This window comes from Paenibacillus cremeus, assembly GCF_007786445.1.
Lineage (GTDB): Bacteria > Bacillota > Bacilli > Paenibacillales > NBRC-103111 > Paenibacillus_G > Paenibacillus_G cremeus.
Window position 1 is genome coordinate 166,459 of record NZ_VNJI01000002.1, and the last position, 57,671, is coordinate 224,129.

Sequence of the window (57,671 nt, forward strand, 5' to 3'; positions counted from 1 at the left end):
CGGTAGCGTTTCTCAAGCAGGCAGTGGAGCTGGATCCGCTGTCGCTCGAGGCATTTTTGCTGCTCAGTATCGCTTATGCGCGGCTTCAAGAGTTCAGCTTGGCCATCCAAGCGGTCAAAGAGCTGCTTAAGCTGGATCCACAGCATGCAATCGGCAATCGTTTGATTGAGGAATATCAGTTAAAGTGGAGACAATATATGCAGAAGGCGTTCCCAAGCGGGACACTATCGGAAAGGGTCGAAATAAAGGATGAGTCAGATCATTAAAGTGGCAGTAGCAGGGGCAAGCGGCCGGATGGGGCGCGAAGTGGTCAAATTGGTGCTTAATGACCCGGAGCTTATGCTTGTAGCGGCTACGGATCGATCAAGCAAAGATCTGGATGCGGGGCGAATGGTTGGCATGGAGCCGTGCGGAGTCATGGTAACGAACGATCTGGAGATGGCACTTATGAATACTAAGCCGGATGTGCTGGTGGACTTTACCGCGCCCCAATCGGCTGTTCTGAATACTAGGCTAGCCATTCGCCACCAGGTTCGTCCGGTGATGGGCACGACCGGCTTTACCCCGCAGGATATTGAAGAGTTGGACAAGCAATGCCAAGAGCAGGGCATCGGAGGACTGATCGCGCCTAACTTTTCGATCGGAGCGATCCTGATGATGAAGTTCGCAGCGCAGGCGGCAAAATATTTTCCACACCTGGAAATCATCGAATATCATGGGGATCAGAAGCTGGATGCGCCAAGCGGTACATCGGTCAAAACAGCGGAGCTGATCTCCGAGGTTCGTAAAGAGCTGCGCCAAGGCAACCCGAATGAGGAAGAGACGATTGAGGGCTCCCGCGGCGGGTATTATAACGGTTTTAGAATACATAGCGTACGGCTGCCGGGCATTTTCGCTCAACAGGAAGTGATTTTTGGAGCCTTTGGGCAATCGCTTAAAATTCGCCATGATTCGTATGATCGCGCAGGTTACATGCCTGGGGTCAAAGTTGCGATTCAAAAGGTCATGGAGTATACAGGGCTTGTATACGGCTTTGAGCATTTTATAGACTAGAAGGAATGAGGACAAGGAGCAGGCCCGGACGGTCCGTTCGTGTCCTTGTTTTATACATGTTGACAACTGACAACGAGATTGCGAACTGTAACAGTTGCGACAAAGGGGAGAGGCTTCCATGACGATGAATATTGCACTAATCGCACATGATCGGAAGAAAGATGAAATCGTAAATTTTGTTACTGCCTACGAAACGGTGTTCGCGCATCATAAACTGTTTGCAACAGGTACGACGGGCACACGAATTATGGAAAAGACGCAGCTGAGCGTCCACCGGTTCATGTCAGGACCGCTTGGCGGAGATCAGCAAATTGGTGCCATGGTGGCGACTAACGAGATGGATCTGATTATTTTTCTGCGGGATCCTCTGATGGCGCAGCCTCATGAGCCGGATATTATTGCGCTCCTCCGATTGTGCGACGTGCAGGGGATTCCATGCGCAACAAATATTGCGACGGCTGAGATTTTGGTGAAGGCGCTGGATCGTGGAGATTTTGCATGGCGCGAATTAGTACATAAATATAAGCCGGGTGTAGACGAATGATAACGGCTGCTGGTATGGAAACGCTGGATATCCTGATTTTCGGTGCGCATCCGGATGACGCAGAGATTGGGATGGGAGGGACCATCGCGAAGCATACGGCGGCAGGTCTCCGAGTAGGGATCTGCGATCTGACGCTTGCTGAGATGTCGTCCAATGGAACAGTAGAAAGCCGCAAGAAGGAAGCGGAAGCCGCTGCTGAGGTGCTCAAGCTGGCCATGCGGAGCAACCTGGAGATGCCGGATCGTGGACTGTATTTGACCCCAGAGCATGTGGAGCGCATTGTCTTGGAAATTCGAAAATGGAAGCCGCGGCTCGTGTTCGCCCCCTACTGGGAGGACCGCCACCCCGATCATATCGCCTGCAGCAAGCTTGTTCAGGAAGCGGTATTCAATGCCAAGCTGCGCCGCTACATGCCGGAAGTACCTGCTCATACGGTTGGCGAGAGTTATTTCTACTTTATCAATGATATCGTCGAGCCGGGTGTGATGGTCAATGTGACCGATGTGTACGAGCAGAAGACAGCTGCACTGCGGGCTTACCGGACCCAATTTGAAGCGGTGGGTAATGATGCTGTCCAGACACCGTTAACTCAGGGCTATTTGGAGCGGGTGGAAGCCAGGGACAAGCTGCTTGGCCAAAAAAGATCGCTGCCGTTTGCGGAGGGCTTTATTAGTAAGCTGCCCTATTTAACGGAGCAGTTCTAACGGATTGAATTAATTCCTAGTATTTTAATAAATGGTAAGGGGTTGACCAAGATGAGCCGGTTAAAAATCGGAATTACATGCTATCCCACCCTGGGCGGTTCCGGCGTCGTCGCCACGGAGCTCGGGAAGCTGCTTGCGGAAAAAGGACATGAGGTTCATTTTATTACGCACAGCATGCCGTTTCGCTTAGGAAAATTCGATAAAAATATTTTTTATCATGAAGTGGAAGTCAATGATTACTACGTGTTCAAATATCCGCCGTATGACTTGTCTCTGGCGAGTAAATTGGCCCAGGTGGTCAAGCTGGAAGAGCTTGATGTGCTCCATGTTCATTATGCGATTCCGCACGCGGTATGTGCACTGCTGGCGAAGCAGATGGTCGGTCCGCACCTGAAGGTAGTAACGACGCTGCACGGCACGGATATTACGGTGCTGGCCCAAGATGAGTCGCTGAGCGACCTCATTCGCTATGCGATTGATGAGAGCGATGCGGTGACGGCTGTTTCGCAGGACTTGATCCAGGAAACGCGCAAGCTCCTCGGGATTGAGAAGCCGATTGATTTGGCCTACAACTTTGTAGACAAGCGCGTGTACTATCCGCGGGAGGTAGCCTCTCTCCGTAAGGAGTTTGCTCATCCCGACGAGAAAATATTGATCCACATTTCCAACTTTAGACCGGTCAAGCGTGTGACCGATGTCGTTGAAATTTTCGATCAGGTGCGTAAGGATGTGCCGGCCAGATTGCTGTTTGTTGGCGAAGGACCGGAGCTGTCTAAGGTGCTGTGCAAGGTGAAGGAACGCGGCCTGCTCGACCGGGTGACCTTCTGCGGTAAGCAAGACGATGTGGCGCAGCTTCTCTCACTTGCTGACTTGATGCTGCTTCCGTCAGAGAAGGAAAGCTTCGGCTTGGTTGCCCTTGAGGCGATGGCTTGCGGTGTGCCTACGATTGCTTCCAACGCAGGCGGGATCCCGGAGTTGATTACGCATGGGGAGACGGGCTTTTTGGCGGAAATCGGAGAAGTGGAGCAAATGGCGAACTATGCGAAGCTGCTGCTGTCCGATGAAGGAATGTACGCGAAGATGAAGGAAGCCTGTTTGCAGCGTGCTAGATATACTTTCTGTAATGATGTAATCACAAGGCAGTATGAAGAAATTTATTATCGCGTGCTTGGGCGTGAATTGCCGGAAGAGATCAAGTCCAAGCCGCTCAATTGTTGAGGAATGAAGCAAAGGAGCGCCCACTTATGCCAGATCAACTCCAGCAAGGGGCACTGCAGGTCGTTAAGCGATTAGTCGGTCAGGGGTATCAAGCGTACTTGGTCGGGGGCTGCGTCCGGGACGGGCAGTTAGGCCGACCTGTGAAGGACTATGATATTGCCACTTCGGCCAAGCCAGAACAAGTGCAAGCCTTGTTTGAGCGTACTATCCCAACCGGACTCCAGCATGGAACCGTTACCGTTTTGATTGGACGGACGCCGTATGAGGTCACGACCTTTCGAAAAGAAGGCGATTACGAAGGCTTTAGACGCCCCAGTGAAGTCGAATACATCGATAACCTGCAGGAGGATCTGCAGCGGCGCGATTTTACGATGAATGCCATGGCCATGGATCAAGACGGTCAGCTGATCGATCCGTTCCATGGCATGGACGATGTGCGGGCAGGGATCCTGCGCTGCGTAGGACACGCTGCGGAACGGTTCAGCGAGGACGCCCTTCGGATGCTCCGCTGCTTACGGTTTGCGTCTGAGTATGGCCTACGGATCGAAGACTCGACATGGCAGGCGTTGCTGGCGGGGAAAACGCTGCTTCGCCATATTGCCATGGAGCGGGTACGCGCAGAGCTGGAACGGATGCTGGGCGGCCGCAATCCGGACTTAGCTTTGCAGCTCCTTGTCGATAGCGGCGTACTCGACCATACCAAGCAAGAGCTCCAGCTGGCCCGTATCGTGGGGGCGAAGCCAAAAACCGAGCTCGGTTCCTTGCCGGGTAGCTTGCTGCGTCTTGCATGCCTTTATATTGAAATGCAGATCGACTCTGCTGCTGTAGAGGAAGACCTACGGCTGCTTACCTTTTCCAAACAGCAGATCGAAGCGGTACGCAGCATGGTGGCGGCGCATGAGATGCTTCACTCTCTCAACGAGCAATCGTCTGGAGATGAGGAGGCCGGCACGCTGAAGCGAATCTGGATCCTTACGGCTCTTAGATACGGAGTTGAGGCCATGCATGGACTGCGGCAGGTTTATCGGCAGCTTGCGAATTCGCAAGAAGCTGATGTGCATTGGAGCCAGGAAGGGGAAGCGTGGCTCCATGCTCTTCCGGCATCCAAGCTGTCGGAGCTGCAGGTAACCGGTCAACTGCTGCTAGCTAGACTAGATACCAAGCCTGGGCCATGGCTCGGTCGTCTGCTGGGGGAGCTGCTGGAAGCGGTGGCGCTCGGCCTGCTGCCGAATGATCAGGAAGCGCTTCTGGAAGCCGCGCAACTGAATTATGCCAAGATACGGGAGACAGAGAAACGATGACCGATCGACTATTGGAGCTGTTCGAGCAAGCAGAGGGCGCTTTTATCTCAGGAGAAGATATCAGCAGCAAGCTGCAAATTAGCCGGACGGCCGTATGGAAGCAAGTGGAGCGGCTTAGAGAGCAGGGGTACCTGTTCGAAGCCGTTTCCCGCAAAGGCTATCGCTTACTTGCCAAGCCTGAAAAGCTCGATATTGCCCGATTGCTCGCAGGACTGCAAACCGAACGCTTCGGTAAAACCGTGAAATACTATGACCAGGTGGATTCAACGCAAACGATCGCCCACGCATTGGTTCAAGAAGGGGCCGCGGAAGGTACACTGGTCATTGCCGAGCAGCAGACCGCCGGACGTGGCCGAATGGGCCGCAAGTGGCACTCTCCTAAAGGCAAGGGGTTATGGATGAGCCTGATTCTGAAGCCGAATCTTCCGCTGCAGTTGACGCCTCAGCTTACCTTGTTATTCGCTGTCGCACTTTGCAGGACGATTAGGAATGTTTGCTCTGTAGAAGCGGGAATCAAATGGCCGAATGACCTGCTCATTCATGGCCGCAAAATTTCCGGTATCCTGCTGGAATCGAGCGCTGAGGATGAACGGCTTCAGCATGTCGTGGCGGGCGTTGGCATCAGCGTGAATTTGGAGAAAGAAGACTACCCTAGCGAGCTCCTGTCCATTGCGACTTCGCTGGCGATTGAAGCGGGACATCCGATCGACAGAGTGGAGCTGCTGTGTCGATTTTTGCTGGAGCTGGAGCAGCTTTACGGGCTGTATCAAGAGAAGGGCTTTGGCGCGATTAAGCTGCTGTGGGAGCTGCTGACGGTCTCTTTGAACCGCCCCATTCGCTGTCAAACCGCGCAGGGTGTCGTGGAAGGCATCTCGGAATCGATCGATGATAGCGGCGCATTAATGGTTCGCTTACCAGATGGAACGCTTCACAGACTGTACTCCGGTGATGTCGAATTTAGATGACTAATCATGTAAAGTTTGGTATAATGGTCTTTACAGAGGCGGTATCCGTAAGGAATTGCACTCTGGATTGGCAGTCATTTTCATGATTTGCAGCACCCAGCATTATGTCGGATTCTGCTCTGAGCCTTGTTGCCGTGAGAACACCTGATGGTGCTATCGCCGGCTAACCGTCCGGGACCGAGACAGAAGGATCATATGATTCTTTTTGCCATGTGAACCTTTTGGCCATCTGTACCTGGCGGAAGGTTTTTTTGCGTTTGCAACAATCCGGCAGCATTACGCAATACTAATGGCAAGACTAAACCCAAGAGAGTAGGTGAACGGATGGAAGCGCGAAGACCGGTTACAACGGCAAAGCTAAGAAGAATGAAGGAAGACCGCAATCCGATCAGCGTCATTACAGCGTATGATTACCCTTCCGCAATGCTCGCGGAGCAAGCGGGGATCGATGTGATCTTAGTCGGTGATTCATTAGGCAATGTCGTGCTCGGCTATGACTCCACCATACCCGTTACGTTGGAGGATATGATTTACCATACGAAGGCGGTGACCCGCGCGGTGAAAACCACCTTCGTAGTTACGGATATGCCTTTTATGACTTACCATGGCAGTGTGGACCAGACGCTTCGGAACGCGGCGCGCATTATGCAGGAGGGCTTGGCAAAGGCGCTAAAGCTCGAGGGCGGCGCGGAGATCGTCCCGGCGGTCCGTGCCTTAGTGCAGGCCGGAATCCCAGTGATGGGGCACATTGGTTTAACCCCTCAGTCGATTCATCAGATCGGCGGCTTTAAAGTGCAGGGCAAAAGCTCGTCGCAGGCCGAAAAGCTTGTCGAGGATGCTAAGGCCTTGGAAGAAGCGGGGGCCTTCGCGATTGTGCTGGAGCTCGTGACGGAAGAGCTGGCCGAGCAGGTGACGAAAGCGCTCAGCATTCCGACGATCGGCATTGGCGCAGGGGCCGGGTGCGACGGACAGGTGCTTGTATTCCATGATGTGCTTGGCTATGCTGGAGAATCTCACCCTAAACGCTTTGTCAAAACATATGCAAACATCGGCGATACGATTCGAGACGGCATTCGTCAATACGTGGACGAAGTAAAACAGCGGCAATTCCCGGCGCAGGAGCATGCGTTCCGTTTGGAAGACAAGGCGCCGGCACCAACCCATCTCTATGGGGCAGATCCCAGCGCTAGCGCCGCTAAGTCTAATACTTCAGGAGCCCAGCCGGAAGCCCAACGGGAGAAGCAGCCGACATAAGCGTGAGTTTATTCAACAAGAGGAGGGCCATCAGCCCTATGATGATTATTAAATCCATTTCAGAGCTGCGGCAGGCGATTAAGCAAAAAAGGGCGGAGCTTCCGAAGGCCACTGTCGGCTTTGTACCCACGATGGGCTACTTGCACCGCGGCCATGCGTCTTTACTCGAGCGGGCACGGAAGGAATGCAGCATCGTTGTGCTGAGCATTTTTGTCAATCCGCTGCAGTTCGGACCGAATGAAGATTTCGAGCGGTATCCGAGGGATGTGGAGCGCGATTTGGCGATCGCGAAGTCGGCTGGTGCGGATATCGTCTTTTTCCCGCAGGTAAGCGAGATGTATCCGAAGCCAACGAAAACGATCGTAGGCGTATCCGGTGTGACCGAGCGGTTGTGCGGCGCGTCTCGCCCGGGGCATTTTGACGGCGTGGCGACCGTTGTAACGAAGCTTTTTAACATCGTGCTGCCGGATTTTGCCTACTTCGGTATGAAGGACGCACAGCAGGTGGCGGTCATTGAACAGATGGTCTACGACCTGAACATCCCGCTGACCATTGTGCCTTGTGAGACGCTACGAGAGGATGATGGGCTTGCGATGAGCTCACGTAACGTCTATTTAAGCGATGAGGAGCGGCAACAGGCAATTGTGCTTTCTCGTGCCTTATCCGATGCAGAACAAGCGCTTGAGGCCCAGCAAGGAGCCATCACAGTTGAACAATTACGAACCGTTGTGACCGACCGGATTGCCTCGGCACCGCTCGCCGTCATCGACTATGCGGACATTTTAACTTATCCAGCCCTTGAACCCATGGATCAGATTCGGGAAGGCGAACGCTTTATCATCGCTTTGGCGGTCAAATTTGGCCGTACCCGCTTGATCGACAACCGCATTTATAATCGGTAATGAATGAACCCGCAGGAGGCGAGAGCCGTGTTTCGAACGATGCTAAAATCAAAAATTCACCGGGCCACCGTCACGGAGGCGAACCTGAACTACGTTGGCAGCATTACGATCGACCAAGACTTACTGGATGCGGTCGACATGCTTCCCAATGAAAAAGTGCAGATCGTCAACAACAACAACGGCGCACGCCTTGAAACGTATATTATTCCCGGGCCTCGCGGCTCCGGCGTGATTTGCTTGAATGGCGCCGCGGCAAGATTAGTTCAGCCTGGTGATGTCGTTATTATTATTTCATATGTCATGCTGACTGAGGAAGAAGCACGCAAGCACACACCACAAATCGCCATTATGGGAGAAAACAATAAGGTGGTTAGCGTACTGAAGGAAGAAATTCATTCCACGGTGCTGTAGGGAGAATGAAACGGGGCGAGCGGGCGCACAATGTAGATACCATGTAACGAAAGTAGACAGCTGCGCCGCCGGGCGGCGTGAGGTTGTACTAACTGAAGCTCAAGGTGGTGCAGCGTATGTTCAAGCATCTTTTTGCTTCCATGAATGATATGTTGAGCGAAGTGGCATCCGAGTTGCCCTCGGCCAAAGGAGCGAAGCGCAGGGAGCTGCAAGAGAAGCTTCGCGCACTGAAGGCAATGAGCGACACGTACATCGAAGAATGGCTGCTGTTCGAAGAACGGCTTGCGAAGCTCTCGCAGTCGGTCGGCGGCTCCCTCTTCGCGGCGGATACCAATGACCCGTTCGACCCCGAATTTTCCGGCAAGCGATCCGATCTCTTCATTCGCGGCCAGGGCTATTACAAGCTCAACATGTTTGATCAAGCGATCGAGGAGTTTGCAGAGCTGATCCGGTTATATCCCGATTTCAATTTGGCCCGTATTTTTCTGGCCATGTCCTATCTCCGCAAAGGAGAAACGTCGGAAAGCTACACCCACTTCCATTTTTTATCTCAGTTGACCGAAAATCTTCAATTAAGAGCCATCTCGTTTAATGCCATGGGATGTATTCAAGCACAGCGTCAAAATATGGATAAGGCTTGCGAGTTTTTTAATTTGGCGTATCGAACGGACCCGGCCAGTGTACAGCCATTAATCGATTTAGGTGTTTGCTGTGAGAAAAAGGGCGGTCTGCAGTTCGACTTCTCATCTTCGAGATCATAGAACCCATCGGTTTCGCTGCAGCACCAAGGCACCAAGGATAAGTTTGCTATTCCCTTTTCCCTCTAGTATTGGTATGCTTATGTGGAGAGTGGAACGAAGGGATGACTTGAGCACCAATGAAATTCGCGGTTTTGGATTTTGAAACGACAGGGAGCACGGCGGTGGATCGAGTGATCCAAGTCGGGCTCTTTATAATAAATGATCAGACCATTACAGATAGGTATACTTCACTCGTCAACCCGGGGCTGAGTATACCTTCTTCTATTACTGCGTTGACCGGAATCGATGACGAGATGGTCAAAGACGCTCCTACCATGGATGTCGTTGCGGCCGAGATGGTACCACTGCTTCAGGATGCGGTACTCGTAGCGCATAATGTGGCCTTTGATTTGTCTTTTTTGCAGCGGGCACTCGATGAGAATGGGTATTTTCCGTTTGACGGTCGTGTGTTGGATACGATGGATGCGCTCCGTGTGCTGTATCCGGGGCTATCCAGCTTGCAGCTGTCTATGGTGTGCCATGCCTTCGGCATTGAGCATGAGCGTCCCCACCAAGCGGACAGCGATGCGGAGGTTACCGCGCTCATCTGGCTTCGGTGCCTAGAACGTTTTCAGACGCTTCCGCTTCTGACGCTTCAGCGTTTAGAGATGGTATTTGAGGAGTCCTCGAGCGATTTCGGATGGTTCATCCAAGAAATGCGCTTATACAAAGAGCTTCATCAACCGTTGGACGCCGATGCGGATCGCTATTTTCGCCAATTTGCACTCAATGTGAACGATTGGGGCGACGAGGAGCCGGTGCGGGAGGATGAGGACATTCAGGCGCTCCCGGAGGAGTTTTCAGCGTTTTACGAGCAGCTGAAGCAGCTATTGCAGCAGCGGTTTGAAGCGTATGAGGAACGAGAAGCGCAGGTTCAAATGTTGCAAGACGTCGAGACCGCTTTCGAGAAGGACCAGCACCTGATGATCGAAGCGGGAACGGGAACCGGCAAGTCGTTAGGGTACTTGATCCCGGCACTGTATTATGGCATGAAGCAGGAGAAAAAAATCGTAGTCAGCACCCATACGATCAATTTGCAGGAGCAGCTGAGAGAGCGGGATGTTCCGCTTTTGCAATCGTTGTTTCCCATTGGCTTTAAAGCGTCAATTTTAAAAGGGCGCAGCCATTACTTATGCCTACGCAAATTTGAGCAAAAGATCAGTACTATGGATTTTGAAAATGGCCGCGACGATCGGGTAACCGCAGGTCAAATGCTTGTATGGCTGGGCGAGACGAAGCATGGCGATGATGAGGAGCTGCATTTTGCCAATAAGGGAAAGCAGTTCTGGCATTCGGTCGAGAGCGATTCGGATTCGTGTCTTAACCGCGCCTGCCCCTGGTTTAAAAAATGCTTCTATCACCGTGCGCGGCATGATGCGAATACAGCCGACGTAGTAATTACAAACCACTCGCTGCTGTTTACCGATATTAGGGCGGATAATCGGCTTCTGCCGGCTTACAAGCATCTGGTGATCGATGAGGCGCATCATTTTGAAGACGTAGCCGGGAAGCACTTGGGGATCGAGCTGCATTACCACGGCCTGTTGAATACACTGCACTGGCTGTATAAAGACGCTCGTTCCGGCCAGCTGTCAACCCTGCGGCATCGGCTTCTGATCTTCGAAGAAGAGCGTCCGAAGGCTTGGGGAATCGTGATCGATCAAGTGGTGGAGCGGCTGATCAACCTGAAGGAAGAGTGGGAGCAGCTGACCGAGCTCCTGTATCAGTTTGTCGTTACTCGCAGCAGTGATGCAACCCAATCGGAAGTCGGAACCCTTGTTTACCGGTTGAAAAAAGAGGAGCTGCCGGGCGGTTGGGATAAGCTGGCTGTGCTCGAAGAAAATATGCACTCCAACTTCAATGAAGCGCTCAAGCGGCTTGACAAGCTGATGAACGAAATGAAAGAGTACCAAGACGAATACAATATCCAGACGCTCGTCACGGATTTGGGCGGAGCTGTCAAGGAGTTGACTCGTCATCGGGATGCGCTTCACTTTTTTATGACGATGCCGGACGATAATTTCGTGTACTGGATGGAAGCGGGACAATACAACAAAAACCGCTCGCTGCTGCTGACTTGTGTTCCGATCGATGTAAGTGCGATGCTGAAGCAGCACTTTTTCGACGTTAAGGACAGCGTAGTCATGACTTCGGCAACGCTATCCGTAGGCAAATCGTTCGACTATACCTGTGATCAGCTAGGGTTGAAATTTGGAGAAGCGGATGGCAAATTAAAGACGGTGCAGCTGCCTTCTCCGTTTAACTACCGTCAGCAGGCGCTCGTGGCGATTCCTCGCGATTTCCCGACCCTTCGGGGCGGAGCCAGCGGGGAGAAAGAATTTATGGATAAGCTGGTGCCTTCGCTGGCGGAAATTGCGCTCGAAACGAAGGGGCGAATGCTGGTCTTGTTCACCTCGAACCGGATGCTCAAAAATACGCACGCTGCGCTGAAGGAGATGCTTGCGCCATTCGGCATTAATGTGCTCGGCCAGGGTGTAGACAGCAGCAATCGAAGCAAGCTGACGCGACTGTTCCAAAGCAGCGCTGCCAGTGTTCTGCTAGGCACGAGCAGCTTTTGGGAAGGGGTCGACATTCCGGGCGACGCGCTGACATGCCTTGCGATTGTTAGGCTGCCATTTCAGCCACCAAATCACCCGCTGGTCGAAGCGAAGACCGAGAAGCTGAAAAAGCAGAATCAAAATGCTTTTATGAAGCTGTCGGTGCCGCAAGCCGTGATTCGATTCAAGCAGGGCTTCGGGCGACTGGTGCGTACTGCATCGGACAAAGGGATTGTCATTATATACGATACCCGTGTTATTGATACAAACTATGGTAAGTATTTCTTATATTCACTGCCCGGTCCAAAAATCGAGCACATGAATGCGAGCCAGCTGGTGCCAAGAATAAAGCAGTGGATGGGTGAAAACGAAGCATGACGAAGACGATGAAAATATCTGAGGCCGTAGTCCGACGGCTGCCGATTTATCTCCGGTTCTTAAACGAGCTGAGCAAAAAAAATGTAACGACCGTATCGTCGCAGGATTTAGGTCAGAAGCTGGATCTGAATCCTGCGCAAATCCGCAAGGATTTGGCGTATTTCGGCGAGTTCGGAAAGAAAGGGATCGGCTACGACGTCGATTATTTGATCGAAAAAATTAGACAAATCCTCAAGATCGATAAAGTGATTCCCGTAGCGCTAGTAGGTGCAGGGAATTTAGGCCGAGCACTTTGCAATTATAATGCTTATTTAAAAGATAATATGAAAATTGTGGCCGTGTTTGATGCACAAGGAACCAAGATCGGTGAATCCATCAATAACCTGAAAGTAAAATCGATGGACGAGTTGTGCCCGATCATTCAGGAGCTGAAAGTGAGGATCGGTATCATTACCGTACCAGCCGCGGAAGCCCAAGCGGTTGCGAATCAGTTTGTGGAATCCGGTGTCGAGGCGATTCTGAATTTTGCACCCATTATTATTAAAGTACCGAGTGAGGTACGAGTTCATCACGCTGATTTTACAGCGGAGCTGCAAAGCTTAGCTTATTACTTAGATTAAATGGACATAAGAAAGCCCGAGGCGATTCATACCGCCTCGGGCTTTTTGCTTCACCGTTTAACTGGAGAAAACGAAAATAATTTTGTAAATCAAGAACGAGAGAGCAATACTGATCGGAATCGTAATGATCCACGTCATGACCATCTTGGTAACAGTCGACCACTTGACATCGTGGAACCTCATAACTGAGCCCGTCCCGATGATCGAGGATGAAATTACGTGCGTCGTCGATAATGGCATCCCCATCGCCGTAGAGGTTTGAATGACAATGGAAGAGTTCAAATCGGAAGCAAAACCGTTGATCGGCTCGATTTTAATCAATTTCTTACTCATCGTCTTAATGATCCGCATCCCGCCGATCGACGTTCCAAGGCCCATCGCGGTAGCGGCGCATACTTTGACCCACATCGGAACATCCAGATTCGTTTGGTAGCCCATAGCTACTAAGGCGAAAACGATGATTCCCATCGCTTTTTGGGCATCATTACCGCCATGCGAGAAGGAAAGAAGTCCGGCTGAGAAAATTTGAAGTGTTCGAAACAGACGGTTCAGTTTCGTACGGGATCGATTCCCGCCAAGCATAATCAACATCTTTATAATCCACATCACGACAAACCCTGTTGCAAAGGCTACGATCGGCGAAAGCACCAGAATAATGACGATTTCTTTGAATCCCGACCAATTCAGCGCGCTAGATCCAGCCCCTGCAATAACTGCGCCAGCAAGCGAACCGATCAATGTATGGGAGGACGAAGAAGGGATGCCGTAATACCAGGTGAGTAAATTCCAGATAATGGCCGTAAGGAGTGCAGCGATAACTATCTCCATGCCGTGGGGTATGGTGGCCGGATTCGCTACTTTACCCCCGACCGTTTTGGCGACTTCGGAAGAGAAGACGGCTCCTATAAAGTTGAGCACCGCTGCAAATAGCACTGCAAATCGAGGAGACATGGCACGAGTTGAGATCGATGTTGCAATCGCATTGGCGGTGTCATGAAACCCATTAATAAAATCAAATAGCAGTGCCAAGGCAACGATGATAATAAGTATGGTTATATTAGACATGTGATCCTCCTAGGCAAGCTGTGTTGGTTCTTCGGGCAATCGCTTAAGAATATCTCAACACTACACTCTCCAGGATATTAGCGACGTCCTCACATGCATCGGTTGTTTGCTCCAGACGCTCATAGAGCTCTTTCAGCTTGAAGTCATGGTATGGATCCTTTGGATTGGTGAAAATTTCACGGATGCCTTCCCGCATGAGCCGATCCGCTTCATTCTCTAAGCTGTTGATTTGTACGGTGTGCTCGGTGAGCTGCATGTATTTCTTTTTGGCGAGCAGCTTGAAGGCATCCAGAATATGCTGGCAGCTGGCTACGATCACCGCGGAAAATTCCTTCATATAATTATCCGTGGTTGTGATGTTCAAATAATCAAAACGGGCGATGGACGCTTCAATGCCATCCATTACATCATCCACTTTGGAGGCAAGCTCCATAATGTCCTCACGGTCAATCGGCGTAATAAACACTTTGTTCAGACCTTTGAAAATCTGGTGCGTAATTTGGTCGCCTTTATTCTCCAAATCCTTCAGCTGCGGATAAAATGTCGCCGGAGGCTGGTCGCCCATGACCGCATTACGGAACACTTGAGCGGCTTCGAGCGTATTTTCCGATGCTTTAATGAGCAGCAGCAGAAAGTCGGTATCATTCTTTTTCGCAAATAACATCAATTTGCCCCCCAGTATGGTTCTCTTTATGTAATGTAAATAAAGCCAAAAAGCACACAAAATTAAAAATAACACAACGGTTCTGAGGAATCAATCATAGTTTCTCCCGTTCATAAAGGGTTCATAATCTCAAATGATTGACAATCTCTGCTAGTGGAATTCGAGTGCTTGGCTTGCTTTTGATATGATGAAAGGGTACATTGTAGAGTGGAGATTATGATGCTGCAGCTGAAAAGGACGGGTGACACAAATGAAAAGAACGTTAATTACGAATGGTACATTTATTACGATGGACGAGCAGACTCCCATTGTAAAAGGATATATGGTTGTTGAAGGAAGCCGCATTACATATTTAGGTAAAGAAGCGCCGCAGCCGCAAGAACAATTTGACGAGAAAATCGACGGCACTGGAAAGCTCTATATGCCTGGCTTTGTCAATACGCATGGTCATGCGGCCATGTCACTGCTCCGCGGCTATGGAGATGATATGGCACTCCAAGTTTGGCTTCAGGAAAAAATGTGGCCGATGGAGGGCAAATTCACGTCCCACGATGTAAGAATCGGTACAATGCTGTCTCTGCTTGAGATGATCAAAGGCGGCACCACGACGTTTGTTGATATGTATGATCATATGAATCAAGTGGCGGAGGCTTCCGTTGAGAGCGGAATTCGCGCTTGCTTGACACGTGGCGTAATCGGATTGTGCCCTCGCGAAGTGCAGGACGCCAAATTGGCGGAAGCGATCCAGTTCGCAAAAGATTGGCATGGACAAGCAGATGGACGGATCACGGCTATGATGTCGCCCCACGGACCTTATACCTGCCCGCCGGATTATATTGAACGCATCGTACAAGCCGCGCATGACTTAAATCTTCCTATGCATACGCATATGTCGGAAACCGCCAGAGAAGTACAGGATAATGTGGATCAATACGGACTTCGTCCGGTTGCCCATCTGGAGAAGCTCGGCGTGTTCTCGCGTCCGACGTTGGTTGCTCATGCCGTTCATTTGACAGATGAAGAAATTGCGATTCTTAAGCAGTACGATGTAAGAGTTTCGCATAACCCTGGCAGCAATTTGAAGCTGGCGAGCGGGGTAGCGCGTGTTCCAGAGCTGTTGAAAGCAGGGGTCCTGGTTTCTCTCGGTACGGATGGCGCGGCAAGCAACAACAACTTGGACATGCTGGAGGAAATTCGTCTGGCGGCCTTAATTCATAAAGGCGTAACAGGAGATCCGGTAGCGGTCGCCGCTTGGGATGCGCTCAAAATGGGAACCTTGGACGGCGCGAAGTCGATTTGGCTGAATGATGTCGGCATGCTGAAGGCGGGCATGAAGGCTGATTTTATCGCGATGGATATGGAGCAGCCGCATTTTTATCCGCGGACGAACCTCATTTCACACGTGGTCTATTCGGCATCCTCAAGAGATGTTACGGATGTATGCATTGACGGACGATTTGTCGTCCGGAAGGGCGAATGCTTAACGATGGACGAGGAAAAAGTGAAGTTTGAAGCGCAGCAGTGCTTTGAGCGTTTAACCGCAGGCTAAGCCGGTGAGGCAACGAAAGGTGGAGCCGTAGATTCATGGGAACAGGGCGCAAATGGAAGGTGTGGCTGCTAACCGTAGCCATTTTGGTCGGGGCAGTCATTTTGGCCAGCTGGATGTTTACGACGGTAATGGACGATGAGTGGGGCTCGCAGCGAGAAGCCGTTCAGTCGGCCTATGAGAAAACCATTCTTACGAAGGCTGTGAAAGTGGATCGATTCGTAGGAGAAAAGTCTTATACGGTCATTCAAGGCGAGGATAAAATCGGTCAGCCGGTGCTCGTGTGGGTCGGACAAGACGAGGTCCGCTCAGAAATGGCGTCGAATGGCATTACGGCGGAGCAAGCGCAAAATCAGACGCTCGCGAAGCAGCCGGATGCGGAGGTTCTTCGAGTGACTCCGGGGATGATGAATGGAACGGCGGTCTGGGAAGTGTTCTATAAGCAGCTGCCGGAGGGCGAAGTCAAGGAGCAGTATTATTACGACTATTATCGATTTGCAGATGGTCAGCCGGTCGATACCTGGAGACTGTCCATTCAATAAAGTGAAAGCCGCGGCAGCGCTGGAAAGCGTCATGCTCGCGGCTTTTTTGTTGAGTTCATGGCTGTCTTACCACTCATTGCATTAGCTTTGGTATATACGCCGTGATATACTATGAATATAGCGATGGGCGATATATTAACTACTAGAAAGGGGGACGACATCTGATGAAGATACGTCTCTTGCCTGTTTTAATAAGTGTTTCCGTATCTGCGTTCTTATTGTTCGGCGGATATTTTGGATATCGTAGTGTTGCCATGGAGAATCCTATGCAGAAGGTTGTAGCAAGCATTCCGGGTGTAGATCTCGTTTCAATGGATTTGGGCGGTACCGATGCGGTGATGGAGCTGAAGCTCAAAGATGGTACTGATCTGCGCGAAGTGTATAACCAGATTTTGAAGGACGGAAGCTCTACACTGGGTAAGAAGGAACTAAAGCTGAAAATCGTGAATAGCGCGTCCCCTAAGCTGGAGCAATGGTGGTCATCCGCCTTATTTGATGTGGCGCAAGCGATGGAGACGAAGCAGTATGCACAAATTCCGAAAACATTGCAGGCGCGTGCAGACAGTACGGGAGCCGGCGTTAAAGTATCCACGGAGATGGATGATAAATATGTTTATGTCACATTAACGGACGGTGAATCGAGCAAGTATATCATGCTGCCTCGCATACCAGCGACCTTGGGGGTGTGGCCTAATGAGTAAATACGGTAAAGAGATTCTAATCGGCGCTGTACCGGTAGTGATCGCATTTTTGTTCTTTGTCGGCGTGAATATCATTCCGATTGTGTTTATGTCGGTAATTTTAGGTGTGTTTTTCTTCATGACGCGGGCTCGCAACGGAGTCAGCATCGGATCGGATCGCAGCAAATCGCGGGCGAAAGCACCAAGCTATTTGACCTTTGATGATATCGGCGGACAGGACCGGGCCAAGAGAGAGCTGCAGGAGGCATTGGACTTCCTGATTCGTTATGAGGATATCAAACGTCTGGGGATTAGACCGTTGAAAGGGATATTGCTGACCGGCCCTCCGGGAACAGGTAAAACATTGATGGCCAAAGCTGCTGCGCATTATACGAATTCTGTTTTTATGGCGGCATCCGGTAGTGAGTTCGTTGAAATGTACGTTGGGGTAGGCGCCAGCCGAATCCGTGATTTGTTTAAAGAAGCGCGCAATCGTGCGATCAAGGAAAATAAAGAAAGTGCGATTGTGTTTATCGACGAGATTGATGTCATTGGCGGAAAGCGCGACGGTGGACAGCATCGTGAGTATGATCAAACGTTGAATCAGCTGTTGACCGAGATGGATGGCATTCATACATCGGAAAGTCCTCGTGTATTGATTATTGCCGCGACGAACCGGAAGGAAATGCTGGACCCGGCGCTTCTTCGTCCAGGCCGATTTGACCGTCATATTGAGGTGGATTTGCCGGATAAAAAAGGCCGGATGCACATCTTGAACATCCATGCGAAAAATAAGCCGCTGGCCGAGAGCGTCAATTTGGATTCTATCGCACAAGAAACGTTCCATTTTTCCGGGGCACAGCTGGAGAGCGTCATGAACGAAGCCGCGATCTATGCGATGCGTGAAGAGCTTGAGACGATCGAGCAGCGTCATTTGTCCCTTGCCGTGGATAAGGTCATGCTCGGCGAGAAAACGGATCGCGAATCGACCAAGGGCGAGCGCGAACGCGTTGCGCTTCATGAGCTGGGCCATGCGATCTCGGCGGAGCTGGTTCGTCCAGGCTCGGTATCGCAAGTGTCGTTAAGTCCGCGCGGCCAAGCACTCGGCTTCGTGCGTCACAATCCGCAGCAGGATCAATATTTGTATACGAAGGAACAAATCGAGCATCAAATCATGATCGCATTAGGCGGCTCCGTAGCTGAGGAAATGTTCTACGGCGGTCGAAGCACGGGTTCGCGCAACGATTTTGAACAAGCATTGAACATGGTTCGCACGATGATGGATGCAGGTTTAACAGGTCTAGGCATTATCGATCGCAACATGGTCACCAAAGAAGAGCTGATGAAAGAAAACACGCAAATTTTGGAGGATCTGACCGAAAAGACACGCGTGATGCTGGAGCAATATCGAACGGTATTCGAGCAGTCGCTTGCCATCTTAATTGCTGAAGAAGTGCTATCCGGTGAGCAGTTCCGTGATTTGCTGAAGCAGCTTCAAGGTGAGCGAGTTGCATAAAAGGTATTGAAAAACCGGGGGACATTCCTCCGGTTTTTTTGCGTTTTCCTCACATATTCTTGCAAAATCTAGCTATTTCAACACAATCTATTAAAATGTGCAACTTTTTGTCCGAAATAAAGTCTAATAGATTGGTTGTTTTCGCCACATTTTGATCCAGAAAATGGCGCCACGCCATTCTTAATAAAGTACACTAAAATTTTACATAATGAGGTGCGATGATGAAAGTTATTACTGCTTGGTTGACGTTGCTGCTTGTTTCGTTATTGATGCTGCCTACACTCGCTCTTGCCGCTGTGCCGCAAATTCAATTGTTTATGAATGGCAAGCCGCTGCTTACGGAGGTTGCGCCGCAGATTGTGAACAACACGACCATCGTACCGGTACGGGTCATTGCAGAGTCGGTTGGCTCCAAGGTGACTTGGGATTCGAAAGCGAAGAAGGTCACGGTAGATAAGGATAGTACAAGCATTCAGCTGTTCATTGATAAAACCAGCGCGATGGTTAATAACAAGTCCTATACGTTGGAAGCGGCGCCATCGATTATCAATGGTAATACGATGCTTCCGCTCCGGTTTGTCAGCGAGCAGCTTGGAGTGAAAGTGACTTGGGATGAGATTACGAAATCCGTATTTTTATACAATACCATTGACGCAGCGAGCGATCAGCCGGCTTCTATCTTCAGACCGGAAGAAACGGTTAAAGCAGGGGATCCAGCGGCGGGAGACAAGAAACCAACGGATCAACAGCCAGCACCAGGCCAGTCAACATCTGCTCAGCCATCTGTTCAACCGCCGGTCACACCAGCAACGACGATTGTTCAAGGTATTCTGCTAAAAGGCGATACGGTCAGCATCAAGCTAAGCGACAAGGCTACGATCAAGCCGAATTCGTTTCAGCTGTCAGGGCCGGAGCGAATCATTGTCGATCTGCCGAATGTGAAGCTCGACCCGCTGATGGCAGCCAAATTGAACGCCCAAGGCGAAGCGGCTCTGCCCGATAAATCGGACCAAGTCTCGCAGATTCGTTATTCTCTATTTTCAAAAGAGCCTTCAATCGTTAGAATAGTAATAGATTTACCCCGCAAGTCAGACTTAAAACTAACCGATGCGCAGCAGACGGGGGAGATCACGCTTAAGCTTAGTCCGGCAACCAGTAAAGGCAAATTTAAGGTAGTGATCGATCCAGGCCACGGCGGCAAAGATACAGGTGCGATTTCGATCACAAAGCGCAACGAGAAAGATTTCGTTCTTTCACTAGGCAAGAAAGTAGTGGCACTGCTTCAGAAAGAGCCGATGATTGAGCCGATTATGACCCGGTCGGACGATACTTTTATCGAGCTGGCGGATCGGGCTGCGATGGCCAATGAAGCGGGAGCGGACTTATTTGTCAGTATTCATGCCAATTCGGCTCCTGGCGAAACGGCCCGTGGAGCGGAGACGTATTACTATACCGAGCAAAGTCAAGATTTTGCAGCCTTGATGCACAAGTATCTCATCGATGGAACGGGGTTCCCGGACCGCAAAGTGAAGCAGGACCGATTCTATGTGATTAAAAATACGACCATGCCTTCCGTATTGCTAGAGATCGGATTCTTAACGAATCACATCGATGAGGCTGCCATGTATCAGGATGCTTTTCAAAATCAAGTTGCCGCATCTCTCGTCGCCGCCATCAAGAAGCAACTCAATATCGACTAAAGGTGACAACTGGTACCGGATGAACATTCGTATCAGTTGCAGCAAAGGAGAGGGTAACGATGCAAAGCCATTGGTATAAGGGATTAACTGCGGCTGCGATCGCCGCGCTGCTGCTTGCCGGCTGCGGGCAAAAAGCCATGCAGGGAGCAGGTCAAGCACCGAAAGCGTCAACCAGCCAAGGAAGCGGTTCGGTCAGTACTCCAGCCGCGCAAACGCCTGCACCAACTCCAACACCGGAAGCACAGAGTAAGCAGCTCCAGGTAAAAGCCTACTTTGGGGATGACCAGATGGAAAAGCTGGTGGAAAAGCAGGTTACGATCAGCTTCAAGCAGGATGCGGACAAGTATGCCGCGGCGCTTCAAGCTTTAACGGTAAGCAAGGATGAGAAGGCGCTGCCGCTGATGAAGGGGTTCACGATCAAATCCGCTGCGATCAAAAACGGGGACTTGACCGTAGATCTGTCCATGCCGAATGAATCGATACTCGGCTCCGGTGGAGAGGAAATGCTTCTAACCGCGATCCAGCAAACCTTGTTTCAATTTGCAGAGGTGAAAACCATCGACATTTTGCTCGACGGCAAAAAAGTCGACAGCTTGATGGGCCACATGGAGCTGCTTCATCCGATCAAGCGCAGCTAGCTGCATCAAGATGACAACGGACGATTATTGAGAGGAGCTTATTTATTTCATGAACAATAAAAAGAAGCAACAAATCCGCAAGCTGACAACCGCGGTACTCGCAGTCTCCATTATGGCGAGCAGCCCTGTATATGCGGCTGATCTAGGGAACACAACGGTGACCAGCACGACGAGCGACAACGGACTGAGCTTCTCCGATGTCAGCGCGCAGCACTGGGCAATTAAACATATTACCAAGCTTGCTTCGCTGGGGATTATTCAAGGCTTCGAGAAGAAGGAATTCCGTCCGGAAATTTCCGTTTCCCAACAGGACGTCATTATTATGGTGATCCGGATGATGGGCCTCGAGCAAGATGCGTTGAAAAATAAAGCGGAAACGGTACTCCCGGTATTGGTCAGCGACTATGCCAAGCCATACATAGCCTATGCCTTTGATAAACAAATCATTGTTCCGTCGGAGGAAGTGGACGGTACGGCTGCCAAGTCATCTTGGGGAGCACGCGAAGCTACTCGGGAATGGGTGGCCAAGCTGGTCATTCGCGCCATTGGTAAGCAGGATCTGGCCAAGCAGCAGGCGGCTAACGCATCGACCTTCAGTGACGCGGGGGACTTCTCCACATGGGCTAACGGGTACGTGAACGCTGCGGTGCAGCTGAAGATCGTCCAAGGGATGGATGGTAACACGTTCCAGCCGAAAGGCAAAGTCACCCGTGCGCAAATGGCCACGTTCTTAAGTCGCGCGGATAAAGAGCTGACAACCCGCTCTGACCGTGTTGCGATCGGTTACCTGATGGGTCAAACAGGCAACAAGATCAGTCTCATGAACGCACAAGGCGATACGAAAGACTATACGCTTTCTGCGGATACGCCAATTTACAATGCCAAAGACGACACCCGCATCCCGCTGTCGAGCATAAAGCTGACGAATGAAGTGTACGTCGTGCAAAATCAAGGGAATGCCGTATACGTCGAGTTAACGAATGATCAGCAAAAGCTGGATACCTACGAAGGAACACTTAACGAAGTGTATTTAGATCAAATGATTGTTTCGCTGCAGCAAGGCGGTCAAAAGCGTCTGTATGAGATCGCTGCGAATGTAGCAGTAACGGATAAGGACGGCCGCGGCCTCAGCATTGGCTCCATCGCGCCGGGCAGCACCATTGCTCTGCAGAAAAATTCGCTGCTGAAGGATCAGAAGATTACACAAATTATTGTGAAGCAAGTACCGATCAGTAAATCTGCTGAAGGAACGATTCTCGGCATTGACAAAGATAAGAACCAAATTACGTTACTCGAAAAATCCTTGGGCCAAAATGAAGTCTATACGGTCAGCACACGTACCGCGTTTACGATGACGGACGGTTCGGCAGCTGATTTTACTAAGGTGCGTGTAGGGGATACGATTGCCTATGAAGTCAAAAACGGTGAGCTGACCTCCGTAGCGGTTCGCAAGCAGGCAGACTACGGCCAAACGGTACAAGGTAAATTGATCAGTCTTAGTGAAGATAAGACGATCATGACAATTACCAAGAGCAGCGGGACAACACTGGACGCTTATTACGTGGCAGATAACGTACAGGTGACGATTGACGGGCTTGCGAGTGCGAGCTTGTACGATATTGAAGCCGGCGATGATTTGAAGGTGGATTTGCTCAATAACAAAGTCGTAGGCGTTTCGGTGACTAACCGTTCCATCAAGCAGTATGTGTTCGCGTCGATTCTCAGCTATGACCAAGATGCTAAGGTTCTGACGATTACGGCGGATAATGGCAGTGTAGCGGCTTATAAGCTGGCCGACACGACCACGATTAAATTCGCAGACTCAGTCGTGCCGCTAAGCAATTTCACAAGCATGTTCTCTAAGGGGAAAAAGGTCGATTTGAAGGTGTCTAAAGATAAGGTCGTGTCGCTGGCACTCACGGTTCAAATCGATGGCACCGTAGCTTTGCTGAACACGGCCACCGGAGATATCACGATTCGTACCGCCAGCGGCCAAAGCTTGCCTTTTAAAATAAGCTCTGGCATGGCGGTAGATATGCTGAATCGATCGGGAGCCACCGTGGCGGACTTGAAGGTTGGCGATACGGTTAGCGTCGGTCTAGCCATTTCACAGGATTTCGTAACGTCCATTATGTCGAAGAAGATTGGCGTGTTTAAGACGACTTTGGTCAACAGCGGTGCTCGTCAGCTCACTGTGAAAGACGAGACAGGCGCACAGCTGACCTTCTTGATTGACAGCAACGACAAGATTGTGAATCCAGGCAAAGCCACACATGCCTTCGAAGATATTCAAGTGGACGACTATGTCAAAGCCAACTTTAACGGCTCGCAGCTCACGCAGTTGGTCATGCTGAAGACGGTCCGCGGGAAGGTGACTTCCGTTGATGCCACGCTGGGGACGATCACGGTCCAGGACTACCAAGGTGGCGTTCAAGTGCTGCCAGTTGGTCAGCAATTTACCGTCAAGGCGAACGGTGCAACGTCAAGCGCCCTTTCGACGGTGAAGGTGAACGATCGGGTGGAAGTGAGCAAAGATGTGAACGATAAAATGATCATTAACGTAGCTGCGACAGCCAAGCGGACAATCGCATCCTACGATTATGTGCTGAATTTGCTGCAGCTGAAGCCAACGGCGGCGGGAGACAAGACGACATACAATTTCTATGCCAAGGCTTATCTGCATCAAGGAACGCAAGCGGTCGCCGCAAGTACATTTGTTGAGAACGATGAAGTGAATGTGTACGTGCTGGATGATAAAATTATGGAGATTGAAAAGAACTAATTTCTCTTTCTTTTTGAAACTTTTTTTAGCTTAGCACCGTCTATGTGGTAGAGTTCTGCTGCATAGGCGGTTTTTTTTCGTAAAAAGTTCGCATTTTGTCAGCTACAGAGATTGATTCGATTCTTTCAATTCGGTAAACTAACAGTAATAGGTAAGTCGAAGGGAGCGGGGGCGTTGAATCAGAAGCAAGCACGATACATACTAGACATCATCGCCGATATGTTCCCCGACGCCCATTGCGAGCTGAATCACTCCAATCCGTTTGAGCTGACCATTGCCGTTCTGTTATCTGCCCAGTGCACAGACGAAACGGTAAACAAAGTGACGGCGACCCTGTTTCAAAAGTATAAACGGCCAGAAGACTATTTGGTGGTTCCTCTAGAGGAGCTGGAGCAGGATATACGACGGATCGGGCTTTTTCGCAATAAGGCCAAAAATATTCAAGCCCTCTGCGCACTGCTGTTGGACAAGCACCAAGGGGAAATCCCTCAGGAGCACGAGAAGCTGGTTGAGCTTCCGGGCGTCGGCCGAAAAACGGCCAATGTCGTCATGTCCAATGCGTTCGGGGTCCCGGCCATCGCCGTGGATACCCATGTCGAACGAGTGTCGAAACGGCTTGGCTTTGCGGCGGAGAAGGATTCCGTTCTGGAAGTGGAAAAGAAGCTGATGAAGCGGGTGCCTCGCGAGGAATGGACGCAGACGCATCATCGTCTCATTTTTTTCGGACGCTACCATTGCAAGGCGCAAAATCCGCAGTGCGAGCTATGTCCGCTGCTGGAGCACTGTCGTGAAGGAAAAAAACGTATGAAAACGACCCCGACTAGGAAACCTATATCAAAGACAAAAACAGCCAAAGCGTGAAAAGAAAGGATAGGATTAACCCATGAAATGCATATCGGTATATACAAAGGATTTTGAAGTGTTCTCAGATATTTACGAGAAGGTGCTTGAAACCCCGCTCAAGGAAAACGAAGAAAAGCAAGTGGAGGGCATCGTAGTCTCTGAGTCCGGCTCCGTGCCTGAGAACTACTTGAACCGCATGAAGCAGCGCCCTGAGGTGGTTGTGATGAAGGTGCGGGATAAGGACATCACGATCTTGCAGCATCGCGATCTGTTCGAAATTTTTATTCCCGAAACGGAAAATATGGTACACTAAAAACCGAAGCGATTCGGTTTTTTCTTTTTAGTTCGGCGCATGAAAGCCTAAAACATAGGGAGGATCGCTGCGAGTCCGTTCTCTTTGCCTCCGGCTGCTCTTGAAAATGAATTCTTTTTGATTAGATTAGATAGTTAGAATTCATTTTCAAAGGCAGCACATAAAATCTCCGGCAAAGAAACGGCTCTCTACTCTCCCTGTATGTTCGGGCGAACGAAAAAAGAAAAAAAAGATCGGTTCGGTTTTTAGATAGAGGAAGTATGGGTAGAGAGAAGGATGAAGAACGTCATGACGACTACTGGGGAAATGATACGAATGACGACTGGGGATCAGGCAGTCGAAGCGGTAAGAGGATTGCTGGAGCAGGTGGAACAAGCGGGAGACGCTGAGAACGGCCGAAAGCTGCGGCAGCTGCTCAAGAAAGCGGAAAGCGGTCGGTTGTCGATCGCGATGTGCGGCCATTTTTCGGCGGGGAAATCGAGTTTGATTAATAAGCTGTGCGGGCATCCGCTGCTGCCCTCCAGCCCGATTCCGACGAGTGCCAATATTGTCAGCATTGTCAATGGGGAAGCCGAAGCACGCATACTAAGGCGAGTAGACGTAACCTCCACAGCTGCTGAAGCCACCCGTGTGGAGCGGGTGCCTTTATCGGAGCTGGCGGAGCATTGCCGGGACGGGGAAACGATTGAAACGGTAGAGATTCAGTATCCGATTCCGTTCTTAGGCGAGCACGCTGCGCTGCTGGACACCCCGGGCATCGATTCGACGGATGATGCGCATCAGCTGGCGACGGAGTCGGCGCTGCATTTGGCGGACGTCGTTTTTTATGTGATGGACTATAACCATGTGCAGTCCGAGATCAATTTGTCGTTTACGAAGAAAATGACGGAGTGGGGAAAGCCCCTTTACTTGATCGTCAATATGATCGATAAGCATCGGGAGCAGGAGCTGCCGTTCTCGAAGTATCAGGATGGGGTTCGCGAGGCGTTTGCGAACTGGCATGTTCATCCGGACGGCATTCTCTACACCTCGGTGAAGAAGCCGGATCATCCCTCGAGCCAGTGGAACCAGCTCGAGTGGCTGCTGGGCCGACTGATTGAGCTCCGGGAGCCGCTGGTGCGGCTCAGCCTGGAGAAGTCGGCGCGGGCTTTGGCTGCGGCGCATGCCGCCAAGATGGCCGAAGCGAATGAGCCGGCCAAGGAGGCGCTGCGCGCCCAGCTTGCGGCTGACGAGGGCAGCGAGTCGGCGCAGGCGTTGTTCGCGGAAGCGAGTAGCGAGCTGGAGCATTTGTCTGCGCTGCCGCAGCAGCTGGAGGCGGCAGTGCGTGGGGCAGTCGCGTCGGTCCTCGACAACGCGAACGTGATCCCTGCCGTGACGCGCGACCTCGCGCACGTGTACTTGGAAAGCCGGCGCCCCGGCTTTAAGGTGGGTTGGTTTGGCTCGGCCGCGAAGACGGCGGCCGAGGTGGAACAGCGGCTCGGCGCGTTCCATAAGGATTTTGCGTCGCAGGTGGAGACGCAGATTGCGCGGCACGTTCAGCAGGCGGTCAAAGCCGGTCTGGAGGGCCAAGGTCTTGCTGCAGCCGCCATCACGGAGGCGGCGGATCAAATTCGCGTGGACGTGACCCCGGCCTGGCTGGCCAGTCAAGTGAACGAAGGCGCCGTTTTCGGCAATGAGTACACGTTGACCTATTCGAAGCACATTGCTGCGGAGATGAAGAGCTTGTACCGCAAGGCGGCGTTCGCCGCTGCCGACGCGCTGCTCGCGCAGCTGGCCGCTGCGCTCGAGCCGCGCCGCGCCGCGCTGCAGCGCGAGCTCGCTGCGCTCGAGGCGCGCCTCGGCAGCCTGCGCGAGCTCGAGCGGCTCGCGCAGCGCGAGGCCGCCTACAGCGCGGCGCTGCTCGCGCAGCTGCCGGCCGCGGCCGCGCCGGCGCTGCCCGCGCTAGCCGCCGCGCCGGCGGCGCCCGCTGCGCAGCCCGCGCCCGTGGCGCGTGACCCCCGCGAGTCCCTCGCGTGGGTCACGCCGGGCGCGGGCCGCGGCGCCAGCGCGGGCGGCTCGGCGGCGCTCGCCGCCGGCGGCCACCGCCAGCGGCTGCGCGATGCCGCCGCGCGGCTGAACGCCGCGGCTGGCGAGCTCGCCGGCATCGCTGCGCTGCAAACCATTCGCCGCTCCTTGCAGGAGAAGGCGGAGCGGCTCGGCCACAACCGCTTCACGGTCGCGCTGTTCGGCGCCTTCAGCGCGGGCAAATCGTCGTTTGCCAACGCGCTGATCGGCGAGAGGGTGCTGCCCGTGTCGCCAAATCCAACCACGGCGGCAATCAATAAGATCATGCCGCCGGAGCCGGAAGCCGGTTGGCCTCACGGCACGGCCAAGATCAAGATGAAAAGCCGGGAGCGCCTCGCATCGGACATCTTGTACTCCCTGGAAGTGCTGGGCGTGAACGTCGATTCGCTGGAGCAGGCGTTGACGGCAATCGCGAAGCTCAGTGCGGAGCAGGTGCCCGGCAAGGGCAAGCCGCATTACACGTTCCTCAAAGCCGTTGAGAAAGGCTGGGCGGCCATGGGCCCGAACCTCGGCCAGGAGCTGAGAGCAACGGCGGAAGAGTTCGGCAGCTATGCGGCAGAGGAGAGCAAATCGTGCTTCGTGGATCTCATCGAGCTGTACTATGCCAACCCGCTCACAGAGCAGGGCATTGTCCTGGTGGATACGCCAGGGGCGGACTCCATCAATGCCCGTCACACGGGCGTGGCGTTTGAATACATCAAAAATGCGGACGCGATCTTGTTCGTCACGTATTATAACCATGCGTTCTCGCATGCAGATAAAGAATTTTTGCTGCAGCTGGGTCGTGTAAAGGACAGCTTTGAGCTGGATAAAATGTTCTTTATCGTCAACGCGGCCGATCTGGCGTCCTCCGCAGAAGAGCTCGAAGGCGTCGTCTCGCACGTAGAAAGCAATTTGCTCCAGCATGGCATCCGTCATCCGCGTATTTATCCGCTGTCCAGCTACTACGCACTGGAAGGGAAACTGGGACAGGAAGAGGAAACCGTTGCGCAATCGGGGATTTTGCGGTTTGAGCAGGAATTCGTCCGGTTTACCTTTGAGGAATTGTCGGATATGGCCATTCAGGCAGGGGATGCCGACATCCGCCGCGCGGCAGATGTGCTTCAGCGCTGGATGGATGGAGCTAGAACGGATGCGTCGGAGCGCGTTCGCCAGGCTGGGGAGCTGCGCCAAGCGTTAGCGACGGCTGCAAAGCTGCTCGACCATCCGGACCCAGCAGCTGAAGTCAGGGAGCTGGAGAAGGAAATTCAGGAATTAATGTACTACGTGAAGCAGCGAACGGCATTCCGCTTCGGGGACCTGTTCAATATGGCTTTTAACCCATCGGTGTTCCGCGAAGATTCGCGGGATAGCAAGCTCGTGATGCAGTCGGCTTGGGAAGATTTTAAGCGCATGCTATCTTTTGATTTAACCCAAGAGGTGCTGGCGACTACGCTTCGAGTAGAAAAGAAAATCCATCACCTGAACCGCCAGGCGGCTAAACAGTGGGCGGAGGCGATCCAGTCGGGTATTCCGACGTTCGATTATTCGGAGGGGAACCAAGCGAAGCTGACTACGCCAACGCTGGAAGGGACGCTCCAAGCCGGAGATATCCAACTGAAATGGCTGACCGGCTATTTCAAAAACGCCAAGCAATTTTTCGAAGGCGACGGCAAGCTGCAGCTTCGTAAGGAGCTCGAAGGAAAGCTAAACCAGCCGATGACTCAGTTTGCCGAGTCGCAGGCGGCGGCTTTAGTCGAGGCGTATGCAGGTCAGCTGAAGTCGGTCTACCAGCTATTGTCGGAGCATATGCGGCAAGCGTTAGAGGAGCATGTCGAAGGGCTCTTGAGCGCACTGGAAATGAAGGTGGATTTGAACGAGCTGCAAGCCAAACATGCGCGTTTGGTGCAGGGAATACAGTAACTTCATATATTAATGTAAGTACGGGAAAGGGCGATTGCTTGAAAAGGCGCGCCCTTTCTTTTTTGTTTTCATGAAAGGGTTTACATCTTGAAGATAACGTACCATTTGGGAGAAATAGTGGGACTCAGCGTGCAATTTGTGACCATTTGATGAAATTTTCCGGTATAACCAAAATTATGGAAGATCGCTTATTTGCCGCCCCTCAGTAAGGGTGCTACACTTCAAAACAGAGCTTGAATCGCTTCCAAAGCGATCATACATTCGCCTTGCAAGCGCTTAAAATGACAACTGGATGGATCGAACGTTGACAACGGTTATCGTCGAAATTCCCGATACCGTTGCAACAACGTTGACAGCTGCTAATGTTTAAAATCCCAATAAGCAGTTGCAACAAAAGGAGGGTCACACATGGAAGTGTTCAAGCAGCTGAAGGAGTATTACTGGTCAGAACGAAGGTATTTGTTTGCATCGATCGCGTTTTTGATGGTAGCGACATCACTCGGGCTGGTGTATCCGAATTTGTTTCGCTATCTGATCGACGAAGTCATTACGAAAGGCCAATTTGACAAAGTTCCCTATCTTGCGCTCTCGGTTGTCGGCGTTATGGTAACGAAGGCGACCTTTCAATTTTTGCACGGGGTGAACAGCTCGAAGCTGGGTAATCAGACGGCCTACAATCTTCGCAATGCAACGTACGAAAAGCTTCAGTATTTGTCGTTTCAGTACTACGATCAGGCACGCACTGGAGATTTGATGTCCCGGCTAACGGCGGACCTGACGGCAGTCAGGGATTTTATCGGGTTCGGCTTCGTCCAAATCTTGAACGTCTGTATGATGCTCACCTTCGGGACGATCATGATGATGACGATCAATTGGAAGCTGACACTTTTAACGGTCGTGACCATGCCTTTTCTGGCTATGACCGCGATCCGCTTCGAAGGCAAAATCCATCCGGCTTTTCGGTCGATCCGCCAATCGATGAGCTCGATGACTACCTCCGTGCAAGAAACCATTACCGGAGTGCGCACCGTCAAATCGTTTTCACGCGAACCGCACGAGATTGAGAAATTTTCGAACCGCAATCAGGAGTACAAATCGAACAATATTTTGACCTCCGGCATTTGGGCGAAATATTTCCCGCTCATGGAGCTTTTGGCGAACTTGAGTGTGGTCATTCTGCTGGGCACCGGCGGTATGATGGTAATTAACCAGTCGATTACGCTCGGCGAGCTCGTTGCTTTTTTCAGCTTAATCTGGTTTATTATCGGCCCTATGTGGGGGATTGGATTCCATATCAATAACTTTACACAGTCCAAGGCGGCTGGAGAGCGGCTGCTCGAAGTGCTCCACACTTACATTCATGTGAAAAACAAGGACAATGCGAAAGCGCTTATTCCGTCGCAGGTTCAAGGTCATGTTCGATTTGAAAACGTCACCTTTGCCTACACGGAGAAACAACCGGCGCTGACTGATTTTTCATTGGATGCCCCGGCCGGCTCCGTCATCGGGCTGCTCGGCGGGACAGGATCGGGCAAGTCGACCGTTATTCAGCTGCTGCTGCGCGCCTACAACGTAAAGGACGGACGAATTACGCTTGACGGCACCGATATCCGCGACCTTCAGCTGGAGAGCTTACGAAGCCAGATGGCGATCGTGTTTCAAGAAACATTTCTGTTCTCCTCGACGATTCGAAACAATATTGCCTACGGCATGAAGGACGTGTCAATGGAGGACATCATCAAAGCGGCTAAGCTGGCCAAAGCGCATGATTTTATTATGGAGCTGCCGCTGGGCTACAACACGATTGTCGGTGAACGGGGACTAGGTCTGTCCGGCGGGCAAAAGCAGCGGATTGCGATCGCTCGGGCACTGATCATCAACCCGAAAATACTGATCCTCGATGATGCTACAAGTGCAGTCGATATGGAGACGGAGCATGAAATTCAACAGGGCTTTGGCGAAGTCATGAAGGGCCGAACGACCTTTATTATCGCTCACCGTATCTCTTCTTTGAAGCATGCCAACGAGATTATTGTGCTCGACGAAGGCCGGATTGTTCAACGCGGTACGCATGCCGAGCTGTTGGCACAGCCTGGACCTTACCTCGAAACCTATAAAATCCAATACGCCGATCAGCCTAGCGACTCGGATGCACAACCCGATGTGGAACCGATTCAGCCGTCGGCTGCCGCGGAAGTTGCCGCTTCGTCACAGGCTAAAGTTAGGAGGGTCGCACAATGAGCGTACAAAGTGCATCAGATAAAGAAATTCAGAAACGGTTCGTCTACCAGGACGATGAAGAGCTCGACAAAGGGTTCGACTGGGCGCAGGTCAAGCGCTTAAGTACATACATGAAGCCGTACGCCAGACAGATCATACCGATCGTCCTGATCATGATGGTTGTGGGAGCGATTACGAAGCTGCTGAACCCGCTTTTGATCGCTTATGCCATTGACCATGCTTTGAAAACCGGCGATAGTAAGACGCTATTCCTTTGCGTTGGCGGAATGCTCTGCCTTTATGCGATTCAATGGGGAGCGAATAACTTTCGTGTCCGGTTTACGAATATGATCGGTCAACAAGTCATCTACGATTTGCGACATGATCTGTTCAGTCATATTCAGCGATTATCGTTCAAATTTTTCGACAAACGGCCGGCCGGCTCGATCTTGGTGCGGATCACGAACTATGTCAATTCGCTTCAGGACTTGTTTACGAATGGCGCTGTCAACTTAATGATTGACTGTGTGCAGCTTTGCGGCATTATTTTTATCTTACTGTTCATCAATTGGAAGCTGGGCTTAGCCATTATTGTCACGGTTCCGATTATGTTCATGATCTCGACCAAGCTGAGGGTCAAAATCCGCCGGGCATGGCAGGTCGTCCAGACGAGACAATCGCGAATTAACGCGCATTTGAACGAATGTATTCAAGGGATTAAAGTGACGCAGGCTTACACGCAGGAGAAGGAAAATATCGCTTTCTTTGAGCAAATGAATCAGGATAACCATTATCATTGGAACCGGGCGTCGATCCTGAACCAATCGTTTGGTCCGATCATTGAGTGCACCGGAGCCATCGGCTACTGTATTTTGTTCTGGTTTGGAGCGCATTTGATTCAGGAAGGTGAAATTTCGATCGGTTTGCTCGTGGCCTTCGGCACCTACATTGGACTTTTCTGGGAGCCGATCAATCGTCTCGGACAAATGTACACACAGATGCTGATTGCCATGGCTTCCTCGGAGCGTATTTTTGAATTCATCGACGAAGTGCCTAACGTGGCCGAGAAAACCTCCGCCCAAGAGCTGCCCAAGATTCAAGGCAACATTGAATTTAAGCAGGTGGAGTTTGAATACGAGCCGGGCAGGCATGCTTTGAAACGAATCGATTTAAGCGTGAAAGCAGGCCAATCGATCGCGCTCGTTGGGCATACGGGCTCCGGTAAGAGTACGATTATCAATCTTTTGTGCCGATTTTACGATGTGACGAATGGCAGTGTGACCATCGACGGCCATGATATCAGGGATGTAACGATATCAAGCCTGCGTTCGCAGGTAGGAATCGTGCTGCAGGACACGTTTATTTTCTCAGGCACGATTCGGGATAATATTCGCTTCGGACGGCTGAACGCGACGGATGAGGAGATTGTGGCCGCGGCTAAAGCAGTTCGTGCGCACGACTTTATCGTGAACCTGCCGCATGGCTACGATACGGAGGTGCAGGAACGCGGTAATGTGCTTTCGATGGGCCAGCGCCAGCTGTTGTCGTTTGCGAGAGCCTTATTAGCCGATCCTCGGGTGCTCATTCTTGACGAAGCTACGGCGAGTATTGATACGGAGACGGAGCTGAAAATTCAAGAAGCACTCAAAACGCTTCTGCACGGACGCACCTCGTTTATCATTGCACACCGTTTATCTACGATCCGGCATGCGGATCACATTTTAGTACTCGACCATGGGCAAATTATGGAGCAGGGCAATCATGACGCGCTCATGCAGCACAAGGGCATCTACCACGGATTAATTCAAGCTCAGTACCGATTTTTGCAGGAAACAGGTTGATTTATTCGACGTTAAGTACCGAAACCTTCCGTTCAAACGGGAGGTTTTTTCGTTTTTTGTCTTATTCGGGCTGAAGCCACATATACATGAAAAGGCATGGCTGAACTTGGTTTTGCAGGAGAAACCAAACATCCATAACAGGGAGGAAATTTACGTTGAAGGATAGCGGACAGGTAGTACGCAAGACGCTGGAGGTCATTCAATGGATATTGGCCCTTACCATGATTGTGGCGGTGGTGGTTTCTGGTCGATTGTTGGTCAAAACAAAGCTGCCAGTGCCTGCGAATCGGTATGATGTGTTCTTGGATGATGCGAATCTTGGAACGGTTAGTGATCCGGAGGTTGTTATGAAGTGGAAGGCAATGCGGTATGAGGAAATTTCCCGGCAAAATGATGGTTTGCGAGTCACCTCCAATTTGGAGCGGCTCCGATTTGAGCCAAGCCACAACCCATTTCATGGGATGTTCGATAACGATGCCGTATTCGCCGCGTTAAGCGATCGGATTATGATTGCCGTACTCGCGGCGGAAGTCCGAGTAAATGGCGAAGCCGTCGGCTTGGTGAAGGATGCCGCGACTGCTGAAGCGCTGCTGGCGAAGATCCAAGCTCCTTTTATAGCTAAGGAGAAATCCTCAGCGTCCGAAGCATCGTTCAGCACAGGCTTCGTGCAAAACGTGCAAATTGTTGAAACCGCCGTCGCGCCTGGCAAAATCGAAGCCCCTGATGCGGTGCTTGAGCGAATACATACCGGTAATGTACAACCTGTGGAATACGAAGTTCAAAAGGGCGACTGCATTTCCCTAATTGCGCAGCAGTTCAAAATTTCACCAGATGCAATTTATACGAACAATCCGGGGATTAAGAACGATATTATCCACATCGGGGACGTGCTGAATTTGACTGTCCTGCAGCCACTTCTGACCGTGAAAATCGTGGAGACGCGCACAGAGCAGCAAAAAATCCCAAGCAGCATTGTCTACGAAAAGGATGATGAGCTGAGAGCCGGGGTGCTTCAAATCAAATCACAAGGCAAGCCTGGAAAAAAAGAGGTGACGATTCAAACGATAAGCGTGGGCGGACAAACGACGGAGAAAAGCGAGTTAAGTGAAACGATCCTGGAGTCTCCTGAACAAACGGTGGTACGGCAGGGAACGAAGGTTGTCGCAGGGATCGGCAGCGGCTCCTTTATATCTCCGGTCTTGAGGGCGAAAATTACAAGTGAATTCGGCGCACGGTGGGGAACGACGCATAATAATGGCACGGATCTCGTATCCGAGCAGCGCGCGATCCTGGCCTCCGACCATGGGAAAGTTACGTTCGCGGGAGTCAAATCCGGTTACGGCAATTGCATCATCATCGATCATCAGAACGGCTTCGAAACGCTGTACGGGCATTTAAGCAAGATCGAAGTGAGTCAAGGGGAAGCCGTTAGAAAAGGCGATCGCATCGGTGTTATGGGCAGTACAGGCAATGCCACAGGCGTTCACCTGCACTTCGAAATCATTCAGAACGGACATCAGCAAAATCCGATGAAATACTTACAGCTATAATTGCAATATAGCAAACATTTGTTCGTTACGCAAGAGGTCCTAGTCCAAGCGGTCGCAACCGCTGCTAGGGCTTTTTGGTACATTTGCAAATGCCCTGTCAAACCGCTACTCTAAAAAAAGGAAAACGACGAGTGATCAGAATCATGGAGAAGCAGGGGGAGTGCATGTGATTACTACGCGTTGGTTATGGCGGACAGTTGGTTTGGTGGCGCTTTTGTCTACATTGCTATGTATTTTCGGTTTTGCGTATGCCGTCAATCAAATTATGTATCCCAAGCCTGTCGTTTCAGAGGAGCCCGGAGCTCCGCAGACGGCTCCACAGACCCAGGACAAGCCCAAGCAGGATGCATGGAATGCCAAGGACAAAATCCAAATCGTCGCGCTGGGCGATTCCTTAACCGCTGGAACCGGAGATTTGACGGGGAAAGGCTATGTGGGTCAAGTTAGGGACAAGCTGGAGAAGCAGCTCGGTAAGCCGGTGTATGTATTTAATAACTTCGCGATTCCCGGCTATCGTACGGCTGATATGCTGAAGGATTGGGACACGAAAAAAGATATCGATAAATCCATCAGCGAAGCGGATTTGATTCTGCTCACGATCGGCGGAAATGACTTATTTGACGGCGGAGCGGATATTTTTAATACCCAGAATGGGGAAGGGTTTAACCCGAAAGCAGCGGCAGAGCGCTCACCAGAAGCTTTGAAGAGGCTGGGCCAAATTTTTGACCGTATCGCCAAAGTGAATCCGAATGCGAAAATTATGTACGTAGGGCTTTACTATCCGTTTCTAGATCTGGATAAAGACCGGACTGGGGCGCCGATCGTACAGCAATGGAATACGAGTGCGTTTGAATTGGCCAATCGGTATCCGAATATTACAGTGGTGCCGACCTATGATTTATTTGAGCTGAATTTAACCAAGTATATATACAGCGACCATTTTCATCCGAATCAAAACGGTTATGAGCGTATTGCGCAGCGGATCGCCGATATTTTGAAATAAGGCTATGGGGATGGCCTAGGGAGGGACATGAATGGGAGCAGAGCACGCTGAAAAAGGGCGGAACGCATCGGTTGTTTTATCCGTCAACAATGTCAAGAAGCAGATCGGCAAACGGTTGATCATTAAAGGCATCTCGTTTGATGTCAAGGCCGGTGAAATTTTCGGCTTTCTCGGCCCGAACGGGTCAGGGAAAACGACGACCATCCGAATGCTGGTGGATTTGATTAAGCCGACGTCAGGCTCGATCACGATCTGCGGGTACGATGTTCAGTCGCATCACAACGAGGCGCTCCAGTATGTCGGCTGTATCGTGGAAAACCCGGAGCTGTACGGTTATTTGAGCGGGTGGGAAAACCTGGAGCACTTTGCTCGTATGCTGCCCGGCATTACCGAGAATCGGATTCGAGAGGTCGTGGATATCGTCGGCATGGATGTGCGCATTCATGACAAGGTGAAGACGTATTCCCTCGGCATGCGCCAGCGTCTGGGGATTGCTCAAGCGCTGCTGAACGATCCGAAGCTGCTGATTTTGGACGAGCCGACAAATGGTCTCGACCCGCAGGGGATCAAAGAGCTTCGAGAATTTATTCGCAGCTTGGCCGATAAGGGACTCAGCTTGTTCGTCTCCAGCCATTTGCTCAGCGAGATTCAGCAGATGTGCGATCGGGTGGCGATTATTAGTCACGGCGAAGTGATTCGCGTTGGAGAAGTCGCGGCACTAATCGATGAATCCGTCAGTACCGTGGTTTGGAGTGTGCTGCCACAGGCGAAAGCATTGGATGTGCTGCTTACCGAGCATGAGGTTCAAATCTTATCGCAGCAAGAGGAGTCGTACGAATCTGGTGAACGGACATCCGTTCCTGAAAAGATCGTCGTTCAAATGAATCCCGACACAATCCCGGTCATTTCACGCCGCATGGTCGAGCTGGGGGTCCAGCTGTTCGGTATTGAGATCAAGCACCCGACTTTGGAGGACTTATTCTTAAAGCTAACGGAGGGAGAACGTATTGGTTAGCATCTATCCGCTCGTCAAGAATGAATGCATCAAGCTGGTGATGAAAAAGAGGCTGCTCGTCGTGCTGCTCATTCTCGCCGCTATTATCCCTATGTTTACATACGCCCAAATGAAGGTTGCGCAAAACAATCTGAAGCAGTTCGGCACCACGGATTGGCGTGCAGAGCAGCGGCAGAAGATTGTGGATTACACTCGAAGCCTTGGCAGCAGCCGGATGCCGGAGGAATGGAAGCAGTTTCGCAAGGTGGAGGTGAAGCTCGCCCAATACTATTTGGATAAAGATGTGAATCCGTCCGCACCGAACGGGGTAACCTTTACAAGAGAGTTTGTCAAAAATGCGGTAGGCCTCTTCATTCCGCTCATGGTGATGGTGGTCGCGGCGGACTTGGTTTCCGGTGAGCACTCGACGGGTACGATCAAGCTTCTGCTTACCCGACCGGTGCAGCGATGGAAGGTTTTGCTCAGCAAGCTGATCACCGTCATTTTGTTTGTCTCCTTCATCGTACTGGCTACCGGTGCGCTTTGTTATTTGATCTCCGGGATTGTTTTCGGGTACGGCGGCTGGGATATGCCGGTTTTCTTCGGCTTTCAAGTGACCGGAACGGAAGTTAATTTTGCCTCCGTGCGTCCAGTTTCGCAATGGCTGTATTTAATTATGGAGCTCGGACTGGTGTGGTATTCCGCGCTAATTGTTGGCATTATGACGCTAATGATTTCGGTGCTTGTTCGAAGCACGGCGGCTGGGATGGGCATTATGCTGGCGGTGCTGATTTCCGGCACGATTCTCGCCAATATGGTGTCCTCATGGGAAACGGCAAAATATTTTTTCATGGTCAATTTGCGCTTGACCGACTACTTGACCGGGGCGCTTCCGCCCATCAAAGGCATGAGTTTGCCGTTCTCCTTAACCGTGCTTACCGTATGGGGATTGGTTTCCGTTCTGATCTCATTTACGGTGTTCACGAAAAAAGATGTCTTGAACTAATCCGTTCAAATGTTATAATGCATGTTAGCTGAATGGATGACTTACGTGTTAGGGAGGCTGCGAATTTGGCAGAACAACTCGATTTGTTTGGAAAAACGAAAGCAGATACAGCAACAGAAGCAGCTGCGGAGCTTACCGAACCGACGCAGGAGTACGGCGCTGACGATATACAGGTGCTGGAAGGTCTTGTAGCGGTACGTAAACGTCCGGGGATGTACATAGGCAGCACCAGCGCATCCGGGCTTCATCACTTGGTATGGGAAATCGTCGACAACGCCGTGGACGAGCACCTGGCCAAGCACTGTACCCAGATCGACGTAACGATCCATAAGGATCAATCGGTGACGGTATTCGACAACGGCCGCGGCATTCCGACCGGCATGCATAAGATGGGTATTCCAACCCCTCAGGTGGTATTTACTATTCTTCATGCGGGCGGCAAGTTCGGCGGCGGAGGATATAAAAAGTCCGGCGGTCTTCACGGCGTAGGCGCCTCGGTAACGAACGCGTTGTCCGAGTGGCTTGAGGTGGAGATTTACCGTGAAGGTAAAATCCATCGTCAACGCTTTGAATATTGGGTGGGCGAGCAGGGCAAGGAGCATGTCGGGGAGCCGGTCACCGGTCTGGAAGTGCTCGGAAACACCCGCAAAACAGGAACAAAAGTGACGTTCAAGCCGGACAAGCGCGTGTTCCAAGGCGGAACGACGATCAACTACGATACGCTATATGAGCGCTTACAGGAAATCGCGTTTTTGAACTCCGGGTTGAAAGTAACGATTACCGATCTGCGCGCGGACAAGCAGGAAGAGTTTCAATACGTGGGCGGCGCCAGCCAGTTCGTTCAGTTCTTGAACGAGGAGAAGGCTGTTCTGCACGATGTGATTCATTTTACCGCCGAGAAGGACGACATTGAGGTTGAGGTAGCGCTGCAGTATAACGACGGCTACACGGAAACGCTCGTCTCGTTCGTCAACTCGATCCCGACCCGCGGCGGCGGTACGCATGAAACCGGGTTCAAAACCGCATACACGCGCGTTATGAATGACTATGCCCGCAAGAACGGCATGCTCAAGGAGAAGGAGAAAAACCTCGACGGCCAAGATTTGCGCGAGGGCATGATGGCGGTCATCAACATCAAGATGGGCGAGGTTGAATTCGTCGGCCAGACGAAGGATCAGCTCGGCAGCGCCTCGGCAAGAAGTGTCGTAGATGCCGTCGTTTCGGATAAAATGTCGGTGTTTCTTGAGGAAAATCCGCAAGTGGCGCAGATGATCATGAAGAAGGCGATTCAATCCGCCAAAGCGCGCGAAGCGGCCCGTAAAGCACGTGAAGAAGTGCGAAGCGGGAAGAAAGGCAAGAGCGAAAGCTCGAACCTTGGCGGTAAGCTGACGCCTGCGCAGTCGAAGGATTACACGCGCAACGAGCTGTTTATCGTGGAAGGGGACTCGGCCGGCGGCTCTGCCAAGCAGGGACGCGATTCTCGCCACCAGGCGATTTTGCCGCTCAAGGGCAAGCCGATGAATCCGGAGAAGGCCAAGCTGCTCGATATCATGAAGAACGAAGAGTACAAAGCGATTATTGCTGCCATCGGAGCAGGTGTCGGACCGGAGTTTGACGTATCGGAAAGCAATTATGCCAAAATTATTATTATGACCGATGCCGACACCGACGGTGCGCATATCCAGGTGCTGCTGCTCACGTTCTTCTATCGCTACATGAAGCCTTTGATCGATGCCGGCAAGGTCTATATCGCGCAGCCTCCGCTGTATAAAGTGACGAAGAAAGCGGGCAAAAACAGCACCATTCGTTACGCTTGGACAGATGAGCAGCTCACCGTGCTCACCAAAGAACTGGGCAAGAGCATTGAGCTGCAGCGCTACAAGGGACTTGGTGAGATGAACCCGGACCAGCTGTGGGAGACGACGATGGATCCCGCCACGCGAACGCTGCTGCAGGTTCAGATTGAGGACGCAGCCAAGGCGGAGCGCCGCGTTTCAACGCTGATGGGCGACAAAGTCGATCCTCGCAAGCGCTGGATTATCGAGAACGTGGACTTCACGGAATTTGAGGAATAACGGGGGGCCTTACGCTTGAGTACACTAGAACAATTTTTACCGGCCTTTCTGGAAGAGGTAGTTGGAGACCGATTCGGCCGGTATTCCAAATATATTATTCAGGATCGTGCCATTCCCGATGTTCGGGACGGGCTGAAGCCTGTACAGCGTCGGATTTTGTACGCGATGTACGATGCCGGCAACACGCCGGACAAGCCGTACCGCAAATCGGCCAAAACCGTAGGGGATGTCATGGGTAACTATCATCCGCATGGCGACTCCTCTATTTACGAGGGCATGGTGCGGATGGCGCAGCCATGGAAAATGGGCCATGTGCTGGTCGATGGCCACGGCAACTGGGGCTCGCTTGACGATGATCCGGCTGCAGCGATGCGATATACGGAGGCACGCTTGTCGGAAATTGCGATGGAGCTGCTGCGTGATATCGAGAAACGCACGGTACAGTTCAAAGATAATTTCGACAACACGACCAAGGAACCGGTTGTACTGCCGGCTCGTTTCCCGAACCTGCTTGTCAATGGGGTAAGCGGAATTTCGTCCGGCTTTGCCACCGAAATTCCGACGCATAACCTGCGTGAAGTCATCAACGCTTGCATCGCGCTGATCGATAAGCCGGAGTCGACGCTGGAGGAATTGATGAGTATCGTGCGCGGACCGGATTTTCCTACCGGGGGCATCATTATGGGCTCTGAAGGTATCCGTGAAGCGTATCGCACCGGCCGTGGTCGGATTTATCATCGCTCACGCACTTCGATTGAAGATCAGCGCGGCGGACGCCAGACGATCGTCATTACTGAAATTCCATATCAAGTGGTCAAGTCTCGTCTGGTCACGGCGATGGAAAATATTCGGCTGGAGAAAAAAATCGAGGGTATCTCCGAGGTTCGCGACGAAAGCGGCCGCGAAGGCTTGCGGATTGTTGTCGAGCTGAAGAAGGATGCGGATGCGCAGGGAATTTTGGCGTATTTGCTGAAAAAGACGGATTTGCAGGTGGCGTACAACTTCAACATGGTGGCGATTGTCAACAAAACGCCGAAGCAGCTCGGCTTGGTCGAGATGCTGGAAGCGTATATCGCGCATCAGAAGGAAGTCGTCACGCACCGCTCGCGGTTTGAGCTGGAGAAGGCGGAAGATCGCGCTCACGTGCTCGAAGGCTTAGTTAAGGCGCTGAACATTCTGGACGAGGTCATCGCTGCGATCAAAGCCTCCAAGAACCGTCAAGACGCACAGAATAACTTGGTTGCGAAGTTCGGATTTACCGAGCGCCAAGCGGACGCTATCTTAACGTTGCAGCTGTATCGTTTGACGAACCTTGAAATTCATTCACTCGAGAAAGAGCTGAAAGAGGTTCAGAAGACGATTGCTTACCTGCAAGGCATTCTGGGCAGCGAGAAGAAGCTGCTGGCCGTTATCAAGGATGAGATCGCGCAAATTCGCGATAAATACGGTATCGACCGCCGTTCCTCGATCCAAGATGAGATTGAGGAGTTGAAGGTGAACCTGGAGGTTATGGTCACCGCCGAGGATGTATTCGTGACGCTGTCAAACGAAGGATACATTAAGCGGACAGGCAAGCTGTCCTTCATCCGCTCCGGCGGCGAAATCGATAAGACCGGCATGAAGGAAAGGGACTATCTCCGCTATTTACTGGATGTAAATACGCTGGAGAACCTGTTGATCTTTACGCAAAAGGGCCAATACTTCCTGCTGCCTGTCCACCAAATACCGGAGTACAAATGGAAGGATAACGGGACAGCAATCGTCAATGTAATCCCGATTCCGAAGGACGACCGAATTGTCCATGTGATTCCGGTCAAGGATTTCGAAGATCCAGGCAAATCGCTGGTCTTCGTTACCCGACGCGGCCAGGTCAAGCGGACCGAGCTTAAGGAATATGCCACCAACCGTTCCATCGGGATCGTCGCTTGTAAAGTATCCGATCAGGACGCGGTTCAGAATGTCCTTTTGAGTACTGGAGGCAAGGAGCTGCTCTTGGTGACGAAACAGGGGATGGCGATTCGTTTCAAGGAAGACGAAGTCAATCCGATGGGCCGTGCAGCAGGCGGCGTGCGAGGCATCCAGTTGAAAGAGGATGACGAGGTAGTAGCATCGGAGTGGGTGGACGGCGACGAAGGCGAGGTTCTGGTCGTCTCAGACACCGCTTACGCCAAGCGGTCGCTGATGGTCGATTATCCGACCCAAGGCCGTGGCGGCAAAGGGATTTTCACCTTTGAGATTAAAGAGGGCAAGCGGGTACGACCGAACGGAACGGGTCTGAAAAGCGCCTTCGTAGTGAAAGAACCGTTTGAGCTGACCGCCATTCTGAGCACCGGTGAACGCGCTGTATTCTCTACCGAGCAAGCTCCGATCGAAGATCGCAAAACGTCCGGGAAGCAGATTCTCCCGCTCGGCAAGACCGATTCGATCACTGAGTTGATCAAATTTGTTTAATCGTAGCTGATATAGTTGGTCTCCAGCTGTTCTTTTAGCTTCAGCATCAATTGCAAAACGACCCACACTGGCATCGGTTCGTCAAGCTTCTCGAGCCAGCTTGGGTCGTTAATTATTCCCTCTTGAAGTGCAGCCTCGCCAATTTTTTCCTTCCAAGCTTCCATGAATTTTCCCACCTTGTCTCCATCGTTTGACAAGCTGCGCCCGTAGGCGACGATCTTGTATGCAATATATGTTGAAGCGGGTCAAATGGTACCTCATTTTATCGGTTCATGTCCTAAAATATTTAGGATGTTAACCTTTAAAAGACGGTGAAGGGGTGTTATAATAGGGAAAAAATTGGATTATTCGCGGGAGTGATACACAATTGATTACCCAAGAATTTGCCAAGCTGTGGTGGAAGCTGTCTAAGGATCTGCGTACGCACATGGAGACGGAATTGGCACCTACGTTAACAGAAGGACAGCTGACGGTGATTGAGCTTTTGCTTGGCTCCGGCAAGGACAAGATGAAGCCGTCCGACTTTATTGATCACTTGGATACTACCCCGGCAGCGATCACAACGCTGCTCGATCGTATGGAGAAGAACGGATTGATCGCCAGAGAACGGGATGCGAAGGACCGCCGAATCGTTTGGGTGGTGGTGACGGAGAAAGGGCTGCAGGAATGTGAGCGTGGCGTTCAGATCCGTGAACGATTTCTCCAGGCGTATCTCAGCCGAATTTCATCACACAATCAGCAGCTGCTCGTTTATTTGCTCGGAAAAGTGGCGAACGCTTAACAAAAGACCTCCCGGAAGCTCGTTGAAGAGAGCAGACGGGAGGTCTTTGTGCGATATGCGGCTTATTGAAAAGCGGCTTCCCACAAAATCCATGGAAAGCTCCGTGGCGGGGAAGAAGTAAAGCGAAGTTCTTCTTTCGTCACCGGATGCTCAAAGCCGAGCTCGGTGGACCAGAGCGCAATCTGCTGTCCGGGCTTCGTGTGCATGCTGCCGTATCGCTGGTCACCAACGAGCGGGCAGCCGATGGTCATGAACTGCACCCGGATTTGATGGGGCCGGCCCGTATGAAGCTCAACTTGAACAAGCGACAGCCCATCTAGCGAGCCGAGCACGCGGTAATCAAGAATCGCTTCTTTGGCACCTGCTTTGCCGGCAGGAACGACTGAAACCATGTTCGTTTTCGCATCCTTGATCAAATGATGCCGCAGCTGGCCTTGCGGATCCCTCGGCTTCCCATTGACGACAGCGGTATAGATTTTCCGGATTGCCCGGGTTCGAACCGCGTCGGACAAGCGAGAGGCGGCTTTGGAGGTTTTGGCGAATACCATAACACCCCCGACCGGACGGTCCAGCCGGTGAACCAGACCCAGATACACATTGCCCGGCTTCTGATGCCGCACCTTCAAGTCCGCCTTGATCAGGCTCAGCAGATCGGGATCCTTCGAATCATCCTCCTGCGTCGGAATATTGGGGGGCTTCACGACGACAATCACGTGGTTGTCTTCGTATAGCACTGGAATGGTAGAAGCTGCGCTGCCCATTCCTCTAGGCCTCCCAACGGCCCAAGATGCCGCAAGGCAGCGTCAGCTTGGATGCCGTGATCGGCAGTCCGATTTCGCCGCAGGTAAGCGTACCGCCAAACTTGCGGGCTAGCGAAAGCGATAAAATATTTTTCAGAACGGTGGCCGAAATGCCTGTGGTGTAGGAGTTGATCAAGAAAAAGAGCGGCTTGTCCGTTAAGATGCTCATGCACGATTCCACGAAGGGATACAGGTCGGTTTCAAGCTTCCAGGTTTCTCCATTCGGTCCGCGTCCGTAAGAAGGCGGATCCATAATAATCGCATCATACTTGCTGCCGCGGCGCTGCTCACGTTGGACGAACTTGAATACGTCGTCGGTAATAAACCGAACTGGACGGTCGCCCAGGCCGGATAGCTGCAGGTTTTCCTTTGCCCAAGTGACAACGCCTTTAGAGGCGTCGACATGGCATACCTCAGCACCAGCCGAAGCGCACGCAACGGAAGCTCCTCCTGTATAGGCAAACAGGTTCAGCACCTTAATCGGGCGTCCCGCTCCGCGAATTTTCTCGATCATCCAGCTCCAGTTGACCGCTTGCTCCGGAAACAGTCCGGTATGCTTGAAGCTGGTCGGTTTAATATGAAATGAAAGCCCATTATACGAGATCGTCCAGCGCTCTGGAATTTGCTTGGTGTTCGACCAGCTGCCTCCGCCGCTGGAGCTGCGATGATAATGAGCATCGGCCTCTTTCCAGGCACCGGTCTCCTTCACCAAAGGCCAGATGATCTGTGGATCCGGCCGCCGAAGTACGATATCCCCCCAGCGCTCCAGCTTTTCGCCGCCGCCCGTATCGATAAGCTCGTAATCTTTCCAATCTTGTGCTGCAAACATTCGTTTCCGCCATCCTTTATTCATAGTGTTGCTTACCAGTATTGCCAAACGTCCCTAAACATTTTACACGATATGGCTATCCGATTCCATATTTTCCGCCCGCAATAGCGTAGAGAAAAAAATAAAGTCCCGTGAGGGGACTTTATTTAATAAATCTAATGCTTATTTACCCGGCACCTCAAGCTTCTCAATCAACGTCGGAAGCTCTTGCGTCATAAATTTATTATAATCTTGGTTCGTAAAATCTTGTAGCAGCTGATCCTTCACCTCATTCAAGGTTCGCGTGCTGCGGGCTTCGACGCGCATAACATGGTAGCCATAAGTCGTTTCGACCGGATCGCTGATCTTGTTCAGCTCCAGCTCGATGGCCGCCTTCTTGAACGGTTCCACCCAATCGCTCACTGCCGCATCGGCATAAAGACCGCCATTATCCTTGGAGCCCGGATCATCTGAATACTGCTTCGCCAAATCGGCGAAATTGCCGCCGTTATCCAGCTTCGCCTTAACTTCGTTGGCGAGCTTCAGCGCGTCTTCCTTGGAGCGGGCTTTTCCGCTCGCGTCCGTAAACCCAATTAAGATATGACGTACGGACGCCGTAATGAATTGGCCGGTCTTCGCTTTCTCATCATAGGCAGCCTGCAGTGCTGCGTCAGAAGTTAACGCGTTCAGCACTTTACCTGTCGCAATGTGCTGTTCGATGAAAGCGCGCAGATCCTGCTCCGTGATTCCGTTTTTGGACAGAATGGTTGCGAAATCCGTCCCTTGCTGGCTGTTCAGCAGCATCTGCTTAAGCTCCTCGAACTGTGCATTCACCGCATCCGGAAGCGCCGCCTTCATCTCGTCGGTCATCCGTCCGCTCAGAACCCGGTATCCGATCAGCTGTTTCACCAAGTACTCTTTATAAGCCTTCTGCGTCTCATACTGCGCATTCTGCGGGTTCAAAACACGAGTGACCGCCATGTATTTGTCCAGGTCGGCTTGCGTGACTTGACCGCCTTTGTAGGTGCTTACGATCGTTGTCGGATTTTTGCCTACCCAGATCGTGTCAGTATCAGCATCAAAACCAACTTCCTTGCCCAGCGCTTCGCTCACAAAGCGGAGAGGAACGTAGGTTGTGCCGTTATAAATAAAGCCGGAGCCTTGGTCTTCGGTTGGTTTTTTCTCAATTCCGTCAAACATATATTTCAGATTTTTAAAATATACTTCAATCTGTGTTCCGCTCGCATAGGCGATAGAGCCGGTAAGCATGACCCCCAGCGATAAGCCAAGCACCAAGCCCTTCACTTTGTCGTTCATCATGGATTACTTCTTTCCTTCCTCATGGTTAAATGTGAAATAATTGTGTACTTCTTTCTTATTCTACGAATAACGACAAAATCCTGCTTTTTATTCAAAAAGGACTACCATATATTAGGATAATTGTCGAAAAGTATACAAGTCTCGACAGAAGCTATCGAGAGGAATTTTGCGATCCGCGTAGTATTTCTGTAATATGCACCTAAAAATTATACAAAAAGGGGATGAATGAACTGTGATGAGCTTAATCCCCGTTCCGGAGGACTTGTATTTGTTCCATGAAGGCAATTTGTTCCAGAGCTATCGCATGCTCGGTGCGCATGTTGCTGAAGTCGACGGGATATCCGGTGTACGCTTTACGGTGTGGGCTCCACATGCCCGAGAAGTTCGGGTCGTCGGAGATTTTAACTGCTGGGACGGCACGGAGCATCCCATGCAGAGAATCAGCACTTGGGGGGTCTGGTCTGTATTTGTGCCGGAGGTCGGCGAAGGCGAGTTTTACAAGTACGAGATCGTCACGCAGACCGGTACTCTGGTCTACAAGGCGGATCCGTATGCGTACTGGTCGGAGCTGAAGCCGGGCACCGCTTCGCGGGTCTATTCGCTAGAAGGCTACGAATGGGCGGATCAGGCATGGCAGGAGCAAAAGCAGCAGCGCTCGATTTATCATTCCCCGATGAACATCTATGAGGTTCACATGGGAACGTGGAAGAAGAAGCCGGACGGAAGCTACTACACCTACCGTGAGCTCGCTGATGAGCTTGTCGCGTACGTGAAGGACATGGGGTACACCCACATCGAGCTGCTGCCGCTGGCCGAGCATCCGTACGACCGGTCTTGGGGATATCAAGCGACAGGATACTACTCCGTCACGAGCCGGTTTGGCGCACCGAAGGATTTCATGTATTTCGTCGACCGCTGTCACCAAGAAGGCATTGGCGTCATCATGGACTGGGTGCCGGGGCATTTCGTCAAAGACGAGCACGGATTACGCGAATTCGACGGAAAGCCTTTGTACGAGTATGACGACCCGGTGATGGCCGAGAAACCAGAATGGGGGACGTTGACGTTTGATTTTACCAAGCCTGAGGTCGTCAGCTTCTTAATCTCCAATGCGCTGTTTTGGATGGATGTCTACCATATTGACGGACTACGGGTCGATGCGGTGGCCAGCTTGCTCTACTTGAACTTCGGCAAACCGAAAGAACAGTGGATCAAGAACGCGAATGGCGGGGACGAGAACCTCGAAGCGATCGAATTTCTCAAAAAGCTCAATCACACGGTGTTTGGTTATTATCCGGATGCGCTCATGATGGCCGAGGACTCTTCGGCATGGCCGCTGGTTACGGCACCGGTTCATTCAGGAGGTCTAGGCTTCAATTACAAGTGGAACATGGGCTGGATGAACGACATGCTGAAATATATGGCGATCGATCCGTATTTTCGGCGGGGCAGCCACAATCTGCTCACCTTCAGCTTCATGTACACGTATTCCGAGAACTACGTGCTGCCGCTCTCCCATGACGAGGTGGTGCACGGCAAGAAATCGCTGTTGAACAAAATGCCGGGCGATTACTGGCAAAAGTTTGCGGGACTGCGGGTGCTTCTGGGCTACATGATGGGGCATCCGGGTAAAAAGCTGCTGTTCATGGGCGGCGAATTCGGTCAATATGACGAGTGGAAGGATCTGGAGGATCTCGACTGGGAAATGCTCGGCTACGATAGTCACCGCAGCTTGAAGCAGTATTCCCGGGACCTCAACCATCTGTATTTGCAGGAGCCGGCTTTGTGGGAGCTCGATCATCAGCCCGAAGGCTTCACCTGGATCGATCCGCACGATCAGAAGCAGAGCATTACGACGTTCATGCGGAAATCGAATAATCCGGACGATTTCTTAATTATCGTGAACAATTTTACTCCGGTGTACCATCCGAAGTACCGAATCGGAGTTCCGTTTGCCGGAGAGTACGTAGAACGCTTCAACAGCGACGCGGGAGTGTATGGAGGCTCCGGAAAGCTCAATCCCGGGAAGCTGAAGACGGAGAAGGTGTCCTGGCACTATCAGCCGTTCAGCCTGCATATTGCTGTACCGCCGCTGTCTACGGTCATTTTCAAACCAATCTCCATTAGCAAGCCAATCGCAAAGAGAGGTAAAGAAAGGGGCAAAGCCGATGCGTAAAAAAGAATGTGTAGCCATGCTGCTGGCTGGTGGCGAAGGAAGACGATTAGGGCTGTTAACGAACAAATTGGCGAAGCCCGCAGTTCATTTTGGTGGAAAGTACCGGATCATCGATTTTACGCTTAGTAATTGCACGAACTCCGGCATCGACACCGTAGGTGTGCTGACGCAGTATCAGCCTCTCGTCCTGAATACGTATATCGGTATCGGAACCCCTTGGGATCTTGACCGCAAGAACGGCGGTGTTACCGTACTGCCTCCCTTCATGGAGCAGAGCGGCGGCGATTGGTATAAAGGCACGGCAAATGCAATTTACCGGAATATTTCGTTCATCGAGCAGTATGACCCGGAATATGTACTGATCATCTCCGGCGACCACATCTACAAGATGGACTACGATAAAATGTTGGACTTCCACAAGCGTAAGAATGCCGACGCCACGATCGCGGTCATTGAAGTGAAATGGGAAGAGGCCAGCCGCTTCGGGATCATGAGCACGGATGACGAAGACCGGATTACGGAGTTTGCGGAGAAGCCGAAGGAGCCGAAGAGCAATCTGGCTTCCATGGGCATTTACATCTTCAACTGGAAGGCGCTCAAAGAGAATCTGATCATCGATGAAGAAGATCCGAATTCCAGCAAAGATTTCGGTAAGGATCTGATCCCGCGTATGCTGCGCGACGGTCGGGGCATGTTCGCTTATCCGTTCGAAGGCTACTGGAAGGATGTCGGTACGATTCAATCGCTGTGGGAAGCGAATATGGACCTGCTTGAGGTTGAGCCCGAGTTTAACCTGAACGATCGCGAATGGCGCATCTATTCGGTTAACCCGTGCCAGCCGGGACAGTATGTGTCGTCCACCGCTCAAGTGCGCCGCTCCTTGGTGAATGAAGGGTGCTGCGTCTTCGGCGAGATCGACCACTCGGTTCTGTTCTATGGTGTAGAAGTAGGCGAAGGCAGCTTGATCAAAGACTCTGTCATTATGCCCAACGTTTCGATCGGAAAGAACGTCAAGATTTATAAGTCCATCATCGGCGAGGGAACGGTGGTAGACGATGGCTGCGTGATCGGCGCACCTGAAGAGGACGGCCCTCAAGACATCATTTTGATTGGCGGCAATGAGCACATCAGCTTGACTACAAGTAGCGCGGCGAAAGGGTGAGTTCTCATGAAACGTATGATGGGCGTAATTAATTTGGTGAACGAGCCGGATGATCTGGAAGAGCTGACTTACAACCGCTGCGTGGCGTCCGTGCCTTTCGGCTCGCGCTATCGGCTGATCGATTTTACTTTGTCGAACATGGTTAACTCCGGCATTGAGAATGTGGCGGTGTTCACACAGCATAAGTACCGTTCGCTGATGGACCACCTGGGCTCCGGCAAGGAATGGGACTTGGACCGCAAACGCGGCGGGATGTTCCTCCTGCCTGCAGTGCTGCACGAAACGACAGGAATGGCACGAGGCGATTTGTTCCAATTTTACAGCCACCGGGATTATTTTTACCGCGGCCGCGAAGAGTATGTGGTCGTCTCCCGCAGCCACATGATTTGCAACATCGATTTCAACGAGGTACTCGATTACCATATCGAACGCCGTGCCGATGTGACGGTCGTCTACAAGAAGTCGGACGATGACGATTTCGCCAAATTCCGCCGCATGGCGGTGAAAGAAGACGGCAAGGTCACGGTGATCGAGGATCATTCGGGACGTCTGCGGACGGACAACGTATCGCTCGAGATGTATATCATGAGCAAGGAGCTGCTGCTTGACATGGTTGAAACGTGCCTGGCTCAAGGCTACGACCATCTCGTACGCGACGGCATTATGAAGAACATCGACAAGCTGGATGTGTATGGCTATTTGCACGAAGGCTATACGGGCATTGTTAATACGATCCAAAGCTATTACAAGCACAGCATGCAGCTGCTGAACCCGAAAATCTGGCGCGAGCTGTTCTTCCAGAAGAACCTGATCTATACCAAGGTCAAGGATGAACCGCCGGCCCGCTACGCGGAAAATGCCCATGCGCGCAATTCGCTTATTGCCAATGGCTGCGTCATTGAAGGCAAAGTGGAGAACAGCATCCTGTTCCGCGGTGTCAAAATCCGCAAAGGCGCTTACGTGAAGAACAGTATTATCCTCCAAAACTGCGAGATCGAAGAAAATGTCATTATTGAAAATGCCATTTTAGATAAAGACGTATTTATTAGCAGAGGTCGAGTTCTTACTGGAGATAAGCAAGCGCCGTTCATTGCATCCAAAACCAAGGTGATCTAATGGCGAGCCTAACGCGTTCGGGCGGGCCGAGCTGGGTGGGGAATCAACTAGCACGAGCTCGCTCGGACCTAAACAAATAAAGGAGTGGTAGGAAGCCATGAAAGTGTTATTTGCCGCGTCAGAAGCCGTACCTTTTGTTAAAACGGGAGGGCTGGCCGATGTGATCGGCTCGCTTCCAAAGGAGCTCGCGAAGCTCGGTGTTGACGTGCGAGTCATTTTGCCGAAGTATCATGACATTCCCGAGCATTTCGTGGAGCAGATGGAGCAGGTGGTCGCATTTCAGCTGCAAATGGGCTGGAGAAATTTGTTTTGCGGGATTCGCCAGCTGGTGCATGAGGGCATCACGTACTATTTCATCGATAACGAATATTATTTCAATCGTACGGGATGTTACGGCTATGGCGATGATGCGGAACGTTACGCTTTCTACTGCCGGGCTGTGCTTGATGCGATTCAGCATCTCGATTTCATGCCGGATGTGATTCACTGCCACGATTGGCAGGCCAGCATGATACCGGTGCTGTATAGGGCGCACTTTTCTTATCAGCCGGAATATGCTCACATTAAGACTGTAGTCACCATTCATAATTTGAGATATCAGGGAACCTTCTCGAAGGACGCGTTCAAAGATTACTTCGCATTAGGGGACGAGCATTTCGGCGGGTACGCACTGGAGATGCACGGAGGAGCGAGCTTCCTGAAGGGCGGCCTGCTCTACTCCGACTACATTACGACGGTCAGCCCGACGTACGCAGAGGAGATTCAAACGCCGTACTTCGGTGAAAATTTGGACGGGCTGCTGCGCAGTCAAGCCCATCGCTTGACCGGCATTATTAACGGCATCGATTACGAAGAGTTCGATCCGATGTCGGATCCGCGGCTGGAAATTCACTTCCGCGATTCGCTCGTCAAAAAGCAGCAAAGCAAAATGAAGCTGCAGGAGCGTCTCGGCCTTCCGGTGAACAAGGATGTCCCGCTTATTGCACTGGTCACTCGTCTGGTGGATCAGAAGGGGCTTTCCCTGATCGATCGGGTTATCAGCGAGCTGATGGCGCTCGATGCGCAGTGGGTGGTGCTTGGCACCGGCGATCAACAGTTTGAGCAGCTATTTCAATGGGCGGCGAATACGTTCCCGGACAAGCTGTCGGCGCAAATCCGCTTCGATGAGCCGCTGGCGCGGCAAATTTATGCCGGCTCGGACCTGTTCCTGATGCCGTCGCTGTTTGAGCCGTGCGGGATCGGACAGCTCATCGCGATGCGCTACCGCAGCGTGCCGATTGTGCGTGAGACCGGAGGACTGAAGGATACGGTGCAACCGTATAACGAAGAAACCGGCGAAGGCACCGGCTTTAGCTTTGCAAATTATAATGCGCATGATATGCTTTATACCGTGGAGCGTGCGGTACAGCTGTACCGTGAGCCGGAGGTATGGAGCCGCTTGATGGCGAACATTAAGAAAAAAGACTTCAGCTGGCGCAAATCGGCGCAGCAATACGCCGCGCTGTACGAGAACCTGCAGAGTGCTGAAGCGGCTATAGGATAATTAGTTATGAACTAGAAAAACCAATGCTCCTAAGCCTACCTTTCCGTGAAAACGCGGGAAGCGGGGCGCGGGACATTGGTTTTTCCGCTAAGGAGCGAGTGTGCGCATGCTGTTGAACATCAAGATATCGATCGGTGGGGAGCTGGTCAAGGCCGCTTCGATCGAAGTGGATGACTATAAGCTGGAGGAGCTGACGGAGGAAGAGAAGGAAAGCGCGATGGAAATCGTCGTTCGCAATTGGGCGGACCGCAACCTACAAATCGAATGGGAAGATGTAGAAGAAGGAGAAGAAGAAGAGGAGGCGTAACGATGAGTCGGTTGGTGGTGTTGACCGATTTGGATGGAAGCTTGCTGCGCCCGGATGCTACATTGTCCGATTCTACGACCGACACTTTGGATCCAACGAGCAGGATGGCGTGGCAGCTGACATTGCAGAGCGTTGAAATCTAGAATGGCACAATGAGTATGCAGCGGCCTCTCAACTCTTTTGTAGGGGCCGTTTTTTCGTGTCCTTTACAGGTATACGAAGGCTTCAGAGCGTTTGAAAAATTTTTTTCATAGATCGCATAATAACCTCATGCCGGGAACATAATACACCTACGGCACTAGAAAAAGTGCTTTCACACCCAACTTAGGAGGTCATACTTATGGCAGGTCAATCTCGTTCCAGCAACACTCTGGTGGTACCACAAGCAACAGCGGCACTGTCGCAAATGAAGTATGAAGTCGCACAAGAATTGGGCATTCAAATTCCGCAAGATGGGTACATGGGCTTTATGGCTACCCGTGATGCAGGAGCCATCGGAGGGAACATCACTCGTCGCTTAGTTCAAATTGCAGAACAACAACTTTCTGGTAGTGCCAGAGTAAGATAATGTCGGTTTATCATTAGGTCAGGCCGGGAGACTCGTTCTCCCGGTTTTTTTCTTGTTTGCGGCGCGTTAGAGGTGGAGTGGGCGAACTTGTCGGACTGTTCAATGCAGCCTATTTTTGGTAGAGTAGATAAGGATGATGAACGACTTGGAGGAGGAGATTTTGGTGACGAACGTAACGGCTTCGGCCTATGAAGAGTTGTATCAAGGGGAACAAGCGGTGTGGCTGAACGCAGGGCCTTATCAAGCGGCGTTGCTGCCGGGCATCGGTGCGAATTTGATTGCATTTCGCGATACCGTGAAGCAGTATCAGTTTCTGCATGAACCGGCGGCGGATGAGATGGAAGCCTTCAAGGCGAATCCGATCATTCACGGCATTCCAGTGTTGTTTCCACCCAACCGCTACGAGGACGGCAAGTTCCCTTGGAACGGGAAGGTGTACCAGCTGCCGGTGAATGAAGCGAGAACGGGCAACCATCTTCACGGGTTTGTACATAATATTCCTTGGACTGTGGAAAGCTTTGGTGCACAAGGGGGGGAAGCGCAGGTAACGTTGGTTTTGCAAGTAAAAGAGGGCCATTCGGTGCATGCTTACTTGCCGTTTACCTTCACAATCCGGCTGCGGTATACGCTCAGTAGCGACGGGCTTCATCAGCAAATTACGGTTCGCAATGAAGGACAGGAATCGATGCCCTGCTTGCTCGCGTTCCATACGGCGATCAATGCCCCGTTCGCACCGGGCAGCACAGCGGCGGATCAACGTTTCACGATGACCATCGGGGAACGCTGGGAGATGAGCGACCGCATGCTGCCGACAGGCTCGTATCAGCCGCTGACTGCGGAGGAAGAGCTAATGAAGCGCGGAGGCGTATCACCCTATTTTGCAGCGATGGACAATCATTACACGGCTGTTCCACAAAACGGGCGCAACCGGATGGAACTCACCGATACGCGGAGTAAAGTGAAGCTGGTATACGATGTCGGTACCACCTATAAGCAGTGGATGATTTGGAACAGCAATGCATCCGGCCAATTTTTCTGTCCGGAGCCGCAGATCAATCTGGTGAATGCGCCTAACCTTCAGTTGCCTGCGGACGAAGTCGGATTGTTTGCGCTTGAACCGGGAGCGATTTGGGAAGAAACGTCACGACTCTATGTGATCGATTTGGAATAAAATAGAACGAAGCAGGGATCGCCGACGGCATCCCAAAGGAGGAGAGGTCATTTGGCAGCTGAACAGCTCGAGAACGGTTTGGAATTGGCTACGTTTGCGGGAGGCTGTTTTTGGTGCATGGTATCGCCTTTCGAGGAGATGCCTGGCATTGTGAAGGTCACTTCGGGGTATACGGGAGGACACACGGTTAATCCCACGTATGAAGAGGTTTGCACGCATACCACCGGTCATACCGAGGCGGTACAAATTGTGTTTGATCCTGCCGTATTTCCGTACGAAAAGCTGCTGGACCTCTTTTGGCGGCAAATTGACCCTACCGACGCAGGAGGGCAGTTTCATGATCGCGGCTCCTCGTATCGGACGGCCATTTTCTATCATTCGGTGGCGCAGCGGGAGCAAGCAGAAGCTTCCAAGCAGCAGCTTGCGGAGAGCGGTCGATTCGATCGACCGATTGTCGTTCCGATCGAGCCGGCGTCTGTCTTTTATCCTGCGGAAGACTACCATCAGGGATATTACAAAAAGCAGCCGATGCGGTATAAGATGTATAGGAAGGGCTCTGGCCGAGAGGCATTCTTGGAAGCCCACTGGAAGCAGGAGAAGGATCTGGATGAATTGCGCAGCCGCTTGACGCCGATTCAATTTGAAGTGACTCAGAACAACGGCACGGAGCGGGCGTTTACCGGCGAATATTGGGATAACCATCGTGAAGGCTTGTACGTGGATGTGGTGTCGGGGGAGCCGTTGTTCAGCTCGCTCGATAAATTCGACTCCGGCTGCGGGTGGCCGAGCTTTACAAAGCCGCTGATGGCAAGCCAAATCAAGGAAAAAACAGATCTGAGCCATTTCATGGTTCGCACCGAGGTTCGCAGTAAGGAAGCGGACTCGCACCTCGGGCATGTGTTTCATGACGGGCCTGCGCCTACAGGCTTGCGGTATTGCATCAATTCCGCGGCGCTTCGGTTTATTCCCGTGGAAGACCTCGAGAGGGAAGGCTATGGGCATTACCGCTCGCTGTTCAACAAGTAAATAGGAATAGGCAGGTTCCTAAACATCGGGAGAAGTCTCCCGGTGTTTTTTTTGTGTTTATAGCATTATAGGTTATTCTCTATTTTTTACCAGCTCCTCTTTTATCCCTATCAGATTGAATAGCAGACTCATATATTATATTACTCATTGAGAAGGAGGTTGTTATCACTTGGAAAATGAAATCTTCATAACAGAATCCGAAAAAGAAGGCGAAATCAGCAAAGCTCGCTCTGGTGGATCCAAGGGGGGTTCGAAAGGCGGCTCTAAGGGCGGCTCGAAAGGCTCCCGTGGCTCGAAAGGCGGCTCCAAGGGCACCCGCGGCTCGAAAGGCACCCGCGGCTCGAAAGGCACTCGCGGCTCGAAGGGCACTGGCGGTTCCAAAGGCTCCCATGGCTCGAAGGGCTCTCATGGCTCGAAAGGCACTGGCGGTTCGAAGGGCTCCCATGGCTCGAAAGGTACTCGCGGTTCCCAAGGTTCTCGCGGCACGAAAGGGACACATGGTTCCAAAGGCACAGGAGGAACACGCGGCTCCCGCGGCTCCCATGGCTCGAAAGGCACTCATGGCACCCGTGGCTCTCACGGAACGAAAGGCACTCATGGCACCCGTGGCTCTCACGGTACGAGAGGTACTCGCGGTTCCCGCGGCTCCCGCGGCACAACCGGCGGCGAATAATTGCTCGTCAAGGGCGGAAGCCGTGTCCAACTCTCCTGCTCTCTGCATATTGTATTCCATCGAAGCCTATCCAACCCGATAGGCTTTTTTATCTTCTTCAAGGAAGGTGAAAAGTACGATGGCACTTCCGATCTGGCGCATTGTCATTCCTGATCAAGAACAGCGTGTGCTAAGAGAGAACATATGGAACGGGACGTTTGCAGACGGCTTTTATGTACACAAAGGCAATATGGAGCAAATTAAGCTTCGCTACCGGGGCGGCCATACCAGGGAATACAAGAAGAAATCGTATGAGATTGTCAAAGACGGCTACACCTATCATTTTAATGCTGAGTATGACGATCCCTCGATGATTCGCAATGCGCTGTCCTTTCGTTTTTTTGAGCTGCTGGGGGTGCCTTGTCCTCGGACGGAGCACGTATTACTGTTTATTAACGGAAAAAGCGCAGGGGTGTATTTAAAGCTTGAAGCGGTGGATCAAGTTTTTTTTGATAAGCGGAAAATTCCAGTGGAATCACTCGTTTATGCAACGAACGACGACGCAAACTTTCGACTCATCAGCCCGGAAACGAACCGAAAAAAATCGTCTTTATTTGACGGCTACCGGCTGATGATCGGAAGCAGACGGGATAAGGAAAGGTTAATCCAATTGATAACCAACCTCAATGAGATGAACCGCCAAGAGCTGTACAGTTATTTAACCTCCAAGCTGGATATTGATAATTATTTACGGTGGCTGGTCGGCGCGGTTCTGACGGGAAACTATGATGGCTTCAACCAAAATTACGATCTCTATTATCATAAAAAGTATCGCTACTACCGCATCATCCCATGGGATTACGAAGGGACCTGGGGCAGAGATGCTTATGGCCGGCTTGCCGGAAGCTCGCCCATTCCCATCACCGGAGACAATTTATTGACCCGAAGACTCTTAGCCTACTCATCGGTACGGAGTAAGTATAAAAAAATGCTCCAAGCGGCCCTAAGCAGCACCTTCACAACAAACCGGATCGCCCCCATCGTGAAACAAATGTACCGCAATATCTCATCGACGATTCATGAGGATCCTACGCGCAGATGGTCAACCAGCGTATTCGACAAGGAGCCGAAGCTGATCCTGAGCTATCTTCGAGAGCGCCGGGCGGTAGTAAAAAAAGAAATGTCGAAATTGTAACAAAAGGCCGGGGAGGTGCTGCGGCATCTCCAATTTTTCCCCGATTGGTGGTACTATAGGGAGGATCTGCATTTTTTCACGAGGGAAAGAAAGTAGGGACGGCATGAATCGGTGGATGGACAAGACAAAGCAGTACGGTCGCAGACTGCTGCTCGCAGAGACGGCGTGGTTCTGGATCAAGTGGATCATTCTTGGCAGTCTCGTCGGGCTTCTGACGGGAAGCGCCTCTGCGTTCTTTTTGAACAGTTTGGAGCGGGTGACGGAGCTTCGGCTGGCGTACCCTTGGTTATTATTTGGCCTGCCGGCTGGAGGAGCACTAGTAAGTTATCTTTATATGAAAGTTGGCAAAAATAGCGCCAAAGGCAATAATTTGATTCTCGAGCAGATTGGACAAGGCTCTGAAACGATCCCGCTGCGCATGGCTCCATTGGTGTTGCTGGGGACGGTGCTGACGCATCTGTTCGGCGGCTCGGCCGGCCGAGAAGGAACCGCGGTGCAAATGGGCGGGAGCTTGTCGGAGTGGCTGGGGAAGCGTCTGCGAGTCAGCGCAGAGGACCGAAAGCTGCTGCTCATGTGCGGGATTAGCAGCGGGTTCGGCTCGGTGTTCGGCACGCCGCTGGCGGGGACCGTGTTCGGGCTGGAGGTCGTCGCGATCGGAATGATCCGTCATGAAGCGCTGCTTCCATGCTTGGTCGCCAGCTTTGTGGGGGATCTCGTCACGACCCGGTTATGGGAAGTTCATCATGCCCACTACGCGATCGGGACGGTGCCCTCGCTCGGGCTGCTTGTGCTGGTGAAGGTAGCGGTGGCTTCCGTTTTATTTGGCTGGACAAGCATTCTGTTCAGTGAGCTTACCCATGGGCTCAAAAAAGGCTTCTCCGCTTTGTTTCGCCATCCAGTGCTGAAGAGCGCGGTCGGCGGCTGTATCGTGATCGTTCTGGTG

Annotated in this window: 50 protein-coding genes (2 of these 50 only partly in view); 44 read left to right on the forward strand and 6 right to left on the reverse strand. The window is 51.7% G+C overall.

The window, feature by feature from the left end:
• The 13 genes from FPZ49_RS02755 to FPZ49_RS02815 form a co-directional block, all read left to right on the forward strand.
• Positions 1–266, forward strand: partial view of a tetratricopeptide repeat protein gene (locus FPZ49_RS02755; RefSeq protein ID WP_144842935.1) — the final stretch only. Its footprint begins 307 nt before the window's first position; the window shows 266 of its 573 coding nt (coding positions 308–573); its start codon lies off the left edge, out of view; its stop codon occupies positions 264–266.
• The gene (gene dapB / locus FPZ49_RS02760) at positions 250–1,053 is read left to right on the forward strand and encodes a 4-hydroxy-tetrahydrodipicolinate reductase (RefSeq protein ID WP_144842937.1); all 804 of its coding nucleotides are present in this window, start codon (positions 250–252) and stop codon (positions 1,051–1,053) included. Before FPZ49_RS02755 ends, dapB begins: the two co-directional genes overlap by 17 nt.
• A gap of 124 nt (positions 1,054–1,177) precedes the next feature.
• Positions 1,178–1,597, forward strand: a complete 420-nt coding sequence (locus FPZ49_RS02765) for a methylglyoxal synthase (protein ID WP_186445567.1) — start codon at positions 1,178–1,180, stop codon at positions 1,595–1,597.
• On the forward strand, positions 1,594–2,301 hold the full coding sequence (gene bshB1 / locus FPZ49_RS02770) for a bacillithiol biosynthesis deacetylase BshB1 (protein WP_261381216.1): 708 nt from the start codon (positions 1,594–1,596) through the stop codon (positions 2,299–2,301). The genes FPZ49_RS02765 and bshB1 overlap by 4 nt, the downstream gene beginning before the upstream one ends.
• Before the next feature lie 51 nt (positions 2,302–2,352).
• On the forward strand, positions 2,353–3,519 hold the full coding sequence (gene bshA, locus FPZ49_RS02775; RefSeq protein ID WP_144842940.1) for an N-acetyl-alpha-D-glucosaminyl L-malate synthase BshA: 1,167 nt from the start codon (positions 2,353–2,355) through the stop codon (positions 3,517–3,519).
• A 26-nt stretch (positions 3,520–3,545) separates the two neighbouring features.
• The gene (locus FPZ49_RS02780) at positions 3,546–4,820 is read left to right on the forward strand and encodes a CCA tRNA nucleotidyltransferase (protein ID WP_144842941.1); all 1,275 of its coding nucleotides are present in this window, start codon (positions 3,546–3,548) and stop codon (positions 4,818–4,820) included.
• The gene (locus FPZ49_RS02785; protein WP_144842943.1) at positions 4,817–5,785 is read left to right on the forward strand and encodes a biotin--[acetyl-CoA-carboxylase] ligase; all 969 of its coding nucleotides are present in this window, start codon (positions 4,817–4,819) and stop codon (positions 5,783–5,785) included. The genes FPZ49_RS02780 and FPZ49_RS02785 overlap by 4 nt, the downstream gene beginning before the upstream one ends.
• 324 nt (positions 5,786–6,109) lie before the next feature.
• On the forward strand, positions 6,110–7,039 hold the full coding sequence (panB, locus tag FPZ49_RS02790) for a 3-methyl-2-oxobutanoate hydroxymethyltransferase (RefSeq protein ID WP_144842945.1): 930 nt from the start codon (positions 6,110–6,112) through the stop codon (positions 7,037–7,039).
• 38 nt (positions 7,040–7,077) lie between these two features.
• Complete coding sequence (panC, locus tag FPZ49_RS02795; RefSeq protein WP_144842947.1) at positions 7,078–7,941, forward strand: pantoate--beta-alanine ligase; 864 nt, start codon at positions 7,078–7,080, stop codon at positions 7,939–7,941.
• A gap of 27 nt (positions 7,942–7,968) precedes the next feature.
• On the forward strand, positions 7,969–8,352 hold the full coding sequence (panD, locus tag FPZ49_RS02800) for an aspartate 1-decarboxylase (protein ID WP_144842949.1): 384 nt from the start codon (positions 7,969–7,971) through the stop codon (positions 8,350–8,352).
• A gap of 116 nt (positions 8,353–8,468) precedes the next feature.
• Positions 8,469–9,113 (forward strand): tetratricopeptide repeat protein, encoded by a 645-nt coding sequence (locus FPZ49_RS02805; RefSeq protein ID WP_144842951.1) that lies wholly within the window; start codon positions 8,469–8,471, stop codon positions 9,111–9,113.
• Positions 9,114–9,229: 116 nt separating this feature from the next.
• Positions 9,230–12,088, forward strand: a complete 2,859-nt coding sequence (gene dinG, locus FPZ49_RS02810; protein WP_144842953.1) for an ATP-dependent DNA helicase DinG — start codon at positions 9,230–9,232, stop codon at positions 12,086–12,088.
• Positions 12,085–12,708 carry a redox-sensing transcriptional repressor Rex gene (locus FPZ49_RS02815; protein WP_144842955.1) on the forward strand — a complete coding sequence of 208 codons (624 nt, stop codon included), beginning with the start codon at positions 12,085–12,087 and terminating at the stop codon, positions 12,706–12,708. Before dinG ends, FPZ49_RS02815 begins: the two co-directional genes overlap by 4 nt.
• A gap of 57 nt (positions 12,709–12,765) precedes the next feature.
• Here the strand turns inward: FPZ49_RS02815 and FPZ49_RS02820 are convergent, their stop codons facing one another.
• Together FPZ49_RS02820 and FPZ49_RS02825 are read right to left on the reverse strand one after the other, a co-directional pair.
• On the reverse strand, positions 12,766–13,773 hold the full coding sequence (locus tag FPZ49_RS02820; RefSeq protein ID WP_144842957.1) for an inorganic phosphate transporter: 1,008 nt from the start codon (positions 13,771–13,773) through the stop codon (positions 12,766–12,768).
• Between the two features lie 43 nt (positions 13,774–13,816).
• Entirely contained in the window at positions 13,817–14,437 is a 621-nt protein-coding gene (locus tag FPZ49_RS02825) for a DUF47 domain-containing protein (RefSeq protein ID WP_144842958.1), read from the reverse strand.
• A 250-nt stretch (positions 14,438–14,687) separates the two neighbouring features.
• Here FPZ49_RS02825 and FPZ49_RS02830 point away from each other — a divergent pair, with 250 nt between their 5' ends.
• The 18 genes from FPZ49_RS02830 to gyrA all read left to right on the forward strand — a co-directional run bounded on the left by FPZ49_RS02830 (position 14,688) and on the right by gyrA (position 42,103).
• Positions 14,688–15,986: an amidohydrolase gene (locus FPZ49_RS02830; protein WP_144842960.1), complete on the forward strand. Its 1,299-nt coding sequence runs from the start codon at positions 14,688–14,690 to the stop codon at positions 15,984–15,986.
• Positions 15,987–16,021: 35 nt separating this feature from the next.
• On the forward strand, positions 16,022–16,525 hold the full coding sequence (locus FPZ49_RS02835; RefSeq protein ID WP_144842962.1) for a cell wall elongation regulator TseB-like domain-containing protein: 504 nt from the start codon (positions 16,022–16,024) through the stop codon (positions 16,523–16,525).
• 164 nt (positions 16,526–16,689) lie between these two features.
• Entirely contained in the window at positions 16,690–17,226 is a 537-nt protein-coding gene (locus FPZ49_RS02840; protein ID WP_144842964.1) for a hypothetical protein, read from the forward strand.
• Positions 17,219–18,721 (forward strand): AAA family ATPase, encoded by a 1,503-nt coding sequence (locus FPZ49_RS02845; protein WP_144842966.1) that lies wholly within the window; start codon positions 17,219–17,221, stop codon positions 18,719–18,721. Before FPZ49_RS02840 ends, FPZ49_RS02845 begins: the two co-directional genes overlap by 8 nt.
• A gap of 218 nt (positions 18,722–18,939) precedes the next feature.
• Positions 18,940–20,421: an N-acetylmuramoyl-L-alanine amidase family protein gene (locus FPZ49_RS02850; protein WP_261381217.1), complete on the forward strand. Its 1,482-nt coding sequence runs from the start codon at positions 18,940–18,942 to the stop codon at positions 20,419–20,421.
• A gap of 59 nt (positions 20,422–20,480) precedes the next feature.
• Positions 20,481–21,059, forward strand: a complete 579-nt coding sequence (locus FPZ49_RS02855; protein ID WP_144842968.1) for a GerMN domain-containing protein — start codon at positions 20,481–20,483, stop codon at positions 21,057–21,059.
• Between the two features lie 49 nt (positions 21,060–21,108).
• Complete coding sequence (locus FPZ49_RS02860) at positions 21,109–23,841, forward strand: S-layer homology domain-containing protein (protein WP_144842970.1); 2,733 nt, start codon at positions 21,109–21,111, stop codon at positions 23,839–23,841.
• A gap of 174 nt (positions 23,842–24,015) precedes the next feature.
• Positions 24,016–24,702 carry an endonuclease III gene (gene nth, locus FPZ49_RS02865; RefSeq protein ID WP_144842972.1) on the forward strand — a complete coding sequence of 229 codons (687 nt, stop codon included), beginning with the start codon at positions 24,016–24,018 and terminating at the stop codon, positions 24,700–24,702.
• A 22-nt stretch (positions 24,703–24,724) separates the two neighbouring features.
• A complete protein-coding gene (locus FPZ49_RS02870; RefSeq protein ID WP_144842974.1) occupies positions 24,725–24,997 on the forward strand; it encodes an NAD/NADP transhydrogenase alpha subunit in 273 nt (90 codons plus the stop codon).
• 288 nt (positions 24,998–25,285) lie between these two features.
• Positions 25,286–28,963 (forward strand): dynamin family protein, encoded by a 3,678-nt coding sequence (locus tag FPZ49_RS02875; RefSeq protein ID WP_261381218.1) that lies wholly within the window; start codon positions 25,286–25,288, stop codon positions 28,961–28,963.
• 408 nt (positions 28,964–29,371) lie between these two features.
• Positions 29,372–31,204, forward strand: a complete 1,833-nt coding sequence (locus FPZ49_RS02880; protein WP_144842976.1) for an ABC transporter ATP-binding protein — start codon at positions 29,372–29,374, stop codon at positions 31,202–31,204.
• Positions 31,201–33,024: an ABC transporter ATP-binding protein gene (locus FPZ49_RS02885; RefSeq protein WP_144842978.1), complete on the forward strand. Its 1,824-nt coding sequence runs from the start codon at positions 31,201–31,203 to the stop codon at positions 33,022–33,024. Before FPZ49_RS02880 ends, FPZ49_RS02885 begins: the two co-directional genes overlap by 4 nt.
• Positions 33,025–33,179: 155 nt before the next feature.
• Positions 33,180–34,574 carry a M23 family metallopeptidase gene (locus FPZ49_RS02890; RefSeq protein ID WP_144842980.1) on the forward strand — a complete coding sequence of 465 codons (1,395 nt, stop codon included), beginning with the start codon at positions 33,180–33,182 and terminating at the stop codon, positions 34,572–34,574.
• 166 nt (positions 34,575–34,740) lie between these two features.
• Positions 34,741–35,577, forward strand: coding sequence for a GDSL-type esterase/lipase family protein (locus FPZ49_RS02895; RefSeq protein ID WP_144842982.1), 837 nt, complete (start codon positions 34,741–34,743; stop codon positions 35,575–35,577).
• A gap of 31 nt (positions 35,578–35,608) precedes the next feature.
• Positions 35,609–36,592: an ABC transporter ATP-binding protein gene (locus FPZ49_RS02900; protein WP_144842984.1), complete on the forward strand. Its 984-nt coding sequence runs from the start codon at positions 35,609–35,611 to the stop codon at positions 36,590–36,592.
• On the forward strand, positions 36,585–37,577 hold the full coding sequence (locus FPZ49_RS02905; RefSeq protein WP_144842986.1) for an ABC transporter permease: 993 nt from the start codon (positions 36,585–36,587) through the stop codon (positions 37,575–37,577). Before FPZ49_RS02900 ends, FPZ49_RS02905 begins: the two co-directional genes overlap by 8 nt.
• A 65-nt stretch (positions 37,578–37,642) precedes the next feature.
• The gene (gene parE, locus FPZ49_RS02910) at positions 37,643–39,652 is read left to right on the forward strand and encodes a DNA topoisomerase IV subunit B (protein ID WP_391563799.1); all 2,010 of its coding nucleotides are present in this window, start codon (positions 37,643–37,645) and stop codon (positions 39,650–39,652) included.
• 15 nt (positions 39,653–39,667) lie between these two features.
• Entirely contained in the window at positions 39,668–42,103 is a 2,436-nt protein-coding gene (gyrA, locus tag FPZ49_RS02915; protein ID WP_144842988.1) for a DNA gyrase subunit A, read from the forward strand.
• Here gyrA and FPZ49_RS35305 read toward each other — a convergent pair.
• Complete coding sequence (locus tag FPZ49_RS35305; protein WP_186445561.1) at positions 42,100–42,267, reverse strand: hypothetical protein; 168 nt, start codon at positions 42,265–42,267, stop codon at positions 42,100–42,102. The genes gyrA and FPZ49_RS35305 overlap by 4 nt on opposite strands.
• Positions 42,268–42,470: 203 nt before the next feature.
• Between FPZ49_RS35305 and FPZ49_RS02920 the strand changes: the two genes are divergently transcribed.
• A complete protein-coding gene (locus FPZ49_RS02920; RefSeq protein WP_144842990.1) occupies positions 42,471–42,884 on the forward strand; it encodes a MarR family winged helix-turn-helix transcriptional regulator in 414 nt (137 codons plus the stop codon).
• A 62-nt stretch (positions 42,885–42,946) separates the two neighbouring features.
• On the opposite strand, the gene FPZ49_RS02925 is transcribed toward FPZ49_RS02920, so the two are convergent.
• The 3 genes from FPZ49_RS02925 to FPZ49_RS02935 form a co-directional block, all read right to left on the reverse strand.
• Positions 42,947–43,645, reverse strand: a complete 699-nt coding sequence (locus FPZ49_RS02925) for an RluA family pseudouridine synthase (protein WP_144842992.1) — start codon at positions 43,643–43,645, stop codon at positions 42,947–42,949.
• Between the two features lie 4 nt (positions 43,646–43,649).
• Positions 43,650–44,513, reverse strand: coding sequence for a class I SAM-dependent methyltransferase (locus tag FPZ49_RS02930; protein WP_144842994.1), 864 nt, complete (start codon positions 44,511–44,513; stop codon positions 43,650–43,652).
• A 162-nt stretch (positions 44,514–44,675) separates the two neighbouring features.
• Positions 44,676–45,812, reverse strand: a complete 1,137-nt coding sequence (locus FPZ49_RS02935) for a peptidylprolyl isomerase (protein ID WP_261381219.1) — start codon at positions 45,810–45,812, stop codon at positions 44,676–44,678.
• 235 nt (positions 45,813–46,047) lie between these two features.
• Between FPZ49_RS02935 and glgB the strand changes: the two genes are divergently transcribed.
• The 12 genes from glgB to FPZ49_RS02990 all read left to right on the forward strand — a co-directional run.
• Positions 46,048–47,988: a 1,4-alpha-glucan branching protein GlgB gene (gene glgB, locus FPZ49_RS02940; protein WP_186445569.1), complete on the forward strand. Its 1,941-nt coding sequence runs from the start codon at positions 46,048–46,050 to the stop codon at positions 47,986–47,988.
• Positions 47,981–49,150 carry a glucose-1-phosphate adenylyltransferase gene (locus tag FPZ49_RS02945; protein WP_144842998.1) on the forward strand — a complete coding sequence of 390 codons (1,170 nt, stop codon included), beginning with the start codon at positions 47,981–47,983 and terminating at the stop codon, positions 49,148–49,150. The genes glgB and FPZ49_RS02945 overlap by 8 nt, the downstream gene beginning before the upstream one ends.
• A gap of 6 nt (positions 49,151–49,156) precedes the next feature.
• Positions 49,157–50,266, forward strand: a complete 1,110-nt coding sequence (gene glgD, locus FPZ49_RS02950) for a glucose-1-phosphate adenylyltransferase subunit GlgD (RefSeq protein ID WP_391563800.1) — start codon at positions 49,157–49,159, stop codon at positions 50,264–50,266.
• A gap of 97 nt (positions 50,267–50,363) precedes the next feature.
• Entirely contained in the window at positions 50,364–51,809 is a 1,446-nt protein-coding gene (gene glgA / locus FPZ49_RS02955; protein ID WP_144843000.1) for a glycogen synthase GlgA, read from the forward strand.
• A gap of 106 nt (positions 51,810–51,915) precedes the next feature.
• Entirely contained in the window at positions 51,916–52,116 is a 201-nt protein-coding gene (locus FPZ49_RS02960; protein ID WP_144843002.1) for a hypothetical protein, read from the forward strand.
• A gap of 2 nt (positions 52,117–52,118) precedes the next feature.
• The gene (locus tag FPZ49_RS35310; protein WP_186445562.1) at positions 52,119–52,259 is read left to right on the forward strand and encodes a hypothetical protein; all 141 of its coding nucleotides are present in this window, start codon (positions 52,119–52,121) and stop codon (positions 52,257–52,259) included.
• 197 nt (positions 52,260–52,456) lie between these two features.
• Positions 52,457–52,684, forward strand: coding sequence for an alpha/beta-type small acid-soluble spore protein (locus tag FPZ49_RS02965; RefSeq protein ID WP_144843004.1), 228 nt, complete (start codon positions 52,457–52,459; stop codon positions 52,682–52,684).
• 163 nt (positions 52,685–52,847) lie between these two features.
• On the forward strand, positions 52,848–53,855 hold the full coding sequence (locus FPZ49_RS02970; RefSeq protein WP_261381220.1) for an aldose 1-epimerase: 1,008 nt from the start codon (positions 52,848–52,850) through the stop codon (positions 53,853–53,855).
• A 51-nt stretch (positions 53,856–53,906) separates the two neighbouring features.
• Entirely contained in the window at positions 53,907–54,881 is a 975-nt protein-coding gene (gene msrB / locus FPZ49_RS02975; RefSeq protein WP_261381221.1) for a peptide-methionine (R)-S-oxide reductase MsrB, read from the forward strand.
• Positions 54,882–55,050: 169 nt separating this feature from the next.
• The gene (locus tag FPZ49_RS02980) at positions 55,051–55,554 is read left to right on the forward strand and encodes a hypothetical protein (RefSeq protein ID WP_144843006.1); all 504 of its coding nucleotides are present in this window, start codon (positions 55,051–55,053) and stop codon (positions 55,552–55,554) included.
• 118 nt (positions 55,555–55,672) lie between these two features.
• On the forward strand, positions 55,673–56,728 hold the full coding sequence (locus tag FPZ49_RS02985; RefSeq protein WP_144843008.1) for a CotH kinase family protein: 1,056 nt from the start codon (positions 55,673–55,675) through the stop codon (positions 56,726–56,728).
• A gap of 115 nt (positions 56,729–56,843) precedes the next feature.
• Positions 56,844–57,671: the 5' portion of a voltage-gated chloride channel family protein gene (locus FPZ49_RS02990; protein ID WP_144843076.1), read on the forward strand. The gene runs 483 nt beyond the window's last position; only the first 828 of its 1,311 coding nucleotides appear in the window; it begins with the start codon at positions 56,844–56,846; its stop codon lies beyond the right edge, outside the window.

Bases quoted from the DNA above. Each gene is read 5' to 3' on its own strand.
- dapB (WP_144842937.1), top strand. From the start codon at position 250: ATGAGTCAGATCATTAAAGTGGCAGTAGCAGGGGCAAGCGGCCGGATG.
- FPZ49_RS02765 (WP_186445567.1), top strand. From the start codon at position 1,178: ATGAATATTGCACTAATCGCACATGATCGGAAGAAAGATGAAATCGTA.
- bshB1 (WP_261381216.1), top strand. From the start codon at position 1,594: ATGATAACGGCTGCTGGTATGGAAACGCTGGATATCCTGATTTTCGGT.
- bshA (WP_144842940.1), top strand. From the start codon at position 2,353: ATGAGCCGGTTAAAAATCGGAATTACATGCTATCCCACCCTGGGCGGT.
- FPZ49_RS02780 (WP_144842941.1), top strand. From the start codon at position 3,546: ATGCCAGATCAACTCCAGCAAGGGGCACTGCAGGTCGTTAAGCGATTA.
- FPZ49_RS02785 (WP_144842943.1), top strand. From the start codon at position 4,817: ATGACCGATCGACTATTGGAGCTGTTCGAGCAAGCAGAGGGCGCTTTT.
- panB (WP_144842945.1), top strand. From the start codon at position 6,110: ATGGAAGCGCGAAGACCGGTTACAACGGCAAAGCTAAGAAGAATGAAG.
- panC (WP_144842947.1), top strand. From the start codon at position 7,078: ATGATGATTATTAAATCCATTTCAGAGCTGCGGCAGGCGATTAAGCAA.
- FPZ49_RS02805 (WP_144842951.1), top strand. From the start codon at position 8,469: ATGTTCAAGCATCTTTTTGCTTCCATGAATGATATGTTGAGCGAAGTG.
- dinG (WP_144842953.1), top strand. From the start codon at position 9,230: ATGAAATTCGCGGTTTTGGATTTTGAAACGACAGGGAGCACGGCGGTG.
- FPZ49_RS02815 (WP_144842955.1), top strand. From the start codon at position 12,085: ATGACGAAGACGATGAAAATATCTGAGGCCGTAGTCCGACGGCTGCCG.
- FPZ49_RS02820 (WP_144842957.1), bottom strand. From the start codon at position 13,773: ATGTCTAATATAACCATACTTATTATCATCGTTGCCTTGGCACTGCTA.
- FPZ49_RS02825 (WP_144842958.1), bottom strand. From the start codon at position 14,437: ATGTTATTTGCGAAAAAGAATGATACCGACTTTCTGCTGCTGCTCATT.
- FPZ49_RS02830 (WP_144842960.1), top strand. From the start codon at position 14,688: ATGAAAAGAACGTTAATTACGAATGGTACATTTATTACGATGGACGAG.
- FPZ49_RS02835 (WP_144842962.1), top strand. From the start codon at position 16,022: ATGGGAACAGGGCGCAAATGGAAGGTGTGGCTGCTAACCGTAGCCATT.
- FPZ49_RS02840 (WP_144842964.1), top strand. From the start codon at position 16,690: ATGAAGATACGTCTCTTGCCTGTTTTAATAAGTGTTTCCGTATCTGCG.
- FPZ49_RS02845 (WP_144842966.1), top strand. From the start codon at position 17,219: ATGAGTAAATACGGTAAAGAGATTCTAATCGGCGCTGTACCGGTAGTG.
- FPZ49_RS02850 (WP_261381217.1), top strand. From the start codon at position 18,940: ATGATGAAAGTTATTACTGCTTGGTTGACGTTGCTGCTTGTTTCGTTA.
- FPZ49_RS02855 (WP_144842968.1), top strand. From the start codon at position 20,481: ATGCAAAGCCATTGGTATAAGGGATTAACTGCGGCTGCGATCGCCGCG.
- FPZ49_RS02860 (WP_144842970.1), top strand. From the start codon at position 21,109: ATGAACAATAAAAAGAAGCAACAAATCCGCAAGCTGACAACCGCGGTA.
- FPZ49_RS02870 (WP_144842974.1), top strand. From the start codon at position 24,725: ATGAAATGCATATCGGTATATACAAAGGATTTTGAAGTGTTCTCAGAT.
- FPZ49_RS02875 (WP_261381218.1), top strand. From the start codon at position 25,286: ATGACGACTACTGGGGAAATGATACGAATGACGACTGGGGATCAGGCA.
- FPZ49_RS02880 (WP_144842976.1), top strand. From the start codon at position 29,372: ATGGAAGTGTTCAAGCAGCTGAAGGAGTATTACTGGTCAGAACGAAGG.
- FPZ49_RS02885 (WP_144842978.1), top strand. From the start codon at position 31,201: ATGAGCGTACAAAGTGCATCAGATAAAGAAATTCAGAAACGGTTCGTC.
- FPZ49_RS02900 (WP_144842984.1), top strand. From the start codon at position 35,609: ATGGGAGCAGAGCACGCTGAAAAAGGGCGGAACGCATCGGTTGTTTTA.
- FPZ49_RS35305 (WP_186445561.1), bottom strand. From the start codon at position 42,267: ATGGAAGCTTGGAAGGAAAAAATTGGCGAGGCTGCACTTCAAGAGGGA.
- FPZ49_RS02925 (WP_144842992.1), bottom strand. From the start codon at position 43,645: ATGGGCAGCGCAGCTTCTACCATTCCAGTGCTATACGAAGACAACCAC.
- FPZ49_RS02930 (WP_144842994.1), bottom strand. From the start codon at position 44,513: ATGTTTGCAGCACAAGATTGGAAAGATTACGAGCTTATCGATACGGGC.
- FPZ49_RS02935 (WP_261381219.1), bottom strand. From the start codon at position 45,812: ATGATGAACGACAAAGTGAAGGGCTTGGTGCTTGGCTTATCGCTGGGG.
- glgB (WP_186445569.1), top strand. From the start codon at position 46,048: ATGAGCTTAATCCCCGTTCCGGAGGACTTGTATTTGTTCCATGAAGGC.
- FPZ49_RS02945 (WP_144842998.1), top strand. From the start codon at position 47,981: ATGCGTAAAAAAGAATGTGTAGCCATGCTGCTGGCTGGTGGCGAAGGA.
- glgD (WP_391563800.1), top strand. From the start codon at position 49,157: ATGAAACGTATGATGGGCGTAATTAATTTGGTGAACGAGCCGGATGAT.
- glgA (WP_144843000.1), top strand. From the start codon at position 50,364: ATGAAAGTGTTATTTGCCGCGTCAGAAGCCGTACCTTTTGTTAAAACG.
- FPZ49_RS02960 (WP_144843002.1), top strand. From the start codon at position 51,916: ATGCTGTTGAACATCAAGATATCGATCGGTGGGGAGCTGGTCAAGGCC.
- FPZ49_RS35310 (WP_186445562.1), top strand. From the start codon at position 52,119: ATGAGTCGGTTGGTGGTGTTGACCGATTTGGATGGAAGCTTGCTGCGC.
- FPZ49_RS02965 (WP_144843004.1), top strand. From the start codon at position 52,457: ATGGCAGGTCAATCTCGTTCCAGCAACACTCTGGTGGTACCACAAGCA.
- FPZ49_RS02985 (WP_144843008.1), top strand. From the start codon at position 55,673: ATGGCACTTCCGATCTGGCGCATTGTCATTCCTGATCAAGAACAGCGT.